This window comes from Candidatus Tokpelaia sp., assembly GCF_008636115.1.
GTDB lineage: Bacteria > Pseudomonadota > Alphaproteobacteria > Rhizobiales > Rhizobiaceae > QLZD01.
The window spans coordinates 56,766-113,861 of sequence record NZ_QLZD01000031.1 but is presented as its reverse complement, the minus strand read 5'-3'; the positions used below and the strand labels follow the sequence as shown (position 1 = coordinate 113,861).

Annotated in this window: 51 protein-coding genes, 2 tRNA genes and 1 pseudogene (2 of these 54 running past the window's edge); 26 read left to right on the top strand and 28 right to left on the bottom strand. The window is 52.0% G+C overall.

Annotation, left to right across the window (positions count from 1 at the left end; all coding sequences use genetic code 11):
• The 6 genes from DPQ22_RS05470 to tsaB form a co-directional block, all read right to left on the bottom strand.
• Positions 1-1,023, bottom strand: partial view of a hemolysin family protein gene (locus tag DPQ22_RS05470; RefSeq protein WP_150213925.1) — the 5' portion only. 87 nt of this gene lie to the left of the window's left edge; only the first 1,023 of its 1,110 coding nucleotides appear in the window; its start codon is at positions 1,021-1,023; its stop codon lies off the left edge, out of view.
• Positions 1,024-1,094: 71 nt separating this feature from the next.
• Complete coding sequence (gene ybeY, locus DPQ22_RS05465) at positions 1,095-1,577, bottom strand: rRNA maturation RNase YbeY (RefSeq protein ID WP_150213923.1); 483 nt, start codon at positions 1,575-1,577, stop codon at positions 1,095-1,097.
• A gap of 16 nt (positions 1,578-1,593) precedes the next feature.
• Complete coding sequence (locus DPQ22_RS05460; RefSeq protein WP_150213921.1) at positions 1,594-2,745, bottom strand: PhoH family protein; 1,152 nt, start codon at positions 2,743-2,745, stop codon at positions 1,594-1,596.
• Between the two features lie 184 nt (positions 2,746-2,929).
• Entirely contained in the window at positions 2,930-4,336 is a 1,407-nt protein-coding gene (gene miaB, locus DPQ22_RS05455) for a tRNA (N6-isopentenyl adenosine(37)-C2)-methylthiotransferase MiaB (RefSeq protein WP_150213919.1), read from the bottom strand.
• A 19-nt stretch (positions 4,337-4,355) separates the two neighbouring features.
• Positions 4,356-4,925 (bottom strand): GNAT family N-acetyltransferase, encoded by a 570-nt coding sequence (locus DPQ22_RS05450; RefSeq protein WP_150213917.1) that lies wholly within the window; start codon positions 4,923-4,925, stop codon positions 4,356-4,358.
• Positions 4,922-5,692 carry a tRNA (adenosine(37)-N6)-threonylcarbamoyltransferase complex dimerization subunit type 1 TsaB gene (gene tsaB, locus DPQ22_RS05445; RefSeq protein ID WP_150213915.1) on the bottom strand — a complete coding sequence of 257 codons (771 nt, stop codon included), beginning with the start codon at positions 5,690-5,692 and terminating at the stop codon, positions 4,922-4,924. Before tsaB ends, DPQ22_RS05450 begins: the two co-directional genes overlap by 4 nt.
• A gap of 270 nt (positions 5,693-5,962) precedes the next feature.
• Here tsaB and dps point away from each other — a divergent pair, with 270 nt between their 5' ends.
• A complete protein-coding gene (gene dps, locus DPQ22_RS05440) occupies positions 5,963-6,463 on the top strand; it encodes a DNA starvation/stationary phase protection protein Dps (RefSeq protein WP_150213913.1) in 501 nt (166 codons plus the stop codon).
• Positions 6,464-7,594: 1,131 nt separating this feature from the next.
• Here the strand turns inward: dps and DPQ22_RS05435 are convergent.
• The 3 genes from DPQ22_RS05435 to pgi all read right to left on the bottom strand — a co-directional run bounded on the left by DPQ22_RS05435 (position 7,595) and on the right by pgi (position 11,926).
• The gene (locus tag DPQ22_RS05435; RefSeq protein WP_150213911.1) at positions 7,595-8,050 is read right to left on the bottom strand and encodes a helix-turn-helix domain-containing protein; all 456 of its coding nucleotides are present in this window, start codon (positions 8,048-8,050) and stop codon (positions 7,595-7,597) included.
• Positions 8,051-8,863: 813 nt separating this feature from the next.
• Positions 8,864-9,277 (bottom strand): helix-turn-helix domain-containing protein, encoded by a 414-nt coding sequence (locus DPQ22_RS05430; RefSeq protein WP_150214102.1) that lies wholly within the window; start codon positions 9,275-9,277, stop codon positions 8,864-8,866.
• 990 nt (positions 9,278-10,267) lie between these two features.
• Complete coding sequence (pgi, locus tag DPQ22_RS05425) at positions 10,268-11,926, bottom strand: glucose-6-phosphate isomerase (protein WP_150213909.1); 1,659 nt, start codon at positions 11,924-11,926, stop codon at positions 10,268-10,270.
• 116 nt (positions 11,927-12,042) lie between these two features.
• On the opposite strand from pgi, the gene DPQ22_RS05420 reads away from it, so the two are divergent.
• Positions 12,043-12,582: a CoxG family protein gene (locus DPQ22_RS05420; protein WP_150213907.1), complete on the top strand. Its 540-nt coding sequence runs from the start codon at positions 12,043-12,045 to the stop codon at positions 12,580-12,582.
• A 677-nt stretch (positions 12,583-13,259) separates the two neighbouring features.
• Positions 13,260-13,397 carry a hypothetical protein gene (locus DPQ22_RS08900; protein WP_190323162.1) on the top strand — a complete coding sequence of 46 codons (138 nt, stop codon included), beginning with the start codon at positions 13,260-13,262 and terminating at the stop codon, positions 13,395-13,397.
• A gap of 290 nt (positions 13,398-13,687) precedes the next feature.
• On the opposite strand, the gene DPQ22_RS05415 is transcribed toward DPQ22_RS08900, so the two are convergent.
• Positions 13,688-13,764, bottom strand: a tRNA-Arg gene (locus tag DPQ22_RS05415).
• Between the two features lie 377 nt (positions 13,765-14,141).
• Positions 14,142-14,215: transfer RNA gene (locus DPQ22_RS05410), tRNA-Gln, on the bottom strand.
• 232 nt (positions 14,216-14,447) lie between these two features.
• On the opposite strand from DPQ22_RS05410, the gene DPQ22_RS05405 reads away from it, so the two are divergent.
• The 4 genes from DPQ22_RS05405 (at position 14,448) to DPQ22_RS05390 (ending at position 17,284) form a co-directional block, all read left to right on the top strand.
• Entirely contained in the window at positions 14,448-15,188 is a 741-nt protein-coding gene (locus DPQ22_RS05405) for an RlmE family RNA methyltransferase (protein WP_150213905.1), read from the top strand.
• A 157-nt stretch (positions 15,189-15,345) separates the two neighbouring features.
• On the top strand, positions 15,346-15,639 hold the full coding sequence (locus tag DPQ22_RS05400) for a hypothetical protein (protein WP_150213904.1): 294 nt from the start codon (positions 15,346-15,348) through the stop codon (positions 15,637-15,639).
• A 312-nt stretch (positions 15,640-15,951) separates the two neighbouring features.
• Positions 15,952-16,263 (top strand): hypothetical protein, encoded by a 312-nt coding sequence (locus DPQ22_RS05395; protein ID WP_150213902.1) that lies wholly within the window; start codon positions 15,952-15,954, stop codon positions 16,261-16,263.
• Between the two features lie 253 nt (positions 16,264-16,516).
• The gene (locus tag DPQ22_RS05390; protein WP_150213900.1) at positions 16,517-17,284 is read left to right on the top strand and encodes a pyrroline-5-carboxylate reductase; all 768 of its coding nucleotides are present in this window, start codon (positions 16,517-16,519) and stop codon (positions 17,282-17,284) included.
• A 639-nt stretch (positions 17,285-17,923) separates the two neighbouring features.
• Here the strand turns inward: DPQ22_RS05390 and DPQ22_RS05385 are convergent.
• On the bottom strand, positions 17,924-19,198 hold the full coding sequence (locus DPQ22_RS05385; RefSeq protein WP_150213898.1) for a lactonase family protein: 1,275 nt from the start codon (positions 19,196-19,198) through the stop codon (positions 17,924-17,926).
• Positions 19,199-19,443: 245 nt separating this feature from the next.
• On the opposite strand from DPQ22_RS05385, the gene DPQ22_RS05380 reads away from it, so the two are divergent.
• Positions 19,444-19,776, top strand: coding sequence for a hypothetical protein (locus DPQ22_RS05380; RefSeq protein WP_150213896.1), 333 nt, complete (start codon positions 19,444-19,446; stop codon positions 19,774-19,776).
• 540 nt (positions 19,777-20,316) lie between these two features.
• On the opposite strand, the gene DPQ22_RS05375 is transcribed toward DPQ22_RS05380, so the two are convergent.
• Positions 20,317-20,631: a hypothetical protein gene (locus DPQ22_RS05375; protein ID WP_150213894.1), complete on the bottom strand. Its 315-nt coding sequence runs from the start codon at positions 20,629-20,631 to the stop codon at positions 20,317-20,319.
• Between the two features lie 773 nt (positions 20,632-21,404).
• Here DPQ22_RS05375 and DPQ22_RS09190 point away from each other — a divergent pair.
• From DPQ22_RS09190 to DPQ22_RS05360, 3 genes are all read left to right on the top strand, one after another.
• Complete coding sequence (locus DPQ22_RS09190; RefSeq protein ID WP_320411422.1) at positions 21,405-21,572, top strand: type II toxin-antitoxin system RelE/ParE family toxin; 168 nt, start codon at positions 21,405-21,407, stop codon at positions 21,570-21,572.
• The gene (locus tag DPQ22_RS05365; RefSeq protein ID WP_150213892.1) at positions 21,569-21,844 is read left to right on the top strand and encodes a helix-turn-helix domain-containing protein; all 276 of its coding nucleotides are present in this window, start codon (positions 21,569-21,571) and stop codon (positions 21,842-21,844) included. Before DPQ22_RS09190 ends, DPQ22_RS05365 begins: the two co-directional genes overlap by 4 nt.
• Positions 21,845-22,027: 183 nt before the next feature.
• Positions 22,028-22,207, top strand: a complete 180-nt coding sequence (locus tag DPQ22_RS05360; protein WP_150213890.1) for a hypothetical protein — start codon at positions 22,028-22,030, stop codon at positions 22,205-22,207.
• A 362-nt stretch (positions 22,208-22,569) separates the two neighbouring features.
• Here DPQ22_RS05360 and DPQ22_RS05355 read toward each other — a convergent pair whose 3' ends face one another.
• The 4 genes from DPQ22_RS05355 to DPQ22_RS05340 all read right to left on the bottom strand — a co-directional run bounded on the left by DPQ22_RS05355 (position 22,570) and on the right by DPQ22_RS05340 (position 25,883).
• Entirely contained in the window at positions 22,570-23,037 is a 468-nt protein-coding gene (locus DPQ22_RS05355) for an NfeD family protein (RefSeq protein WP_150213888.1), read from the bottom strand.
• Positions 23,038-23,127: 90 nt separating this feature from the next.
• Positions 23,128-24,108 (bottom strand): SPFH domain-containing protein, encoded by a 981-nt coding sequence (locus DPQ22_RS05350; protein WP_150213886.1) that lies wholly within the window; start codon positions 24,106-24,108, stop codon positions 23,128-23,130.
• A gap of 293 nt (positions 24,109-24,401) precedes the next feature.
• Positions 24,402-25,436, bottom strand: a complete 1,035-nt coding sequence (gene hemH, locus DPQ22_RS05345; protein WP_150213884.1) for a ferrochelatase — start codon at positions 25,434-25,436, stop codon at positions 24,402-24,404.
• 30 nt (positions 25,437-25,466) lie between these two features.
• Positions 25,467-25,883, bottom strand: a complete 417-nt coding sequence (locus tag DPQ22_RS05340; RefSeq protein WP_150213882.1) for a hypothetical protein — start codon at positions 25,881-25,883, stop codon at positions 25,467-25,469.
• A 386-nt stretch (positions 25,884-26,269) separates the two neighbouring features.
• On the opposite strand from DPQ22_RS05340, the gene DPQ22_RS05335 reads away from it, so the two are divergent.
• The 8 genes and pseudogenes from DPQ22_RS05335 (at position 26,270) to DPQ22_RS05300 (ending at position 34,684) form a co-directional block, all read left to right on the top strand.
• Positions 26,270-27,700, top strand: coding sequence for a sigma-54-dependent transcriptional regulator (locus DPQ22_RS05335; protein ID WP_150213880.1), 1,431 nt, complete (start codon positions 26,270-26,272; stop codon positions 27,698-27,700).
• A 209-nt stretch (positions 27,701-27,909) separates the two neighbouring features.
• Positions 27,910-29,295 (top strand): DUF882 domain-containing protein, encoded by a 1,386-nt coding sequence (locus DPQ22_RS05330; RefSeq protein ID WP_150213878.1) that lies wholly within the window; start codon positions 27,910-27,912, stop codon positions 29,293-29,295.
• Positions 29,296-29,312: 17 nt separating this feature from the next.
• A complete protein-coding gene (locus DPQ22_RS05325) occupies positions 29,313-30,062 on the top strand; it encodes a nicotinate-nucleotide adenylyltransferase (RefSeq protein ID WP_150213876.1) in 750 nt (249 codons plus the stop codon).
• Between the two features lie 145 nt (positions 30,063-30,207).
• Positions 30,208-30,648 carry a ribosome silencing factor gene (gene rsfS / locus DPQ22_RS05320; RefSeq protein WP_150213874.1) on the top strand — a complete coding sequence of 147 codons (441 nt, stop codon included), beginning with the start codon at positions 30,208-30,210 and terminating at the stop codon, positions 30,646-30,648.
• A gap of 54 nt (positions 30,649-30,702) precedes the next feature.
• Complete coding sequence (rlmH, locus tag DPQ22_RS05315; RefSeq protein WP_150213872.1) at positions 30,703-31,185, top strand: 23S rRNA (pseudouridine(1915)-N(3))-methyltransferase RlmH; 483 nt, start codon at positions 30,703-30,705, stop codon at positions 31,183-31,185.
• Positions 31,186-31,300: 115 nt separating this feature from the next.
• Positions 31,301-32,536, top strand: coding sequence for a murein hydrolase activator EnvC family protein (locus DPQ22_RS05310; protein WP_150213870.1), 1,236 nt, complete (start codon positions 31,301-31,303; stop codon positions 32,534-32,536).
• A 62-nt stretch (positions 32,537-32,598) separates the two neighbouring features.
• Positions 32,599-33,927: pseudogene (locus DPQ22_RS05305) on the top strand (S41 family peptidase); the annotation flags it as partial.
• Between the two features lie 28 nt (positions 33,928-33,955).
• A complete protein-coding gene (locus DPQ22_RS05300) occupies positions 33,956-34,684 on the top strand; it encodes an RNA pyrophosphohydrolase (protein WP_320411419.1) in 729 nt (242 codons plus the stop codon).
• Positions 34,685-35,155: 471 nt separating this feature from the next.
• On the opposite strand, the gene DPQ22_RS05295 is transcribed toward DPQ22_RS05300, so the two are convergent.
• The 5 genes from DPQ22_RS05295 to typA form a co-directional block, all read right to left on the bottom strand.
• Positions 35,156-35,473 (bottom strand): DUF167 family protein, encoded by a 318-nt coding sequence (locus DPQ22_RS05295; RefSeq protein ID WP_150213866.1) that lies wholly within the window; start codon positions 35,471-35,473, stop codon positions 35,156-35,158.
• 45 nt (positions 35,474-35,518) lie between these two features.
• Positions 35,519-35,809, bottom strand: coding sequence for a YggT family protein (locus DPQ22_RS05290; RefSeq protein WP_150213865.1), 291 nt, complete (start codon positions 35,807-35,809; stop codon positions 35,519-35,521).
• 255 nt (positions 35,810-36,064) lie between these two features.
• Positions 36,065-37,123, bottom strand: a complete 1,059-nt coding sequence (locus DPQ22_RS05285; protein ID WP_150213863.1) for a type I restriction endonuclease — start codon at positions 37,121-37,123, stop codon at positions 36,065-36,067.
• A gap of 233 nt (positions 37,124-37,356) precedes the next feature.
• Entirely contained in the window at positions 37,357-37,884 is a 528-nt protein-coding gene (gene ppa / locus DPQ22_RS05280) for an inorganic diphosphatase (RefSeq protein ID WP_150213861.1), read from the bottom strand.
• An 82-nt stretch (positions 37,885-37,966) separates the two neighbouring features.
• Positions 37,967-39,814 (bottom strand): translational GTPase TypA, encoded by a 1,848-nt coding sequence (typA, locus tag DPQ22_RS05275; protein WP_150213859.1) that lies wholly within the window; start codon positions 39,812-39,814, stop codon positions 37,967-37,969.
• Positions 39,815-40,047: 233 nt separating this feature from the next.
• Between typA and DPQ22_RS05270 the strand changes: the two genes are divergently transcribed.
• Together DPQ22_RS05270 and DPQ22_RS05265 are read left to right on the top strand one after the other, a co-directional pair.
• Complete coding sequence (locus DPQ22_RS05270; RefSeq protein WP_150213857.1) at positions 40,048-41,112, top strand: thymidylate synthase; 1,065 nt, start codon at positions 40,048-40,050, stop codon at positions 41,110-41,112.
• A 13-nt stretch (positions 41,113-41,125) separates the two neighbouring features.
• Complete coding sequence (locus DPQ22_RS05265) at positions 41,126-42,052, top strand: hypothetical protein (protein ID WP_150213855.1); 927 nt, start codon at positions 41,126-41,128, stop codon at positions 42,050-42,052.
• A gap of 50 nt (positions 42,053-42,102) precedes the next feature.
• Here DPQ22_RS05265 and carB read toward each other — a convergent pair whose 3' ends face one another.
• Entirely contained in the window at positions 42,103-46,077 is a 3,975-nt protein-coding gene (carB, locus tag DPQ22_RS05260; RefSeq protein WP_246681501.1) for a carbamoyl-phosphate synthase large subunit, read from the bottom strand.
• Between the two features lie 305 nt (positions 46,078-46,382).
• On the opposite strand from carB, the gene ypfJ reads away from it, so the two are divergent.
• Positions 46,383-47,288, top strand: a complete 906-nt coding sequence (gene ypfJ, locus DPQ22_RS05255) for a KPN_02809 family neutral zinc metallopeptidase (protein ID WP_150213853.1) — start codon at positions 46,383-46,385, stop codon at positions 47,286-47,288.
• Between the two features lie 15 nt (positions 47,289-47,303).
• Here the strand turns inward: ypfJ and DPQ22_RS05250 are convergent, their stop codons facing one another.
• The 4 genes from DPQ22_RS05250 to carA form a co-directional block, all read right to left on the bottom strand.
• Positions 47,304-47,807, bottom strand: a complete 504-nt coding sequence (locus tag DPQ22_RS05250) for a hypothetical protein (protein WP_150213851.1) — start codon at positions 47,805-47,807, stop codon at positions 47,304-47,306.
• Positions 47,804-48,124, bottom strand: a complete 321-nt coding sequence (locus DPQ22_RS05245; RefSeq protein WP_150213849.1) for a hypothetical protein — start codon at positions 48,122-48,124, stop codon at positions 47,804-47,806. The genes DPQ22_RS05250 and DPQ22_RS05245 overlap by 4 nt, the downstream gene beginning before the upstream one ends.
• Positions 48,125-48,301: 177 nt before the next feature.
• Positions 48,302-48,703, bottom strand: a complete 402-nt coding sequence (locus DPQ22_RS05240; RefSeq protein ID WP_150213847.1) for a (R)-mandelonitrile lyase — start codon at positions 48,701-48,703, stop codon at positions 48,302-48,304.
• Positions 48,704-48,970: 267 nt separating this feature from the next.
• Positions 48,971-50,197, bottom strand: coding sequence for a glutamine-hydrolyzing carbamoyl-phosphate synthase small subunit (gene carA, locus DPQ22_RS05235; RefSeq protein WP_150213844.1), 1,227 nt, complete (start codon positions 50,195-50,197; stop codon positions 48,971-48,973).
• A 372-nt stretch (positions 50,198-50,569) separates the two neighbouring features.
• Here carA and DPQ22_RS05230 point away from each other — a divergent pair, with 372 nt between their 5' ends.
• A complete protein-coding gene (locus tag DPQ22_RS05230) occupies positions 50,570-51,004 on the top strand; it encodes a GatB/YqeY domain-containing protein (protein ID WP_150214097.1) in 435 nt (144 codons plus the stop codon).
• Positions 51,005-51,089: 85 nt separating this feature from the next.
• On the opposite strand, the gene DPQ22_RS05225 is transcribed toward DPQ22_RS05230, so the two are convergent.
• Entirely contained in the window at positions 51,090-51,614 is a 525-nt protein-coding gene (locus tag DPQ22_RS05225) for an SH3 domain-containing protein (RefSeq protein WP_150213842.1), read from the bottom strand.
• A 626-nt stretch (positions 51,615-52,240) separates the two neighbouring features.
• Between DPQ22_RS05225 and DPQ22_RS05220 the strand changes: the two genes are divergently transcribed.
• The 3 genes from DPQ22_RS05220 to DPQ22_RS05210 form a co-directional block, all read left to right on the top strand.
• Positions 52,241-54,970, top strand: a complete 2,730-nt coding sequence (locus DPQ22_RS05220; RefSeq protein ID WP_425305153.1) for an ATP-dependent RNA helicase — start codon at positions 52,241-52,243, stop codon at positions 54,968-54,970.
• 233 nt (positions 54,971-55,203) lie between these two features.
• Positions 55,204-56,478: an ActS/PrrB/RegB family redox-sensitive histidine kinase gene (locus DPQ22_RS05215; RefSeq protein ID WP_150214095.1), complete on the top strand. Its 1,275-nt coding sequence runs from the start codon at positions 55,204-55,206 to the stop codon at positions 56,476-56,478.
• Positions 56,479-56,715: 237 nt separating this feature from the next.
• Positions 56,716-57,096 carry the 5' portion of an ActR/PrrA/RegA family redox response regulator transcription factor gene (locus tag DPQ22_RS05210; protein WP_246681510.1) on the top strand. The gene runs 153 nt beyond the window's last position, so the window shows 381 of its 534 coding nt (coding positions 1-381); the start codon lies at positions 56,716-56,718; the stop codon falls past the right edge of the window.

Sequence of the window (57,096 nt, the reverse complement as noted above, 5' to 3'; positions counted from 1 at the left end):
CTGGAAAATATAATCGGGCATAATTTCCACTTTTTCACCGCGGGCGGGGATACGATCCAGCGCGGTGACAATCAGGCCGCCAAGTGTATCAACCTCTTGCGCCAGAGCATTATCGGCAAAATCCATGCCCAATTTATCCTGCAATTCTTCCAGCTCGGCCGCGGCATCAATAATCCAGCTATTTTGCCCCTCTTTGACAATATCGGCCTCTGCTTCATCATGCTCATCTTCAATATCGCCGACAATCAGCTCGACAATATCTTCCATTGATACCAGCCCGTCTGTGCCGCCATGCTCGTCAATAACCAGCGCCATTTGGGTGCGGCTGGCCTGCATGCGCGCCAAAAGCCGCCCGGCCGGTTGTGAGGCGGGGACAAATAAAACATCGCGAATAATATCCAGCCGGCTTATCGGCATGTTTAAATTGAGCGCGGCAAAATTTTTGTCGCTGTCCGCTTCCCCCTTATCGGCTTCTGCCCGGCCAAAGCCGACCCGGGTAATATAATTCAGCAAATCACGAATATGAATCATGCCGCGCGGATCATCAAGTGTTTCGGCATAAACCGGCAGACGGGAATGCCCTGATTGCTCAAAGAGCTGCAAAGCCTCGCCCAGGCTTTTATTCAGCTCCAGCGCCTCAATATCGGCACGGGGAATCATAATATCAGCCACGCGCGCGCCATGCAGCTCGGCAATATTGGCCAGCATGCGTTTTTCCTGCACTGTCCACCCTGCCGGCTCCGGCGCGGTAAATTCATCGCCTGTTTCCGCCTGTTCAAAATTATTATCCTGATGATTGCCTAAAAAGCCGAACAGGCCCTTTAACAGCGAGCGTCTTTCCGGCTGCGCCGCTATAGCGGGTTCTTCTCCCGGCGCTTGTCGGCTGTGAGAGGCAGGCTCCGGCGCGCGGCTTGCGGGCGCCGGCGGGGTTGAAGCCTTGGTGCTGCCTTTATCCCCTGTTGGGCCGGTTTCCCGGCTTTGTTTATGCTTTTTTCGCTCCCGCTCAGGCAGTATAGTATTCATGATAATTTTTAATCAAACTCCGCTTTAAGGCGCTGCGCCCAGTCTGCCGGCCGGCAGACTTCTCATTGATTTTATAAAACTTCGGCATAAGGATCGTCAATGGCAAGGTCTGCCAAAATCTTTCTTTCCAGATTTTCCATAATTGCAGCTTCTTCTGCTGTTTCATGATCATAGCCCAGAAGATGCAGGCAGCCATGCAGCAGCAAATGGCTGATATGATTATTAAGCGGCTTGTTTTCCAGCTCTGCTTCTGCTTTCACTGTTTCATAGGCCAAAATTACATCGCCCAGCATAATTTGCGGCTTTTCCCCTGCTTTTATGGGAAAAGCGGGGAAAGACAGCACATTTGTCGCTTTATCCTGCTGCCGCCATTGCGCATTAACCGCGCGTATATGAGCATTATCGGTAAAAACCAGGCTTAATTCGCCGGTGCTGCCGCGCAAATAAGGCAGGGCAAACAAAGCCGCAACCACTCGCTCGGCCAGGCGGCGCAAAGGCCGCGCTTCACCCCAATTACCGGCTTCAATGCTCATATCAATGGTGATTTTTGCCATAATATCGCGGCTTTGACTAAAGCGCCTGTTCTTTATTGCGTTTTTGCTGCCTGTCAGGCTCGGCTGCATGCCTGCGGCTCAATTCCGGCTCCGGCCTGATGGCTGTTTTTTGTGCATAAGCGCGAATAATGGCAGCTACCAGCGGGTGGCGCACCACATCATCATCGGCAAAGCGGATAAGCGCAATATTATCAATAGCGCCCAGCAAATTTGCCGCATCAAGCAGGCCTGATTGCTGGCCGGCGGGCAAATCTATCTGGCTGGGATCGCCGTTTATCACCATATGCGAGCCTTCTCCCAGCCTTGTCAGCAGCATTTTCATCTGCATTGGCGTGGTGTTTTGTGCTTCGTCCAGAATAATGGCGGCATGCGCCAAAGTACGCCCGCGCATAAAAGCGAGCGGGGCAATTTCAATATTATCCCGCACCAAAGCGCGCTCCACTTTTTCAGCCGGCATTATATCATAAAGCGCGTCATAAAGCGGGCGCAAATAGGGGTCTACCTTATCTTTCATATCACCGGGCAAAAACCCCAGCCTTTCTCCTGCTTCCACGGCCGGGCGCGATAAAATAATGCGCTCCACCAGGCCGTTTTCCAGCAATGAGGCGGCATAAGCAACTGCCAGATAAGTTTTGCCTGTGCCGGCGGGGCCAAGGCCGAAAACAAGCTGCGCTTTTTGCATGGCGGCAATGTAGGCATTTTGCCCCGGTGTGCGCGCATAAATAATTTTTTTGCGCGTGGCAATATGGGCAAAAGCCGCCGGCGCCCCGGCGCTCACCGGCGCAGCAGTAGCAACAGAGCGGATTTTTGCAGGCATGGGTGTGATAGCTCCTTTTTCCGGTTGAGGCGGCAGGGGCGGGCGCGGTAATGAAGCCGGGGCTTTCAGCGTTTTGATAATCGCCAGCGCCCCTGCTGTTTCTGCCCGGCCGGGCACAGTGCCGGCCTTTACCAGCCGATAAAGGCGGGTTAATACTTTTTGCGCCTGTTGCCGGCTTTCCCCCGCGCCGGCAAGCTGCAATTTATTGCCGCGCCGGTGAAATTTTACCTGTAGCTGCTGCTCAATAATTGCGAGATTTTCATCACATATGCCGCAAACCAGCCGCGCCGCATGATTATCGGCAAAAATAAAGGAATGTTGCAATAAATCTGCTGAGCTTTTTTCTTCCATATGCCGCTATAGCCAAATTATGCTGCAATGCGCCCGCTTTTCAAGCAACAGGCTTGAGAGATAAACAGGGCACGCCCCTATAATTTCTCTCCCCCCTGAAATATACGAAATCTGCCGGCAAAAACCATAGGCCGGCGATAATTTTATGACAAATGCCGGAGAAAGCAGCAAAACAGCAACAGATTCAAGCAAATTTTACCGCTTTTGCCGTTTTATCGGCTTCATCGGCAATCAGGCTGTTACGCTCGGCCGCGGCAATTTTCACCTTTATTACCGTGCCGATTTCAGCCCCGGTTTGCACTGCTACCGGCAGCAGCCATGGTGAGCGGCCGATCATTTGCCCCTGATGCCGCCCGCGCTTTTCCAGCAAAATATTGGTGACTGTGCCGATTTTGCTGTGCAAAAAGGCCGTTTGCTGGGTGCTTAGCAAATCTTGCAACTGCTGCAACCGCCTGGTTTTTGCGCTCTCAGTCACTTGCCCGTTTAAGATCGCGCCCGGTGTGCCGGCGCGCGGCGAATATTTGAAAGAATAGGCCGAGGCATAGCCAATATCGGCTGCCAGTCTCATTGTCTCAGCAAAATCCTGCTCTTCTTCCCCGGGAAAACCGACAATAAAATCACCGGAAAGAGCAATATCCGGCCGAACCCGGCGAACAGCTTCTATCAATCGGCGATAATCATCAGCCTTATGGCGGCGATTCATGGCTTTTAATATCCGGTCAGAGCCGGATTGCACCGGCAAATGCAAATAAGGCATAAGCACCGCCAAATCGCGATGTGCGGCAATCAGGCTGTCTGTCATATCGCGCGGGTGGCTGGTGGTGTAACGCAGGCGTTGCAGCCCCGGCAGCTCTTTTGCCATATGAAATAATAGCCGGCTGAAATCCCATTCCCTGCCATCTGCCCCCAGCCCGTGCCAGCCATTGACATTTTGCCCTAAAAGCGTGAGCTCTTTGACCCCGCCGGCAATAAGCTGCTCGGCTTCGCGCATGATTTGCGCCGCCGGGCGTGAAATTTCTGCCCCGCGCGTATAAGGCACGACACAAAAAGTGCAAAATTTGTCGCAGCCTTCCTGCACAGTCAAAAAAGCGCTGACACCGCGCGCCCGCACTGCTGCTGCGGACGGCAGCGGCAAATGATCAAATTTATCTTCTGTAGCATAATCCGTCTCGACAATTTTGGCGCCCGTTTCCACCTGGCTTAAAATTTGCGGCAGGCGGTGATAAGTCTGCGGGCCGATAACCAGATCTACAGCCGGCACACGGCGCAGAATTTCTTCTCCCTCGGCCTGCGCCACACAGCCGGCAACGCCGATTTTTATCGGCGCGGCGGCATTGTTTTTTGCCCGCTCTTCCTGCAACAGGCGCAGCCGGCCAAGGTCGGAATAAAGCTTTTCATCGGCTTTTTCGCGAATATGGCAGGTATTGAGCAGAATAAGGTCAGCCTCTTCTGCTTTTTCTGTCGGCACATAGCCGGCGCTGCTCAGATTATCGCTCATGCGCGTGCTGTCATAAACATTCATCTGACAGCCATAAGTCTTGATAAAAAATTTGCGCGCCGCCGGGGGTGTTGTAATATTTTTATCGGTCATAAAGTGCTTTTACCGTTTTTTACCGGTTTTGGGAAGAGCGGCTTGCCGGCTGTTTCAGCCTGTATTCAAACAAAATAGCGTCTGAACGCTTGATATTATCGCCGCCCGGCACTGTGCCGGCTGTTTTGCCTGTCTCTGCTGCCGCTGCGGACGCATTATTATAATAGGCCTTGCGCCGTCCGGTCTCCTGAAAACCCAGAGCGCGGTAAAGCGCCAGAGCGGGGGCATTTTGCTCATCTGCCTCCAGAAACAGCGCTCTCACCCGCTCCTGATATAAAAACCGCAATAAATGCTCCAGCAAAGCGCGGCCAAGCCCGAGGCGGCGATACTCTCTGGTGACAGCAAAGGTTAAAATTTCTGCTTCACCGCAAACAGATCTTGCCAGAATAAAACCGCTAAAGCGCCGTTTTTCACCGGCAATCCGGCTGCCGAACCCGATAATTCGCGAATCATTCAAAAAATTTTGAAAAGCCGCAGCACCCCAGCCGTGATAAAAAGCCTGTTCATGCAAATGGTGCAGCGCCGGCGCATCTTCAGGCAGTAGCGGCACAATCAGCGCCGGGCGGCGCAAAAAGGGTAAATATCTCACACCGGTCCGCCTTTTTTATTTTGGTATTGCGCCTGAGCCCGGCTTTTTTCCGCTGCCGGCAGCTCTGCCTTGCGCGGTTGAGCCGCCGGGGCGCGCATATAAAGCGGCACCGGCGCGGCGGCTTTTGCCGGCAGTTCTGCCGCTGCTGCTGCAAAAAAGGCAATATCGGCCGTTGGTGCCGAGCCGGCAATGCGCAGGCAGGTGGCCTGTTGCGGCGGCAGCAAAGCGGCCAGGCCGGCCGCGCCGCTGCCAATAAGCAGGCTTGCCTGCGCCCGGCCGGTTTGCTGCGCCTCATTTGCCGGTTGGTGCCGCATAAAGGCAGCTATATCTTCTGCCGTGCCGCTTTGCGGGGCAGAGCTGTCACCATTAGCAGCAAAATATTGCCAGTAAAGGCCGTTTTGCGGCGCTTGCAGCACCACATAAACGGCAGGCACAGTTTTATGCCCGCTCTCGGCCACAGCCTGCGCCCGCAATGCGGCAAAAGCGCTAACGCCAATAGCAGGTTTTGCCAGGGCCAGCGCCAAAGCGCGCGCGGCTGCCACGCCAATGCGTATGCCGGTGAAAGAACCCGGGCCGATATTAACGCCGATACGGTCTATCTGGGTAAAATTTTTCTCTGCTTTGCGCATAAGAGCGGCAATTTGCTGCAATAAATGCTCGGCATGGCCAGTGCCGATATTATCCTGGCGCGCGGCAATAATATGACCGTTTTCCGCCAAAGCGGCAGAACAGAAAACAGATGCGGTATCGAGAGCCAGAACCAGCATAAAACGCCTTTTGCCGGATTATCAATCGGGAACTTGCCTCACCTCCGGTTAATTTGCGCTTCTTTTATCATAAAGGGCGGCTTTGCTGCAAGCGCCGGCGCGGTTTTGGCCGGAAATTGTAAAGAATTTGGCTGCGACCCTTTGCAAAAGGCACAAAAAAGCCTTATATCAAAATCGCAGCGGGCAAGTGCCGGCCGGCGCGGGCGGCCGCTTTATTCAGGCTGCGGTGTCTGCCCGGCGCTCGGCGATTTCAGTCAAGAGGAGTTTTCTATGTCGCAATTATTCAAAACACAAAATAATATTCCTTCCAACAGTAAAAAAGCTGTTATTGATATGATGAATAAGGCTTTGGCCGCGACTATTGACCTTGCGCTTATTGTCAAGCAGGCGCATTGGAATGTTAAAGGTTCGCGCTTTATTGCCGTTCATGAAATGCTGGACGGTTTTCGCGATACGCTTGATGAGCATGCGGACGAAATTGCCGAGCGTGTGGCGCAACTGGGCGGCACGGCCTATGGCACAACGCAGACTGTGGCTGAGGCCACTGTGCTCAAGCCTTATCCTACCGATATTTACACAGTGGAAGATCATATTCATGCTTTGATCAATGCTTATGGCGAAGCAGCAAATCTGGTGCGTAAATATGTTGATGAAACAGCGGAAGCCGGTGATGCCGATGCCGCCGATATTTTGACCGCCGCCTCGCGCACCCTGGATAAAAATCTGTGGTTTCTGGAAGCGCATATTCAGAATGAAGAGCACCGGCATTAGGCCGCTCTTATGCGGTGCAGCGTCTCTTGCGCCGCGCTGCCTGAGCCGGTATTAACGCCGCTTTCAAGCTGCCCGTAAAAGGGCGGCTTTTATTTTTCCGCAATTTTTGCCGGCAGGTTAAGGGAGAAATTTTTGTCTTGGGCGGTTTGTGCACTATTCAGCCACCGTGCCGGCGGCGATTTGGGATATTCTACTGCAGCCGGGCTTGCCGGCACCAAAACCTTTATCTGTGATGATGGGGGGGGCGGCCGATGCGGGCGGACATATTCGGAGTCAATTTCTGCAAAATCTGCGATGCCGCCGGCATTACCAAAGCGGCGCACGGCTTACGCAAGCTTGCGGCCAAAAGAGCAGCAGAAGGCAGGGCAACAAATCAACAGTTCAAGCGGCACTCTGACTGGACGAATGACCGGCAGACAAGCAGGTATAGCTGGAAGGCAAACAAGAAGATTTTGGCACAAGAAATGGCTAAATATATGCGGCAGTCGGCTTCTTTTTAAGAGAATCCTGTCCCGCATCTGGTTTTTTGTTTCCCTAACCTTTTAAAAAATATAATAAAAACAATCAGTTGAAAAATATCAACTAGTCAAGCCGCAACTCGCTATTGACGCTATCGGCCTCGGCCTCGATTATAGCTCATCAGAAACCGAAGGGGCGCGCGTGAGCTGTGCAAACAGCGCCCGGGTTGGCGGGTGGCGGGCGCAGCAAAGAACAGGCGCGCGGAGCGTGCAAACAGCGCCCGGGTTGGACAGGCTAGCCTGTGGCGGCGGGCGCAACAAAGAACAGGCACGCGTGAGCTGTGCAAAATGCGGTCACGCCGCAACAAATAACCGGCGCAAATAATTGACGCTGTCAGTATAGCTATTCAGAAAAATGAGTCAGGCAACAACCGGCTTCCTACGGTCTGTAGCGAAAATTACAGTGTAGTTAAAAAGACAAACGCAGTCAGGCCGCAACGAAAATACCCAGCCGGGCGAAGGTCAGCGGAGTATAGCTAAAGAGACAAATGCGGTCAGGCTGTATTTTGCCGGGGTATTTGAGCGCCTGATTCGCTTGCCTGGGCTCACAGGCTGTTGCCTGTCTCGTTTCTCCATAGTCGGGTGAGGATAGGAGCAGAAATTGCAGGGTAATTTATTTAGTGGAAGAGAGGGTGATGAGCAGGTGGATAAGCCGGCGCAGGGATTCGGTTTTGCCGGTTTTGAGCACAGAGCGGGCAAGCTCTATCACTTCTGCTTTTTTATCGGGCGGCAGATAAAGGCCGCAGAGGCCGGTTTCAACTGCTGTGACAGCTTTTTGCAGGGCGGCTTTTCCCGCCTCATCTGCATTAAGGGGCAGGGAACTTGCCGCAGCAAGGAACATATCGCCTTCGCCAGTGGCAAGCCAATGCACATTGGCATTAAAATTTTTTGCATAAAGTAACAGGAATTGCAGGTCAGGTTCTCTGTCTCCTCTCTCATAATTGCCCAGAGTTACAACAGAAACGCCCAATATTTTAGAAAAATCAGGCCTTTGTTTGTAGCCAAGCTGTTTTCTAAACTTGCTAAGTCTTTGTCCTAAAATCGTTTTAAATTTTTCAGGTCGCGACATAAAAAAGTTTCATTTTGTTGTTTACAAAGCAAAAGATTGAAGCTATAAATTCCGTTATCGCCTGATTGTCAGGCTGTTGATTCGTTAATCTGTTGCACCAAAGCGGAGCGCTTACCCCTTAGCGTTCCGCCCAATGCGGGAGGGAATTGTGAAAATCCCCAAAAGTGAATCGCGTAATCCTGACTGCTTTTGCCGGCTCGGCTTTGCCGATATTTATCGACAGAGCTGAGCCGCCCGCATCTTTTTAATAGCGCCCGGTGCGGGCAAAAGAACCGCGACAGGGCAAGAGGCAAGAGCTGTCCCGTATCTAACGGGCAGGGGCAGCAGCAGCGCGGGATAGTTTTGAGAGTATCGCACCCGCGCTGCTGCTGCCATAATCGGGATAATATTGCCGCTGCCGGATTATCGGCGCAAGGCAATAACGCTATTGCTGCCGGTAAAGCCCGGCGCAACCCAAACGGATCTGCCCTTTGTTCTTATATCAGGCAGCAGGCGCTGCCGCAAACCGCCCCGCGCGGCCGGCACATTTTCTTCGCCAGTATAGCTAAAAGACAAAGACGGTCAAGCTGCAACGATCGCGCGTGTGATTTCGTTAGCGGCATTAGTATAGCCCATCAGTAACCGAAAGGGCGCGCATAAGCTGCGCAAACAGCGCCCGGGTTGGTGGGCTTTGGGCGCGACAAAGAACAGGCGCGCATAAGCCGTGCAAACCGGAGGGGCGCGCATATACGCGCAAAATGCGGTCAGGCTGCAAGGCATTATTGTGCTGCTCTATGATCCGGCGGGTTTTCCTTACTGCATATTGGTAAAAAATCAATCAGCGCGCAAAATATCAATAAGGCGGCCTATTGGTTCTGTCCCTTTTCCTGCTTTTAGCATGGCATAAACAAGTTTTATCAGTTTGGCTTTTTTCCCGGAGGCATGTTGGCTGTCTGCCAGAGCCTTTTCCACAATATGAACAGCTTTTTGCAAATGAGCAATATTAATATCCGGTTCGGCCAGAGGCGGGCTTTTGGGGCCGCTTTTGTCAAACATGCTGCCTTCTCCGGTCAGCAGCCAATCAAGCGAAATACCGCATATTGTTTTGTAAAGAGCGAGAAAAGAAGCCTGCGGCTCACTAAGGCCGATTTCATATTTGCCCAATGTGCCGGGGTAGACACCAAGATATAAGGCAAATTGTTTGCGTTGCCCAAAACCAAGGGCAAGCCTGGCCTCACGCAGACGCATAGCCAATTCTGTTTTGGGTTTTGCCGCTTTATGTATCAAAAAACACTCCTTTATGTATCAAAAAAACACTTCAAATTACATTTAGACTTTACACGTAAATCTAAATGTGGTTTATAAGATGAGCGCCGCCTGACAGGAGGCGGTGATTCACAGACAGGTTTCACCAAAGCGAGGCACTCCCCCTTGTGCTTCGCCTGATGCGGGAGGGGATATATGAAAACCTCCGAAAGTAGATCTCCTATTACTTTCGCCGGTTCGGCTTTCTTCCGACTTACCCCCACAGAGTCGAACCGCCCGCATCTTTTTTCCGCCACTGGCTGCGGGTCTTGTGCCTGGGCAAAGCGAAAGCCCCCCTTACTTAACGGGTAAGGGAGTCAGCAGTGCGGAACATAGCAAAAGCCCGTTCCGCACTGCTGACGGTAAAGGCGCAAAAAAATGTCGCATTTTTCCGGATAGTGCCGGCGGTACTGCCGACAAGGCAATTTTATTTGTGCGGCGGATTTTTGCCTGGCAAATTGCCGCCTTGTTGCCGGTCATAGCGTGCATTTCAGCGTTGCTCCTTTTGCCAAAAGCAGCAATAGGGCGCGAAAACATGGGACAGGCTGCAGATTGGCACAAAAGCGGGTGGCAGCAAAAACATGATCTTTAACGTGGTTGCGGTATTTTGCATGTGATCGGCCAAGGCCGGTGTTTTGCCGCCGCGGCCGGGCTTTTTATCAAACCGGATTACGCATATTATAGAGTGTAAATGTAAAGCTTGATATAATATCGGCGCCGGAAACAAGCCCCTATCCCCTTTAATTCAGGATTGGTTTGCCTTGAGTATCTGCAATTCTCTTAGCTTATTCTTATGGAAGAATCAATATTGCATAGCAAATCTGTATATTTCCTTTATAATTGTTCCTTCTTTTCAATTTTTGCCTAAATCATTTTTTCGCTTTGCCGGCGTTTATTGTAATTTTGCGAGAGCGCGCCCCTTGCTTCCGGCCTTTAATTTTTAAAGCGGTGAATATGGTTGACAAGGCCGAGCGTAGAAGAAAGATGGCTTTGCGCCCCGATTTCTGCCTTTTTTCGGTCTTCCACCAGCGGCAATAGCGCTGTAGCCAGCTCTTTCCCCAATTCCACTCCCCATTGGTCAAAAGAATTAATATTCATCAACGCGCCTTCAACAAAGACGCGATGCTCATAAAGAGCAAGCAGGCGCCCCAGAGCAAAGGGGGTTAGCAAATTTTGCATAATGGTAAGGCTGGGGCGATTGCCGACAAAGCTTTTATGCGGCGCCAGCTTTTGTGCCTGAATGGTGCTCATGCCGCTTGCTGCCAGGCTGCTTGCTGCTTCTTCTGTGCTGCGGCCGCTGACCAAGGCCTCGCTCTGCGCCAGGCAATTACTGAGCAAAATATCATGCTGGCGGCGCAAATGCGGCTCATGCCCGTTGACAAAAGCGATAAATTCTATCGGCACAATATCGGTGCCCTGATGCAAAAGCTGAAAAAAAGCATGTTGGCCGTTTGTTCCCGGCTCACCCCAGACAACGGGGCCTGTCGGCATTGTTACCTCTTCTCCCTCCAGGGTGATATGCTTGCCGTTGGATTCCATATCCAGTTGCTGCAAATAAGCGGGCAGCCGCGCCAGCCTTTGTTCATAAGGCAGCACGGCGCGGCTCGGCCAGCCGCAAATAATGCGGTGCCAGAAACCAAGCAGGCCCAGCAGCATAGGAATATTGTCTTTTATTTCTGTGTGGCGAAAATGTTCGTCCATTTTACAGGCGCCGGCCAAAAATTCGCGAAAGCGCTGCGGCCCGATAGCCAGCATGACGGACAGACCGATAGAAGACCAGACAGAATAGCGGCCGCCAACCCAGTTCCAGAAGCCGAAAACATAAGCGGGGTTAATGCCGAAATCCGCCACTTTATCTGTTGCTGTAGAAAGGGCGGCGAAATGTTTGGCCACAGCCTTTTCTCCCAGTTTGGCCGCCAGCCATTGGCGGGCAAACAAGGCATTGGTCATGGTTTCTTTGGTGGTGAAGGTTTTGGAGGCGATAATAAAAAAGCAGGTTTCGGGGTTAAGCCTGTCAAGCGTATCAGCAATATGGGCACCGTCAATATTAGAGACAAAATGCGTTTTCGGCCCGTTATGATAAGGGGCGAGAGCGGCTGTCGCCATAGCCGGGCCAAGATCGGAGCCGCCAATGCCGATATTGACAATATCGGTAAATTTTTGCCCTGTTTCACTGCTTAGCTGGCCGGAGCGCAGCGCATCGGCAAATTTGGCCATTTTGGCCAGAACGGCATAAATTTCCGGCATGATTTTGCGCCCGTTAATGGCAAAAGGCGCGGTTTCCGGCGCGCGCAAAGCCACATGCAGCACGGCGCGGTTTTCAGTGCTGTTGATAGGTTCGCCGGCAAACATGGCATCGCGCCGCTCTTCTACCCCGGCGGCTTGCGCCAGTTCTGTCAGCAGTTGCAAACTACGGGCATTGACCGCACATTTGGAAAAATCGAATAATAAATCATTAAAAGAACGGGAAAAAGTGGCGAAACGGCTTTTATCCAAAGCAAAGGCTGAACGAATATTTTGGGGCGCATCATTTTGCGCATGCGTTTTCAGCTCTGCCAGCTTTTGTTGAAAAACGGCCTCATTGCGCGCCATTGCCTTTCCTCCCGATTTTGGATTTTTACGCTATTAGCTGCTATTCTAGCGGCTAATTTGTGCTAAAAGCAACCAGTAAAAATACTATTACAATATCATTGAGGGTTTTAGCGCCTATGGAAATTAAAGGCAGCGAGCAAATCGCCGCACCGCGTGCTATTGTCTGGCGTGTTTTAAATGATACGACAAGTTTGCAGCCCTGCATTGACGGCTGTGAAAAGCTGGAGCGGGTTTCAGAAAACCGGATTGACGCTGTTTTGAGAGTGCGTTTGGGGCTGATAAATTTGCGCTTTCACGGCAGCTTATTATTATCGGATATAGATCCGCCGGTTTCTTACATTATTGCCGGTGAAGGGCGGGGCGCACTTTCCGGCCTGGCTACAGGCAAAACACAAGTGCGGCTGGAAGAAATAGGCTGGAGCGAGTTGCCGGCAGCAAAACGCCGGGAAATAGAGAAAAAAGGCGGTCAAGTGGCCGGGCGGCAGAAAAGCGCGCGCTTTGCCACCAGACTGGTTTATCATATGCACGGCACGGCTGGCGGTAAATTGGCGCAATTTGGCAGCAAAATGCTTGGCGCTGTTGCCGGCAAAATTGTCGCCCGCTTTTTTGCCAGGCTGGCTGCGGCGTGCGAGGCCGAAGCAGAGCGGGGCGGTTGAGGGCCGGCGCTGCTGCTGCCGCCCCGGTCGACAGTGGAAAGTCTGCCTGGAGGTAAGGCGGCATAGTTGATTTATTCAGCAAAGCGGCTAAAATGAGGAAAGGGAGCCTGATTAAAGCAAAGCAAAGACCTTGTCCGGTTTATTGATTTCTGTAATTTATGTAGTGCGCTGAATCTTTTGTCAAAAAAATAGACGACTTTTGACAAAAGATTCAGCGCACTACTGTAAGGGGCTGGTTCATTTGTCAAAAAGTGAGGGAATATTTGTCAAATAATATGGTATTGATATTTAATGATAAAAAAGAGATTTTACGAAAAAGATTGCCAAAAACGGCATAATCATTTGCCTGTGCAAAACTGCTTAAGGCTGTGCGGACTGCGCTCAATAGCTGTTCAAAACGCGCTCAATCTGCAATCAGACCTGTTCATTATGGTTTCCCCATGGTTTGTGCGGCCAGGCGCATAGGGGCGGTGAATGGCTGGCCAGAGATTTTGCCAAAAGTTTTAGCGCATTTTGCCAAATGAATTTGCAAATGAACCTTTGAGGTTGGAACTTTAGCACAAAAATCACAGAGTAGGTTCCAACCTTAAAAATATTCAGTATAAACAGGGTGATAGAATTTAGGCGCTGGCCGGCGATGAAAACATAGAGGCGAACAAGGCTGGACGCTTAATATTGTGGTTGACACAATATATAGTGTGACTCACCACCAACCCTTTTTCTCTTCCTGCTGGGTTATGGTGATGGAAGTTGCCCGAATGCCGGCTGTGTCCATAGCCATGGGTCAGCCTGATATGGATACCACGCATTTATAGGCTTTGGCGCATTTAAGGGCGGCGGCAATCTCTACTCCCGGCACTAGAGCCGTTGGTGCCGGTTATCTCTGACGCCTGACATACACTATCTAGTAGTGCATGAATTTGGGGCTTGGTGCGCTTTTGCCAAAACTCGTCTATTTTTTTGACAAAAATTTCAGCGCGCTACAGACAGAGGATTTTATAATTCAGATTTTGATTAAATATTATAGACGAGTCGCGAAGAGAAACAGGGTAGCCTTGCCTGCATAGGCACAATATTACCTTACAACTAAAACCCCGAGGAAAAATGGCGCACCCGAAGAGATTCGAACTCCTGACCCCCAGATTCGTAGTCTGGTGCTCTATCCAGCTGAGCTACGGGTGCGCAATACTGGCAGAATTTATCTGCCCCTGCTTCCTAAGCTGTTCTGACAAAAATTGCAAGCCTGTGCGATAAAAAAATGCAAAAATCTGTTTGCGAAAAAAAGGGCTGTATTTGCTCCGGCGCTGCGGCACAGAGCTATTATCAAGCAGAGGGCAGGGGCGAGGCAGCTCCATGCAACTGCCAAATCACAAGACAAGCCGCAGTCCGGCGGCAAAAGCAAGCGGTAGCATTTGGTAATATAGTTCATCAGAAACCGAAGGGGCGCGCGGAGCGTGCAAACAGCGCCCGGGTTGGGGGGCGGCGGGCGCAACAAAGAACAAGCGCGCGTAAGCCGTGCAAAACGCGGTTAAGAGCGAGAAAAGCTGCGGCAGGGCAAATGGCTGGGGAACCTGGATTCGAACCAAGACTAGCGGAGTCAGAGTCCGCTGTTCTACCCTTAAACTATTCCCCAAACAACTGCCGGCATGAGCTGCGTGCCGGCGCCTGATTGTCGGCATTGATGCCTCCCTTTTATCATATTTGTTTGCCGGTGCAAGGGAAAAAGCAATAAATTTGCCGCCGCCTTTGCCGGCAGAGTGCAGTGTTTTTGCCCTGCGCCTGCGGCATTTTTATTTGGGTTTTTGCCTGGAGGCTGTTAACATAGCCGGCTTGGGCCGCAATAATCGGGGGAAGGAGGTAGTATTATGGGCAAAACAGGCAATGGCGCCGGCAAAAAAAGCAAGGCAGCCTTTGGCGGGCGCGGCATTGCTGCGCCCAACAGCCTGCATGTGCGGGTGAAGAAAAAGGCCGGCACTATAAAAGCCTCTTCCCGCCGCTGGCTGGAGCGGCATTTGAACGACCCTTATGTGCACCGCGCCCGGGCTGAGGGCTATCGCTCGCGCGCGGCGTATAAATTGCTGGAAATCAATGAGAAATATCATTTGCTGCAAGCCGGGCAAAAGCTGATTGATTTAGGGGCGGCGCCTGGCGGCTGGTGCCAGGTAGCGGCGCAAATTATCGGCGTGTCGACAGAGCGGCCCGCTATTATCGGCATAGATTATTTGCCGGTAGAGCCGCTGCCCGGAGTGACCATGCTGGAAATGGACTTTCTAGATAAAGAAGCGCCGCAAAAATTATTGGACGCTTTGGGTGACAGGCCGGATATTGTCCTTTCCGACATGGCAGCGGTCACCACCGGCCATCGGCGCACCGATCATTTGCGCACGGCGTATTTATGTGAAACAGCGGCCGATTTTGCCGTTGCCGTATTAAAGCCGGGCGGCCATTTTCTGGCCAAGACTTTTCAAGGCGGCACAGAAAACACGGTTTTGACCCTGCTAAAGCAAAATTTCAAATCTGTGCATCATGTCAAACCGGCGGCCTCGCGCGCTGAATCGGTAGAGCTTTATTTGCTGGCGCGCAGTTTTAAAGGTGGAAAGCCGTGAAAATCTGTCAAAAAAGCAGGTTTGCCAAGCCGTCCGGCATAAAGCGGCGCACCCGGCATCTGTAAGGGGCTGGATCATTTGTCAAAAAATGAGGGAATATTTGTCAAAAAGTATAATACAGTCAGGCTAAAGGCTTGATTGAGCGCTTTAACCGGCATTGGACGAAGCTTGCCGGAACGATGCCGACTTATTCAGGTGGCGATATGGACAGAGAGTTGAAGAAATTTGGAAACAAAATGGAAAAAATCCTCAAAAAATTGCAGCCAAGCTGATCTTGCCAAATGAATTTGCAAATGCGCCTTTAAGGTTGCCCGTTTGGCACAAAATAGCCATCGTGGCGCGCAACCTTAAAAATATCCAGCATAAACAGGGTGATAGAATTCAGGCGCCGGTCGGCGATGAAAACAGAGAAGCGAACATCACTTCATCAAGCTTATGGCTGCTGTTTTGAACGTCAGATTGGCTGTTAGCGCCGGTTATCTCTGACGCCTGACATACACTATCTGGTAGGGCATGAATTTAGAGCGTGGCGCGCTTTTGCCAAATATTGTCTGTTTTTTTGACAAAAAATTCAGCGCGCTACAGCATCTTAATAGGCCCGGCCGTTTATTATGGCCCAAGCAAAGCAGATTGTGACATGAATTTGCCGTTAATTTGTTTTTTATGTCGGTTTCCTGTTGCGGAGATTTTGGCGCCGGAGGATTTTCAGGTTTAAAATTTCCAATACGCTGCTTTGGTTCTGAAATTCTGAGAGGAATATAATATGAAAAAAATTCTCATTGCCTGCACCGCTTTGGCTTTATTGGCTCCGGCTACAGCTTTTGCTCAGGGAGCGCCGGCTCCTGCTCAGGCTGGAAAAAATACGTCTGCGCATAAAGGACACAAGCGGGGGGGAGATTGCCAATGCCGGGATAAAGAACGCTGCGAATGCAATGAGCACGGCAAAAAGCATAAAACCGCGGCTGAGCGTGAAGCCTGGAAAAAGGAACATAAGGGGGAAGGGAAAATGAGACATCACGCTATGGAACATGGCAAAGCAGGGAAAGAAATGCCGGCAGCGGCTCCTGCCAATTAAGTAAAGCCCACCGGGTCGGCGCTGCCGGCCCGGTCTCTTGCTCCTGTTATTTGCCGGACGCAGGGTGGGGTCTGTATCGGTCTTTACCTCTAATCTTGCTTGCGATTGGAAATGCTTGTAAATATAGAGCGCGGTGATTCTGCTGCTGTCTCAGGGGGCAGGGTGCTGTGTTTAGCCGCTCGCGCAGTGCCGGTATTTTGCCGGCGGCATAGTGTTGCGGCTGTCTTAAAGCCATAAGCCAGGGAGTGAGGGAATGAAATTAGGTTTTCTGGGTTCGGGGACGATTGCTCTTGCCGTTATAACCGGTATTGAAAAATCTGCCTTGCGGGTTGAGCGCCTTGTTGCTTCAACCGCGGATATGGCGCAATCACGGCAAATGGCGGCCGATTTGCCTCGGCTGGAGCTGACGGAAGACAGTCAATATGTTGTGGATAATGCCGATATTATTTTTGTCGCTCTGCCCGGGCAGGTTTGCGAAAAAGTATTAAAGGGGCTGGTTTTCAGGCCGGGGCAAAAGCTGGTATCTTTTGTGCCGACAGAAAGCTGCGCGCGCCTGGCAGAAATGACCGGGCATAAATTGCCGGTATTTCGCGCTGTACCCCTGCCTTTTGCTGCCGAGCATAAAACAGTTACGCCGATTTTCCCGGCAGATAAAGATGTGCATAATATTTTTGCCCATATAGGCGGGGCGCTGGATCTGGATTCGGAAGAAGATTTCCGCTTATTTATGATGGCGGCCTCCTTTATGGGGGTTTATTATGCTTTTCTGAATTGTTTTAATGAATGGCTGGGCAGCAAAACTTCCAAAAAAGCTGAGGCGGCGCTTTATCTGGCAAAAATTTTCAATGCGCTTTCTGCCGAAGCGGTCAAACAGGATAAAGTGGATTTCCCCCGGCTGGAGAGAGAATATTCTACCAAAGGCGGGACAAATGAAATGATTTCTCGCCTGATGCAGGAAAAAGGCGGGCTGGAAGCCTTGAAAAAATCTTTAGATGAAGTCTTGCGTCATATTTCCAGATAAAATTTTCGGCACAATAATTAAGGCCGCTCAGGCTGGGCTGGCGCAAATATAGCCGGTCGGAGAATATGGCCAAGCCGCAACTGCACTCAGTCTCCCATTATTAGCTGCCATATTATAGCTAATCAGAAAATGCGGTCAAGCCGCAACAAGTTTATTATAGTAACGCAGGCAGGGGGCATTATAGCTAAAAAGACAAATACGGCCAAGCTGCAACAAAAGCCCTGCTGAATGCTGTTCGCCCAATATGTTCAACCACCTCAAACCGACCGAGGCGGGAAACATCGCCAATAACGCAGCCGCCAAACATAATTACCTGCTTTTCCATCTTTCCTGATAATTTCCTGCCGGCTCTCTGGCTGATGGCCTTTCAGACCATTTTTATAGACTCTTTGAGATTATTGAAAAGATTGTCTGATTATGGCACAAAATAGCTCTTTATAGCCAAAACAGACTCTAAAACCTCGTGTCGAATATTCTAAAATCTTTTGTCCGGTTACACTGAAAATTTAACCCGGCGGCGCTGTTTTCCTGATTACTGGAAAATAGCGCCGCAGCGGGATATAGCATTTGGTGCGTATATTACCGAATTGACGCTCACCGGAAAGAATAAAAAACTTCCCCCCCTGTTTCCTTAAATCATCAGTCTTCAGCCACCATAAAAGCAAATGTGGTGGGGCTGCCTACCGGCACAAACCGGCCGGTAAAACTCAGGCCGCCGGTCTCGCGATTAACGCGGAAGGAGGTTACAGCGTCAGAGCGCTGACCGGCCCAAAACAAAAACTCGCCGCCTGGGTCAAACATTATGGCGCGGCCATAATCCGCATGCGCCCAAACCTCTTCCTGCCAGGTCAGAGTGCCATCTGCCGCCACAGCAAACACTGTTACCGTATCAGCCAGCCGGTTTGAGGCATAAACATAGCGGCCATCACTCGATACAAGAATTTCTGCCGCCAGATTTGAACCGCGGAAATCCGGCGATAAAGTGCTGATTTCCTGTATTTTGGCCATTTCACCTGTGGTCGGATTAAAGTTTGAGACAATAATTCTGGAATTTTGCTCACATAAATTATAGAGGATTTGCCCATTGGCGCTAAAGGCAAAATGACGCGGCGCACTGCCCGGTTCCATTTCATAATAAGGTATTTTTGCCGGCATCAACCTGCCTTTGGCTAAATCCAGAGACCAGACATAAACGCGATCCAGCCCCGCATCATTGACCAGCACAAAGCGCCCGTCCGGGCTGGCGGCAACCATATGCGGGTGCGAACCGGAATGGTCGGAAACGGCAAAATTTCCCTCAGGATTATCCGCGGCGCGCGCCGGCTGGCGGGGGCCGCCATTATGCACTATATTTGTCGCTTCAGCCAATGAGCCATCGGCTTTAATCGGGAAAACCGCCACACTGCCGCCGGTATAATTGGCTGTCAGTACATATTGGCCGGAGGGGTGCACGCTTAAATGCGCCGGCACACTGCCGCCGGAGCTGACAGTATTAAGCTTTGTCAGGCTCCCTGTGCGCTTGTCAACGGCAAAGGCAGTTACACAGCCGTCACCTTCATTATTATAATCATCAAGCTCACTCACTGCATAAAGAAAACGGCAATCTTTCGACAGAGTAATGAAAGACGGGCTGGCAATATCAACAAATACTGTCAGCAAATTCAGTTGCCCGGTATCGCGATTCATTTCAAAGACGGAAATTCCCTGCCCGTTACCGGCGCCGCCGGGAGGCCCATGCCTTGTATAGCCGCCGATAAAACAAAAGACACGGGCTTGCGCCGCACCGATAGAGCGGCCGGCAGCAAAGGCAGGGCGAGAAAAAGCCAAAGACCCCAAGGCTGTAGACCCCAGAGCCGCAACCCCCAGGGCCGCAGCGCCCAGAGCAAAGGAACGTCGAGAAAAACGCTGCGACATAATATACCCGCCTTATAGTGTAAAAGCCAATATGGTTAATATATATTGCCCGCCGCTTTGTCAATATCAACAAGGGGCAGGCGATTATACATAAATATACATAAAGGCCCGGCTTTTTTCAACAAAACAACCGCTCTCCCGCCCTGGGCCGCCCCGGCAATAAGAGCAGCCGCAACCCGCCTTTGCCGGTGCAGGTGCTTTGAAAGCAGCCGGCAATGACTGGTTCGGAAAATTTACCGGTTTTTTTGGCGCCAAAAAGCGCAGCGGAAGAGTTCCGAACCGGTAAAGGCACCCAACAGAGCAATCTCAAGCCTGGCGATATTCAGCTAGCCGCAGAATTGCAGCGTGATGCGGCAAATAAGGTATTTTCAGAGCTGGAGGGAAGGGTAGATAGCCGCAAAGATCCGCTATTTATTTATTATTCCGACCCCAAATATGACAAAAGCGGCGCAAAATCATTAAAAGAAGGGTATACGCGTATACTTGAGAAGAAATATAAGTCTGAAGATTTTGAACCGGGCTTAAGCGTTTGGCCCTTGGACTACAGAGGACTATTAGACAAAAATATTATGATGTAAAAGAATTGGACGGTAAGAATCAAAGGCTTTTAGATGATATAACGCGCTGTAGCGATTACGCGGTGACGCCTGAACACCGCGCAAACCTCATGACCGGCCGCATTGGTAAATATGGCGATTAAGACCTCGCCCCTTTGGGAAACGGTGAAAAAGCGCGGGCAAATTGACTTAAACCATGTTGCAGGCATGATGAGGTATGAAGGCGCAACAGGGAAGCAGCATGATTTGCGTAATATGGCAAAGATGTTGGCAGATCAACGGGAAAGCGGGCATAGCGCAAGACCCAGTCCAGGCATTCAGGGGCAGTGAGGCTATCCGCAGTGTATATAAAGGAGTAAAACAGCATATGTCGCCGCATATGCGGCAGGCGATTGAGGCAAGCCTTAATCACGGCGAATTTCCGCTGCAAATGAACAGCGCGGAATATGAACGCGCTTAAACCGGCAAAAGCAGGAGACGCTGCCGACTATATGAAGCGGCAGCGTATAGCTAAAGCAATGCGTAAGGAGCTGGAAAGGTTAAAAGCAAGAGGGAAATAACTTAATCCCTATCAAGCCATTCCATGCGCAAGGGCGGCGGAATCTTTCTGCGAGGAATAACAAAACATAGCGGCTCTTTTTTACGATTTGCCGAGTCGTTCGGTAAAATCCTGTATTGGCATACAAGGTATAAAGACAGTTTCCCTTTCAGATCATTATATCCCGAAGGGAATTCCGCAGAATTATATAATGTATGTGTCTTATTTTTATCTCTAACTATTGGAATAAAGAAAACATCTCCTGCCTGAAGATACTTCATACCATCTTGCATATACGCGCAGTCTTCATTATCCAGCTTGTATGTTTCAAACTTCATAGCACACGCCTCTTTTTTCTAAAAAATAACATACACCAAACACAGTTAGAGTACAGCAAGCGCGCGAGTGGGCTGCGCTTGGGCGCTATGCCGGAGGGCGGGCGCAGGAAGCAATACGCCAAACGCGCGAGAATGGCGGCGTCTGGCCGTTTCCGCCTGGCTTTTATAGTAGATGAAAGCTGCTCTTGCGCGGCAAGCAGCTACCGGTAATTGGCAATTAAGACCCTGCCCCTTGTGGGCGGGGCATTTTTTTAACTAGCAAAATAGCCGCCCTTCGTTAGTTGGGCAGATTTTGCTGTCATTTTTGATAGCCTGTTTTATCAACCAAAGCTTGTCTACCACCAAATATACACAAATCCCTTTGTATATATAAAATCCCCATTTTTTGATATACAAAGCGGATAGCGTATCAGATTTGAGGTGCTAATACGCGTATTCAGGCTCACGCCCATGCCGATAAACAGGTTTTATTTTAAGCCCCATTTTAGCTGCCTGGCCGACCTTTCCCCATGATTCCTGAACATATTCCTTATCATTTGCAGGCTTAAACCGCGCTTTTAATCAGGTGTGTATTTTTTTATTTTTGCTCTTACAGATTATGCCCATTATATTGCCTGGCATGAGCTGGACAGTTGAAACTTTGAATGAAAATGTGGACGCGGAGATAGATGCTCTGCCGCGTCATCTGTGAGGCCAGCTGCTTCAGATAATGGAGCGGGTTGAATTGGCGGGCCTGGAGAATATGCGTGAGCCTCATGTTAAGCCTTTAGAGGATAAGGGAAATACGGGCAAAGGCTAAAGAGGGTATCGCGCGCGGCATCTACATCAGAGCCAAAGGGCGGCGGCTGATTGTGCTTCATGTGTTTGTTAAAAAATCGCAGAAAACGCCCAAGGCAGCGCTGGAAACAGCCCGGCAGAAAATGAAAGAAATAAAGCCATGACTACATTAACTGAATTGAAGAAAAAACATTTGCAAGATGCGGAAGTGCGGCGCGGATACGATGAAGCCGCCGCCGAGTTCGCCCTGGCTGACGAGCTTTTGAAGGCGCGCGCCAAAGCAAAATTGTCGCAAGAAGAACTTGCGCGCCGCATGGGAACATCACAAGCCTCCATTGCGCGGATAGAAAGTGGCAGGCTGCTTCCGAATCTCTCAACAGTTTACCGCTATGCCGCCGCTGTCGGAGCTAAAATTAAGATAAAAGTTCAGTTCTAAAAATTAGGAGGGTATTATGCTTCATGCAGTGCCTATAACTTTCGGGGTGCTGCTCGCTATTGTGATGTTCCCGCTGCTCCTGTGGTGCGGCGTGTGGTTGCTTGGGGTGGCTCTTAGGGCAGTTGGCGTGGTTGCGAGATTTGCTGTAAGTTTTTTAGGGAAACTCGCGGAATCTGGATTACGATGTTAGTGGTATTGATTACTGCTTCTGCTAATTTAGGAAATGTTTTTGATAAAATTGCAAATTGCTCTCCCTCCCTTGGCATAATTGCAACTCTTTTGGTCATGGCGATTATTACCGCAGGAATAGTTGCCTATAGTGCCTGGAAGGACGGGGATTTGTTGAAAGACCAAAACAAATAATGAACTAATTACAGCCTATAGTAGAAAAATGCCGCCATATTTTTTTATGAATTAGCAGAATAATTGCGGCTTGACCGCATTTTCTGATTAGCTATAGTGACGGGTGCCGAAGCAGATGAAATGGTGGCGTTGCGGCTTGGCCGCATTTCTGATTGGCTGTAATATAAGCACAGGCGCAGGGCACTCGCTATTCGTTGCGGCTTGTGCCTTTTGCCCCCGGGGAATGACTGCCAACCGCTGAAACTGGCTAATAAACAAGATAGCAGTCGACGATCTATCTGCCTTTGGCCGATCGTTACCGTCTTCCACTATATTTTACACGTGCTGCTGCTCCTGCCGGTGCATTGCGCGCCTTGCCGTTTCTACTGTTTCTCCCCCGGCGGTGAGGCGGCTTTCACTTCCAGTGCTCCGGCTCTATAGCCGGTAATGCGCACGCGGCTGCCTTTGGGCATATCCTCACCGCGGATCTGCCATAGGCTGTCATCAATATGCAGGCTGCCTTTATTACCGCTAATGGCGGTTTCCAAAATGAAGCTTTGGCCGATAAGCTCTGCTATTCGATTATTAAGAAAGAGTGCATCGCTGCCGCGTTTTTTGCTAAAATAGCGGCGGCTGAGCAAAACGGCAGCGCTCGAGCATAGCAGAAAAATGATAATTTGCCATTGCCAGGCGAGGAAGGGAAGAAAAACAGCGACTATAAGCGCGGTCGCCAAAGCGCCGGCGCCAAACCACACCAGAAAAATGCCCGGCAGTGCCAGTTCGGCACATAAGAGCGCCAGACCAAAAATAAACCAGAGCGATAAATTTGTCTCTCTCAGCCATTCCACCATCAGCTTTATGTCCTTTTAACGGCAGGAATCCTGGCCTTAAGCACTATTTTGCCGCTTTTCTCCACCGGTGCCTGCCGCAGCGCCTGTTATTTAAAGCTGCTCTCTGCCGCCTTGCCGCGCTGCCCGGCCGACAGCGGCATTAGCTTTATCTTTGGCATTATCGGCAAAAATATCTTTGGCAATAGCGCCAATACCGCCCAGCGAACCAATAAGAGAAGAGGCCTCCAGCGGCATAAGCACAAGTTTTTGATTATTGGCCGTGCCGATAGCCGCCAGAGCCTCAGTATATTTCTGGGCGATAAAATAGTTAATGGCCTGCATATTGCCTTCAGCAATAGCTTTTGACATGACATGCGTTGCCCTGGCCTCTGCCTCGGCCAGCCGCTCACGCGCCTCAGCCTCACGATAAGCGGCCTCACGCTTGCCTTCCGCCTCTAAAATCTGCCCCTGTTTTAACCCCTCGGCGCGCAAAATACTGGCATTGCGGCTTCCTTCCGCCTCCAGCACCTGAGCGCGTTTGTCACGCTCCGCCTTCATTTGCCGCGCCATGGCATCAACCAGATCGCGCGGCGGTTGAATATCTTTTATTTCAACCCGCGTCATTTTCATACCCCACGGGCCGGCAGCGGCATCGACCACATGGAGCAGTTTGTCGTTAATAATAGTGCGGTTGGAAAGCAGCTCGTCCAAATCCATCGAGCCGACAACTGTGCGAATATTGGTCATGGTCAAATTGAGCAGCGCATATTCAAGATTGGCAACTTGATAAGCGGCGCGCGCGGCGTTTAATACCTGATAAAAAGCCACAGCATCAACAGTAACAGTGGCATTATCCTTGGTGATAACTTCCTGCCGCGGCACGGCCAGAACCTGCTCCATAATAGAAAAGCGGGCGCCTATGCGGTCAATAAACGGCATAATAAGATTAAGCCCGGGCGATAATGTCCTGGTATAGCGGCCAAAACGCTCTACTGTCCACTGAAAGCCCTGCGGCACAATTTTAATACTGCCCCCCAAGGTGGCCACCACCAAAACGACCAGAAAAATGAGAACTGCACCAAAAGCCGACATAAGGCCTCCCAAAATCCGCGCCGTCTGATAAATTCCGGGCACTTGCGGCCCGAATACACATTGCCCCATTTTATCGCAAACAGCGCGCCTGTAAAGAATGAAAATAGCAGCAGCGGCTATTTTGCCTGTTATTTTGCCGGGCACAAGCGGTCATTGTCACGCTGAATGCTGCGCCGGCAATACAGGCGCAAACAGGCACGAACCCGGCTAAGGCACATACCGACTCCGCCCGCAGAGGCGGCCGGCACAGCTTCAATAAATAACTGGCGGCAGGGGCTGCCGGCGCTCCGGCTTTAAAGCCAGCCTTGTAATTCCTGCCGCACAATATGTTCAATCACGCGCATGCCTTCATCACTGTCATTCAGGCAGGGAATATGGGTGAAATCTGTGCCGCCGTTTTTATGAAAAATTTCCGCTGCTTCATTGCCGATTTCATCAAGTGTTTCCAGACAATCAGCAACAAAGCCGGGGTTAAAGACCGCGAGCGATGTGACACCTTCTTTCGCCAGTTTTTCTATCGTTTTATCCGTATAAGGCTGTAGCCACTCTTCCGGCCCGAAACGCGATTGAAAACACATGAGCAAAGCCTCATTATCAAGCCCCAGTCTCTGGCGCAAAGCCGCTGTTGTGCGCTTGCATTCTTCATAATAGGGGTCGCCGCGCCGGACATAGCTTTGCGGGATACCGTGATAAGAGGCAATCAGTTTTTCCGGCCGGTAAGAAAGCCCGGCCAAATGCGCGGTAATAGAATTGGCCAAAGCATCAATATAAACGGCATTATCGGCATAAGCCGGCGCAGTGCGCACGGCCGGCTGGCAGCGCATGGCTTTTAAACTGTCAAAAAATACATCATTGACAGTGGCGGTGGTGCTGGCCGCATATTGCGGATAAAGCGGCACAAGGAGAATATGGCCGCAACCGCGCGCAACCATGGCCTTGGCGACCGCGCCAATAGCCGGCTTGCCGTAACGCATGGCCCAATCTATATCCAGCTCCGCATTGGCGGTTTGTGCCTTTGCTGCAGCCTTGCTCTCGTGCAGGAGAGCGGCCAGTTTTTCTGCCTGGCTGCGCGTATAACTGCGCAAGGGAGATTCATTCTTTTCTCTATTCCAGATACGCGCATAGGCCGCGCCGGATTTTTTTGGCCTGGTGCTCAGGACAATAAGCCGTAAAATCGGCTGCCAGATAATACTCGGCCATTCAATAACGCGCTTGTCGGATAAAAATTCTGCCAGATAGCGGCGCATATTCCAATAATCAGTGCCGTCAGGCGTCCCCAGATTGGCCAGAATAACGCCGATGCGCCTGCTTTTATTATTATTTGTCATAATAGTGCCGCTGCTTTTCTCTTTAAACCCTCACCCCCTGGTCAAAACGAATTTGGTATTATTTTCAGTCGTGCAATAGAGTTTGGCTTTTGTCAAAGAGCAATTAACATGAGAAACCGTGCCGCGCACCAGAGAGCGCACTTCAATAGCGACAATATTGCCGCCGTTAAATGTATAATTGCCCTCGGATAATTTTTCATTAGTGTCGGGGGAGCGGGTCTCGAATACACCCTTGCGGAAAGTGGAAGAAATCCCGTTTGCATCTATCCAGCGGCCTTCCAGCGCCGTTTGACCGGCCTTGTTCGGCCCTTTGGCCCCAAAAGGGCTGGAATTATTGCCGAGCATATCGGAACAGGCGGCAAGCGCCAAAGCCGGCACAATAAAGCAGGATAAAACGAGCAATCGATGGACATATTGTGCCAATTTCAACTCCACAACCCAAATCACACGGAACCTGCCTGGCCTCAGGCAGGTTTAAAACGACATTCACCCGCCCCATAATTACGACTTTTTACAAGATTTTGCTAGGGCTGAATCGATTTTTTAACAAAAATAGGGTGATTTTGTCAAAAAAACGGTTTTCTGCTTTGGCGGCTTTATCGCTAAACCCGCGGCAAATTTTTTGCAATTATTTTTCTTGCCCCCGGTGGACAAAAGACAGAGATGCTGTTGTTTTCATAGAGTGCAGCGCCTTTCCATAAAAGCCTTCTGCCATAAATATGCTTTTAGCAGGTCAGATGTTGTAGCGGGTGGTTTCCGGTTATCGATGCGGGTATTCAAGGCCCGGCACGATTGCAGGATTATCCTTTTCAAGGCAAAAAGGCGTAATTTTTATGACAATTTCAGTGCTGATCGCGGGAGAAGATGCAGTCAAACGGGCAAAGCTTGCTTCGCCGCTTATTTCTGCCGGTTATTATATTATTGAGGCGGAAAGCGGGGCGCGCGCTGCCGATTTGTTAAAGCGGCGGCAGAATATTGCTCTGGCGCTGATTGATGTGGAAATGGCCGATATAAGCAATGTGGATTTTATTGCCAATATTCGTGCCGCCGGGGTAAAAATGCCGATTATTGCCCTGGCCGGCAATGAAGAAGATGAGCGCCTGCGCCGCGCTGTAACCGCCGGGGCTGATGATTTTCTCATTTATCCCATATCTCCGGCGCGGCTTGCTGTCTCGAGCGGCAATTTGCTGCAAAAACATTTGCTGCGCCGGGAGTTCCAAAGCTTCCTGCCTGGAGGGCAGGAAAAACCGCTTGCTGTTTCCAAATGGGTGTCGGGCAGCGCGGCTCAGCGCGATATGCTGGAAAAAGCAAAATCTGCCGCGCAGACAGGCGGTATTTTGCTGATTTGCGGCGAGGAAGCCAGCGGCAGGCAGGCTCTGGCCCGCGCCATTCACGAAGAAAGCCGGCAAAACAGAGCGCCGGGGACAAGCGGCGATAAAGGTGACAAGGTTCTGCCGCCGGCGCCGTTTATATTTATTTCCTGCGCAGCGAAGGGGGGGGGAGGCTCCGGCCTGCCGGATAATGCCGCGCTGGAGCAAAAAAGCACTGCGGCGAGCGGCGGCACATTATGTTTTGGCGATATTGACAGGCTGGATAAAGCGGAGCAGGCGCAGTTTTTGCGTTTTATTGAGCGGCAGGTGGAGCAGGGGCATTTGGCCTCACGGCGGGGCGGGAGCGGGGCGGGCAGCCGAAAAACCTTTCAGCTCATGGCGACTGCGGCAGAGGATTTGGAAGAATTAGTGGCCGAGGGTTCTTTTTCTATTGGCCTTTATAAGCGGCTTGGCACACGCATATTGCATGTGCCGCCTTTGCGCCGCCGGCGCGAGGATATAGCTGAAATTGCCCGGCATATTCTGGCGCGCATTGTCGGTGAAACAAAGCATGCCGCTTTAAGCGGCATTTCCGGGGCGGCAGCAGCGCTGCTGACGCAATATGACTGGCCGGGCAATTTTGCCGAGCTGGAAAATATGATGTTTCGCGCCGTATTATTGAGCGAGGGGCGCCTGCTGGTTTCACGCGATTTTCCACAATTACTGCGTGAAGATGAAGGACAGGAGCAGCCGGCTGACAGCGTAGCTTCCTCCCGTTTGTTTTATGATGCGGCCGGTCATATAAAACCTTTGGCCGAGGTGGAGAAAAGCGTCATTTTAGAGGCTATGCAGCGTTATCGCGGCAAAATAAGCGAGGTGGCCCGGCGGTTGCAAATCGGCCGCTCCACGCTTTACCGTAAATTGGAAGATTACGGCATTTATCCTGATAAATAGCTGTTGTCAGACAAAGCAGCGCTCCGCCTTTGCCCCGCCAATGATTTTCACTTTATTGATTCTGTGCGCAATGTTGACGGGGTGTTAAGATTTTTCCGGCATAATCGGCTGTCACCGATAGAGGCGCAGAATATTGATAAAACTGTGCCTCTATTGGGGTGTGTGGGTAAGGCGGCAGCTCCGGCTGCCGGTCAAGGGTTCAGGCGTATATGGCGGGTTGTTTTTTTAGCGATAAGCGGCGCTGCGGCAGCATGGTGCCGGCCGCTGTTTTTTGGCTGCTGGCGGGATTTGTCTGCCTTTTTCTCTCTCACAGGGCTTTGGCGCGGCCATATGGGGGCGGGGAGATACGATCGCTGAAAATTTATTTTGTGCACACGCAGGAAAGAGATAATGTCGTTTTTAAAAAAAACGGCCGCTATGTGCGCAGCGGGTTGAAACGGCTTGATTATTTGCTGCGCGACTGGCGGCGCAATGAGGCGGTCAATATGGATCCCCGCCTGTTTGACCTTATCTGGCAAATTTATCAGCTAAGCGGCTCAAAAGACTATATTCATGCGGTTTCGGGCTATCGTTCGCCGCAGACTAATGCCATGCTGCGTCTGGCTTCTCCCGCCGGCACTGTTGCCCGGCATAGCCGCCATATGGAAGGCCAGGCAATGGATTTTTATCTGCCTGATGTCAACCCCGCCTATTTGCGCGCCGTGGCGCTAAAATTGCAGGGCGGCGGCATTGGCTATTACCCTGCCTCTGCTTCTCCCTTTGTGCATGTTGATGTCGGTCAGGTGCGCCATTGGCCGCGTATGAGCCGGCAGGCGCTGGCTGCTTTGTTTCCTGACGGCAAAAGCCTGCATGTGCCCAATGACGGCAGACCTCTTGCTCATTATCAGGAGGCCGCAGCCGATTATAGACAGCGCGGCGCCGCGGCAGTGCCGGTTTTGTCGAGCCGGGTTTTGTTTGGCGGGCTGTCGCCGCAGCAGGTCACCCTGGTAGCGGCAGACGGCCGCCTGCCCCCTGGCCGCAGCGGCATGGCAGCCTTACCGCCGGCCGCAGTGGAAATGGCAGCAGCGCCGGCACCGGTTTTGGCCGGCTTTGCCTCCGGCCGGGTGCCGATACCGGTTGCAGCAAAGCCTTTTGGGCCGGAAACGGAAGATGTGTTTGACGAAGCCGATATGAAAACGGCCTTTATCCCTGTGCCGCAATTCAAGGCGGCGGCCGATATGGAGGAGAGCGGCAATGCTTTATTGGCTTATGCCCCGCTTGACAGGGCGGGGGCGGTTTTGGGTAACCGGGCCTTGCAGGCTTTAAGCGATATTGTGCCAATCCCCGCGGCCAGGCCGCTGCCGCTCGAAAATGGTGAGGCCGGCCGCAGCGACAGGAATGATAGCAGCAATAAGGCCAAACCCCGGATAATAGCGGTCATTGTGCCGCTGCCGCAGGCGCGGCCGACCGGGCAGGATAAAACCGGGGCGCTGGCGGCAGTGCGGGGGGAGACTGCACCCCTGCCTTATATCCCCCTGCCGCGAGCCAAAAACAAAAGCGGGCACAAGGCTAAAGGAACGGCGCCAATGATTTTCGCCGCTGATCGCCCGGGATAGGAAAAAGGAACAGCATAATGGCGCCTGTTGCAGCAAATGTGGCGGCACACTATCTGGCCGTGCCTTTAAAGGATAAGGGGCTGCCGCCTGAGCGTGATTCACACTCTGCCGGACAGGGAGCCGGCGCAAAAGGCATAATAGGGGGCACAAAAGGCAAGGCTGTCGGTCTTTATGGCGGTTCCTTTAATCCGCCGCATGAAGGGCATTTGCTGGTGGCGGAAACAGCCTTGCAATATTTGCGGCTGGACACTTTATGGTGGCTTGTTTCTCCCGGCAATCCGCTGAAAGATACAGCCGGGCTGGCGCCGCTGCCGCAGCGTATTGCCGCAAGCCGGGCCTTGATAACCGATCCGCGCATTCAAGTAACAGCGTTTGAAGCGGCGCTGGCAGCAAAGAATTCAGCCGCTATGCTGCGCTTTATTGTGCAGGCTAATCCGCACACGCATTTTGTCTGGATAATGGGGGCGGATAATTTGGCTGATTTCCATTTATGGCAGGATTGGCGGCAGATTATGCAGACATTGCCGCTGGCGGTGATTGACCGCCCCAATTTCAGCGCCGCAGATAAAGCGCCGGCAGCGCGGGAATTTGCCGCCGCCCGGGTGAGTGAGAAAGCCGCAGCAACACTGGCCGAGCAAAAGGCGCCGGCCTGGCTGTTTATTCACGGGCGGCGCTCGCCTTTATCTTCCACTATGCTGCGGCAAAGCCGCAAGACGCAAGATTGTAAAGCACGGGCAAAACCAAAAAACGGCCTTAAAAATATATAAAAGCGATAGCGCCGGCGGCCGGCCGGGTTCAGGGCAAACTTGCAGCCGGTGCCGGGCGCACCTATATAGACAGGGTTGCCTGTGCAAGGCCGCGGCGCAGGCAATAGAGAGATGAGGAAATGCAACAGCAAAACCAGGGACAAATATGAAAACAGGCGCAGCACAGGCAAAAACCGCCGGGACAGGCCGGGAAAGGCGGCCTGAAATCAGGCAGCAGGGGGAAGAGAGGGGCGAAGTGCAGGTTTTGCTGGCAGCGATTTGCGCCTTGCTGGCAGAAGGCAAAGGCGAAGATATTGTCGTGCTGGATATTGCCGCCCGTTCGGCGCTGGCTGATTATATGGTGATTGCCGCCGGCACATCGTCACGGCATTTGGCGGCGCTGGCCGACCGGCTGGCAGCAATGCTGAAAAACCGGGTCAAAGGCCCTGTCAGGGCTGAGGGTCTGGGCAGCGGTGACTGGGTTTTGATTGATGCCGGCGATATTATTGTGCATCTCTTCCGCCCGGAAATTCGCGCTTTTTACCGGCTGGAGACAATGTGGGAGCCTGATAATGGGCTGGTCAATGTGGCAGAAGATCTGGCGTAATAGATAATTATGCTGCTCAAGCCGGAAAATAGTTGAAGTGAAAGCCGTATTCCGATGCATATTGCGATTTTTGCCGTTGGGCGCCTGAAAAAAGGGGCAGAGGCCGATTTGGCAGATCTTTATACTGAGCGTTTTGCCAAAGCGGGGGCGCTTGTGGGTTTGCAGTTTGACGGTGTGCATAATATTGGCGAAAGTCGCGCTCCCACGCCGGAGCAGCGAAAGGAAGAAGAAGCCGCCGCCTTGCAGGCAGGCCGGAAGCGGGGCTGCCTGCTGGTGCTGTTGGACGAGCGCGGCAAAAACCTGTCTTCCCGCGCTTTTGCCCGGAATTTGCAGCAATGGCGGGATAAAGGGCAGCAAAATCTGCTGCTGGCGCTGGGCGGGCCGGACGGTTTTGCTGAAGCCATGCGGGGAGAGGCCGATATAATGCTGGCTTTCGGCGCCATGACCTGGCCGCACCGGCTGGCGCGTATCATGCTGGCAGAGCAGCTTTACCGCGCGGCGCTGATTTTGGCGGGCCACCCCTATCATCGCGATTAAGGTGGCCGGTATTGTATTAAAGGCTGTTTATGTGACCGGGCAAAAAGAGCGACAGGCTGCTTTGTATAAAGCGTGTAAGCGCCGCGCCGCCTGCGGCCTTTCCAGGGCGGCGGGTTTGTCGGCAGCAGTGATTGCAGCGGCGGCTTTTTTATTTGTCGCGCCGGCTGTCTCTGCCGGCGACAAACCGGCAGAGAGCAATCAGAAGCAGGCTGAGAAACAATCAATTTTGACTGAGGCGCGCCGTAATTTACAGCTTTCAACCGAACGCAGCGCTGCATACAAGGCTGAAGTGCAGGCGCTGAGCCAGGATCAAAAGCGTTTGAGCCGTGCTTTGGCCGCTGCCGCCGGCAAAGAGCAGTCTTATAGCGATGAAATTGCCGCCGGGCTGGAGCATTTACATGTTTTGGCGCAGCAACAGCAGCAACAGCAAAAGGTTTTGACTGCAAGACAGGCGGAAACGGCAGAAATTCTGGCCGGGCTGGAAAAACTGGGTCTTAGCCCGCCGCCGGTAATTTTTGTCCGCACTGAGGACAGGCGGCAATCGCTGCAGGCCGCAGTGCTGCTGGGCGCGCTTTTGCCGCAAATGCGGGCTAAAGCAGAGGCCGTGCAGGCGGATTTGGCGGCGCTTGAACAATTAGAGCTTGCGGCTAACGAGGCGCAGGAGCATTTGCGTCAGGCGCGTGAAAAACAGGCCGATGAGCATAGGCGCCTTGCTTTATTGCTGGAAGAAAAAAAGCGCGCACAGAGGCAAAAGCAGCAAAATTTGCAGGAAGAAGAGAAAAGTCGCAAAAAACTGGCGGAAAAAGTGCAGAATTTGCAGGATTTACTGGGTGAAATCAGCAAACAGACAGCCTCCCCCGGCACGGGTGCCGCGCCGGGGCAAATGCAAATAGAAGTGCCGTTTTCAACCTTGCGCGGGCTGCTGCCGCGGCCGGTTGCCGGGCGGCGGCTGGCCGGTTTCGGCCAAACAGTGGGGGGCAAATTGTCACAGGGTGAAATTATTGAAACAGCGCCGGCCGCCATGGTGCTGGCGCCGGCAGAAGGCGTGGTGCGTTATGCCGGGCGGTTTCGCTCTTACGGCCAGCTTGTCATTATTGATGCCGGCGAAAATTATTATATTATTTTGGCCGGCATGGCGCAAATTCATGTTGCACCGGAGCAATTCCTGTTGCAAGGTGAACCGGTGGGGAGTATGGAAAAGCTGCTGCTTGCCGATAAAGGCGGTTTTATGGTAAATAAGGCGGCGCCGCAGCTTTATATGGAAATAAGGAAAGACGGCAAACCGGTTAACCCCGCTTTGTGGTGGGCGGCAACGCGGCAAAAAATGCGTCAGGCCGGGCAGCCGCAATAAAGTGCCGCACCGCAGGTGAGCCGCAGCAGAAAAGTGACAAACAAAGGGAAGAAAGAAGGCCGATGTTTCGTAAAATGAAATTTGTTCTGGCTGGTGCTCTATTGGGCGCGGCTTCCATGATTATGGTGCATTCTTTTGCTGCTCCCAAAACTGTCACTATAGACGATAATGCCGGGACTTATCGCAGTCTTGCCCTTTTTGGCGATGTATTTGAGCGCGTGCGTATGCAATATGTCACCAAACCCGACGACAGAAAAATGGTCGAAAATGCCATTAACGGCATGTTAACTTCGCTTGATCCGCATTCCTCTTATATGAATAGTGAAGCCTCAAAAGATTTGAACGAAACAACAAAAGGTGAATTTGGCGGTTTGGGGCTGGAAGTGACAACCGATAAAGATAGTATCAAGGTTATCGCGCCGATTGATGATACGCCTGCGGCCAAAGCCGGCATTCAGGCCGGCGATTTGATTGTCAAGGTTGACGGCAAACCTGTCCGCGGCATGAATTTGACCGATGCGGTTGATAAAATGCGCGGCAAAGCCGGGACAGAAGTCAAGCTGACTCTGGTGCGCAAAGGCGTTAACAAGCCGATAAATATTAGCCTGAAACGCGCTATTATCAAGGTGAAAGCGGTGAAATACCGTATTGAAGGCGGTGATGTCGGCTATTTGCGCATTAGCCAGTTTACCGGCCGCACTTATGAAGACTTGACCAAAGCTATTGCCGATATTCAGGCTAAAGTGCCGGCAAGCCGGCTGAAAGGTTATATTGTTGATTTGCGCCTTAACCCCGGCGGTCTGCTTAATCAGGCAGTGGCGGTCTCTGATGTTTTTCTGAATAAAGGCGAGGTGGTTTCTATTCGCGGGCGCAATCCCGGTGATATTATCCGCTATGATGCCCGCGCCGGTGATTTAACCCATGGCAAGCCGGTTATTGTGTTGATAAATGGCGGGTCGGCCAGTGCTTCGGAAATTGTCGCCGGCGCTTTGCAGGATCATCGCCGCGCCACTATTCTGGGCACGCAGTCTTTTGGCAAAGGCAGTGTGCAGACTATTATCCCATTGGGGGGGGATAATGGCGCCCTGCGTTTGACAACGGCGCTTTATTACACTCCTTCCGGACGCTCTATTCAGGGCAAGGGCATAACCCCGGATATTAAAATAGAGCAGCCTTTGCCCAAGGATTTACAGGGTTATGACGTTAATTTTGGTGAATCGGAATTGCAGGGGCATATTAAAGGCAATGAAGAGACAGATAAAGGCTCCGGATCGGCCGCTTATGTGCCGCTCTCGGCCAAGGACGATATACAGTTGCAAAACGCGGTGAAATTATTGCAGGGAGTAGAGAAAAACCCTGCTTTTCCGCCTGATCCCAATAAAGATGTCTTGAAACAGGCTATGCTGGGCAAGCCGGATAATGTCGGTGGTAAAGCCGGTGCCGGTGAAACGGAGCATAAAACCGAATAATGGTTTTATCAAAGCGTTTTGTCCATGCCGCACCGGCGTGGTTTTTCAGCGATTGGGGTCGGCGGCTATGATTGCGGCGCCGGCGCCGGGGCCGGGCAAACAGGGTAAGGCGGTTATGAACACAATAAAATCCGGGCAAAAAGCGCCGCTGCCATTGCGGCCTTGTGTCGGCATTGCCCTGTTTAACCGGCAAGGCCGTGTATGGGTGGGGCGCCGCCGTCATGCCGGCAGCCTGCTGCCAAATGCGGCAAAAGGCTTATGGCAATTACCGCAAGGCGGGATTGAAGCAGGGGAGGTTCCGCTGGCGGCGGCAAAACGGGAATTATGGGAAGAAACGGGGGTAAAATCTGCCGAATTTCTGGCCGAGGCAAAAAATTGGCTGTCTTATGAATTGCCGGCGGAATTATTGGCCGGCAAGCGGGGGAAAAAGCCGCTGGGCGGCCGTTATCGCGGCCAGACACAAAAATGGTTTGCTTTTTTATTTACCGGTGAGACAAGTGAAATCGCCGTGAATCCGCCCCCGGCGGGCAATGAGACGGAATTCGATATTTGGGAATGGCGCGATTTGGCGGCCATAATTGAGGATATTGTTGCTTTCAAGCATGATATTTATCGGCAGGTGGCGGCCGAATTTGCGCCGATAGCGGCAGAGCTGCATCGCTCGGCTGGGGGGCAATAATGCTGTTATCCTGCTTTTTCCAGGCCGAAAACTATCTGAGCTGAGAATACAATAATGCCAAGGGGGAGGCGGTTTGTCTTCCACTGTAGCAGTGGTATGGATAAGGGCGCAACAGGCCGGGCAGCGCGGGGTATAGACTGAGCTATAAAAACCGGCTTATGCTTGTCATTGTTTTTCTTGAAGCGGGTTTTATAGCTCAGTCTATACCCCGCGCTGCCCGGCCTGTTGCGGCCGCGGGCAAAAATCGTTGCAAAAGCTTTATCCAGACCATCGGCTAATAGCCCGGCATCATGCTGGTTATCAATAGGGCCGCGCTTGGCGGCCATAGCGCTTGCGCAGCAGTTTTATGCTCTGTTTGCTCATCATTGAGAGAGGCTTGCCAAAGAATTCTATGATTTTTAAAACTAATAGAACAGCTTGCGCAAGAGAACCGGCAAGATAATATTATTTGCCGCCGGCGCGGGCAAAATATCAGCTTGCCAAAGCGGCGAGTTTTGCTGCCAGAGCCTGTTTGTCACCCCGCAAGGCCAGGTGTTTAAAGCGCGCCGTGTGGCCGCGAATAAGCGCAATATCACGCGCCGCTATGTTCAGGCTCCTGCTTAAAAATTGAATCAGCGCTTTATTCGCTTCGCCGTTTGAGGGCACAGCGCGCAACTGGATATTAAGGCAGCATTTGCCGTTTTCCTGGGTAAACAGGCCGGCCGCGGCGTCTTGCCTTGCCTTTGGCGTCAGCCGGACAAAAAGCGCCAGCCCGTCTTTTTCTTCCCGGTAAAATGTGCCTGCTTCCATATAACCGCCTTTACCTGCCCCGACAGCCTTATTCCTGCCCGGCAATCAGACGAAAAGCGGATAAATTGTGCTCCACATAAAATTCTGGATAAAAAAGATAATAAGAAAAACCACTAAAGGTGAAATATCAACCGAACCGAAATTAGGCAAAACGCGGCGTATCGGCTTTAAGACAGGCTCGGTCATGGAATAGAAAAAGCGGCCGATAATGCGCACCACATTATTATGCGGGTTGACAATATGAAAAGCATAAAGCCATGAAAAAACAGCAGCGCCAATCAAGACAAAGAGATAAAAATTCAACACAAGATCAATAGTTTTAAATAAGGCATACATTTAAGAGGCTCCTGATTCTCTCTTTTATATAGCGCACGGCACCGCCGGCGCCCCCTTTTGTAAAGCGCTTTAAGCAAATAGTGCACCCCCGATATTAGCCTGATCCGGTTAAAAAAGTCACAAAGATATGGAGCAGTAAATAATAGAACCAGACGCAAACGAAACCGGCTGGCGGCTTTTATGGCCTTAAAGCGCGAAATATATATAACCGGCTATAAGCTGGCCGCAATTTCAGAGCCCGCAGGTTAATTTCCCCTATTGCAGATATTTTTGCGCTGCGTTTTTGATAGAATCCGCATATTTATAAATATCATCAATGGTTTCAATTTCAATTTTTTCTTCATTCTCTTTATCAAACAGACCGATACGCTTTATTTTGGCATTAAAATAAAGTCTGATAAGCGGCTTTCTATTATTATTGTCCAGCAAAATGGCGCAATAGGATTTGGCATCGCGCATAACAACCCGCTCTACGGAAATAATTTCTCTGGCAATATTTTTGGCAATCATATGCGCTTCTATTTCTTCTTCCGTTGTTATGATTTCCAAATCATTGGCGCTATCGGCAGCTTTGTCCAGTTTTTCATCGGTCGCAGAAGTGTCGTTTAAAGCCGAAGATAAGCGGCTTTGGACAAGTTCCGTGATAATTTCCCTGAAAGCGTTTTTTGTCAGCGGTGAGAGCATTTCCAGCACATTGGCGGTCAGCCTCCCTCCATATATATCGGCGCAAACCAGGCGGACGAAATTCTCCGGCGGATTTTCCATAATTTTTAGAATATTCTGCTTTATGCCCGATGTATATTTCAGACGCTCTGCCGTAGCTAAAATCGTGTCAATATCAAAGGCTCTTTTTTCAAATTTCTTCAGCTCATTGACGGTATTGGCATTATATTCCGTAATGTCAAAGGTAAAAAACGGCCTTGCGTCAAGTTTGTTTTTTTCGTCCAGATCCGTGTAAAACTGAAAATAGCGGCCATTGGTCAAAATAGCGAATTTGGCATTTGTTACGCTGAAATAGCGATATAATTGGCTTAAATGCTTTGTCTCAAGCGGGCTGGAAAGGGCTTTGCACTCGATCAATATACGCACTTCGTTTTCAGAAAATATGGCGTAATCAACTTTCTCCCCCTTTTTGCCAACAGCATCGGCCGTAAATTCGGGGATAACTTCCAGCGGGTTGAAAACATCATAACCCAAAGCCCGCAAAAAAGGCAGGATAATGGAGGTTTTGACCGCTTCTTCCGTCTGTATTGTCTCGGCGTGATTCTTTATCCTCGCTGCCAGTGTCTTTAATATATCTTCTATCTGCTCCATTGAAGTTCTCCCGCCGCTGCTTAAGTGTTTAAACCCGATTTCAAAATAGCCGAGCCTGTCTGGGAGATGTAGAAGATAGAGACTGCAAGAGAAAGGCCCAATTCCGCGCCTGTTCGGCTTATTAACAGTTTCTTATTAAAAATTGCATTTTTATTTAGAAAATCTTGCCCGCCTATGCGGAAAATATAAAAGAGAGGCCGCAGCCTCTCTCTGCTGCAATCCGCCGGCACGCTTTAAGCCTTTTTAGCGCGCTCTATGGCTTCCTGTATCAGCTTTTGTGCGTGGGCTTTATCTTTCCAGCCATGGATTTTAGCCCATTTGCCCGGCTCCAGATCTTTATAATGGGCAAAGAAATGCTCAATCTGCTTCAGCAAAATTTCCGGCAAATCGCTATAAGATTCTGTTTTATCGTAAATCTGTGTCAGCTTGGGCGTGGGCACGGCAATAATTTTTTCGTCCTTGCCGCCATCATCTTCCATTAACAGCGCGCCAATCGGCCGGACATTGATCACCGAGCAGGGTAGAAGCGGGCGCGAGCCGACAACCAGCACATCAGTCGGGTCGCCATCTTCCGACAGGCTATGGGGAATAAAGCCGTAATTGCCGGGATAAACCATGGGCGTAAACAGAAAGCGATCGACAAACAAGGCGCCGGATTTTTTATCCAGCTCATATTTGACCTGGCTATTGAGCGGCACTTCAATCACCACATTGACATCATTCGGCACATTTTTGCCAATAGCTATCGCCTCAAGATTCATTTGCTTCCCTTTCTTTTACCCCCATTCCTGCTTATCCTTTGCCCCGCCGGCACCACTGCACAAAACCGCCGCGCCGCCATATTCATTCTGCGGCCGCATTATTGCGGCTTTTTTCAAAACGCTTGCGCTCATTCGGGTCGAGATAGAGCTTGCGCAGGCGAATGCTTTTTGGTGTCACTTCCACCAGCTCATCTGCCTCTATCCACGACAAAGCACGCTCCAGCGTCATTTTTACCGGCGGGGTCAGCTTGACCGCTTCATCTTTGCCGGCGGCGCGGATATTGGTCAGCTTTTTGCCTTTCAGCACATTAACTTCCAGATCATTATCGCGCGAATGAATGCCGATAATCATGCCCTGATAGACTTTCACCCCGGCATCAATCACCATTGGCCCGCGATCTTCCAGATTAAACAGGGCATAGGCTACCGATTCGCCATTATCATTGGAAATCATCACGCCATTGCTGCGCCCGGGCATCTCCCCTTTAAATGGTTGATAAGCATGGAACAGCCGGTTCATCACCGCTGTGCCGCGCGTATCCGTCAACAGCTCTGACTGATAGCCGATAAGGCCGCGGGTCGGCGCGTAAAACACCATGCGCACCCGATCGCCGCCGGAAGGCTTCAACTCGACCATTTCGGCCTTGCGCTCCGACATTTTCTGCACCACTGTGCCGGAATAATCTTCGTCAACATCAATAACAACTTCTTCCACCGGTTCCAGCATTTCCCCAGCTTCGTTTTGCTGCATCACCACCCGCGGGCGGGAAACGCCAAGCTCAAAGCCTTCGCGCCGCATATTTTCAATCAGCACGGCAAGCTGCAGTTCGCCGCGGCCGGAAACATAGAAGGAATCCTTATCATGCGATTCTTCAATTTTCAGCGCAACATTGCCTTCCGCCTCTTTCAGCAGCCGCTCGCGGATAGTGCGGCTGGTCACTTTATCGCCCTCTGTGCCGGCCAGCGGGCTGTCATTGACAAGGAAGCTCATAGTCACAGTCGGCGGGTCAATCGGCTGCGCCTGCAATGGCTCATTTACCGCCGGATCGCAGAAAGTATCGGCCACTGTGCCTTTTTGCAGCCCGGCAATGGCGACAATATCGCCGGCCGCGCCTTCTTCAATCGCCTGCCGCTCCAGCCCGCGAAAGGCCAGAATTTTGGAAATACGGCCATTTTCTAGTAACTCACCGGTTGGCGACAAGACTTTAACGCTCTGATTCGGCTTAATTGTGCCGGAGTGAATGCGGCCGGTAATAATGCGGCCGAGAAAGGGATCGGCCTCTAAAATAGTGCCAATCATGGAAAACGGCCCGGGATAAACACGCGGCGCCGGCACATGGCGGATAACCAGATTGAATAAAGGCGCCAGGCCTTCATTTTTTGGCCCGTCCAGCTCTTCCGCCATATAGCCGCCGCGGCCGGAGCCGTAAAGAATGGGGAAATCCAACTGCTCGTCTGTGGCGCCGAGCGCGGCGAAGAGGTCAAAGACTTCGTTAATCACTTCATCAGGGCGGGCATCGGGGCGGTCAATTTTATTAACGGCGACAATGGGCTTGAGGCCGACTTTGAGCGCCTTGCTGACGACAAATTTGGTCTGCGGCATCGGCCCTTCGGCGGCGTCGACCAGCACAATGGCGCCGTCCACCATATTGAGGATACGCTCTACCTCACCGCCAAAATCGGCGTGGCCGGGCGTGTCGACAATGTTAATGCGGGTATCCTGACCGCTATGTGGGTCATGCCAGACGACTGAGGTGGCTTTGGCGAGAATGGTAATGCCGCGCTCCCGCTCAATATCGTTAGAATCCATCATGCGCTCAGAAGTGCGCTGATTATCGCGGAACATGCCGGATTGCTTTAAAAGTTCGTCCACAAGCGTGGTTTTGCCATGGTCAACATGGGCGATAATGGCAATATTGCGCAACTGCATAAGGGTAATTCTTCTTTTCAAAACAGGCGATAAATAACATTAAGGCCGGCGGGAAACCGCGGCACCGAAGCTTGCAGCGGCTTATAACCCATTTCCCGGCAAAAATATAGCCCTTAAAACAGAGTGCTTTATTAAGCGGCCAAATTGTTTCAAAAGAGGACAATTATTAAAATTTTATTGTTTGCTATGATTAAAAAAGATAAAATAACGGGATATTTTATTATGAGGCGCTCATGTCAAAACATTATACGGAAAACAGTTTAGATGCGTTACTCAATAAAATCTACCCTTATATACTAAAACACGGCGCAGATATAAAAGCCAGCAAAGGCTCATGCCGCGAATGCAGGAATATCGTTCTGAATTTAAAAAATCCTTTAGCCAGATTTAGCGGAAACAAAGATAGAGGGGGAGTGTTTTTTAGTTGTTTAGGGGAGACATTATGGTATTTCTCCGGCAGTGATGAGCTGAAATTTATAGAATATTATATCCGTGACTACAGAAAATTTATAAAGGCCGGGAAAGAAATATCGACCGCCGGCGGAGCTTATGGCCCGCGCTTGTTTGGCGGTGGAATCTTATCGGAAAGCCAGGCTGATTTATTTGTGTCTAAATGCCAGGTTCAAGCTGTCATTGATATGCTGAGAGCCAAGGCCACAACACGACAAGCGGTAATACAGCTTTTTGATAAATCCGACATTGAGAAAAATAAAGACGATGTGCCGTGCACTTGCATAATGCAATTTTTCTCGCGTAATAATGTGCTTGATATGATTGTTTATATGCGCTCAAATGATGCTTATATAGGGCTGCCACATGATGTATTTGCTTTTACTTTTTTGCAGGAATATATTGCCCGCAGCGTGGATAATAAGGTCGGCATATATTCTCACCATGTAGGGAGCCTGCATATTTATAAGAAAAATGAAGAATGTGTTCGAAAATTTTGTAAAGAGCCATGCCGGGATATATTGTCGATGCCACCTATGCCGCAAGGCAATCCTTATGACGGAATGCAATGGTTGCTGGAAAAAGAGCGTTTTTTGCGCCTGAAGAAAAAGATTCCGAGGCTAAACGACATAAATATCGCTTCCTATTGGCAGGATATTACAAGAATTTTAGAATTAAAATTTTTATTGAGTCAGCAAAAAACAGAAGAAAGCACCAGCTTAAAAAAGAAAATTGTTAAATTAAGAAATGGAATGTCTTCTAAAGTATATGAAAATTTTATTAGCAACCAAATAAAGAAGGTTAGTAATAGCAAAGATACGGATAAGCAATTATCGTTAAATTTGTGAAAGTTGGGGAGTTATGAGTGCAAAAAGACAGGAAAGAATAACCTATTTTGCTAACCTTCTTACAAGATTAAGAGATGAGGGAAAACCACAGATTTTGAGAGGGCTGGATACGCCGTTGCGCATAAATACATTGGCTGCGCAGATAGTGGATAGCCTCAGGCGAATTGAATATTGCTATATTCTCCGTGATAAATCTTACAACCGAAATATTATTTATCCGGCACAGCCTTATTTTGATCCGCTAAAAGCGGCTGTCATGCAAAACCGCCTGGGCAATATTGATGAAGCCTGCTGGCTGGTTTTTCTGGCAACGCATTTTGGCAAACATGCAAAAAATGGTTGGTCTCTGGCAAAGAAGGTTTATAGCGGCGGGAATGCAGGGCATTTATGGGACTGGCAGACTATTAGCGCGAATCCTGAGGTATTCCACGACTGGCTTTTAAACAATCAGGCTTATTTAAGCGGAGAGAAGTTTAGTAATCACAGGAAATATGAGAGTTTAAATCCAAACTCCAATAGAGGAACAGCAGAAGTTTTCAGAACTTATGTCGATTGGGTTCAGAGCTTGGGCGGCTGGCAGGCTTTTTTGGCAAGAAATCATAATAAAAATCCAAGGGAACTATTCCGCTATTTATATCAGGATATGCGCAAGGTAATGGGGTTTGGCCGGCTCGGGCGGTTTGACTACCTCACTATGCTGGGGAAATTAGGGATTATCCCTATTGAGCCGGATTCTGCTTATTTACAAGGTGCCACCGGTCCGCTGAAAGGAGCGCGCTTATTGTTTGATAATAATAGGGACTCTAGCCGCAGTGCCAAGGATTTGGATAGTGACCTTTTAGAGCTGGATAAATATCTTAATGTCGGTATGCAAGTGTCAGAAGATTCCTTGTGTAACTGGCAGAAAAATTCCGACTATTACCAGCGCTTCAGTGGGTGAAACAGCATAAACGATTTCAGTTTAGCCATTTTGAGGAAGAAGGCTTTCTTTCACCCAATATATTCCTGTAGGGGGCGGGGAGTGAGGGGGGCGGCGAGGATAGCTGCTATGGCTTCCGCCGTTGCTTCCGCCGCAGCGATGGTGGTGCAATAGGGGATTTTCTGGTGCAAGGCCGCCAGGCGGATAGATTTGGAATCCGAGAGATTGCCGGCTGTGTCGGTCGTGTTAATCAGCAGCTGGATTTGCCGGTTATACAGCGCGTCTTCGACATGCGGGTGACCTTCCAGCACCTTGTTTATCCGCTCTGCTTTAACACCGTGCTCGGCTAAAAAGGCCTGCGTGCCTTGGGTGGCCAGCAGCTTAAAGCCCAGTTTTGCCAGTTTTTGTGCGACAGCCAGCGCCCGCTTTTTGTCGGCCCCGCGCACCGAAATGAACACTGTGCCGCTTTGCGGCAGGTCTACCCCGGCGCCCAGTTGCGCTTTGGCATAAGCGCGGGCAAAGTCATAATCCAGCCCCATAACCTCGCCGGTAGAGCGCATTTCCGGCCCCAGCATAGTATCAACCCCGGGGAAGCGGGCAAAGGGAAAAACCGCTTCCTTCACCGCGAAATGCCGCCGCTTTGCTGCGGGGTGCGCTAAAACGGTCGGCGGAACTGCTTTCCCTGCTGTCGCTTTATTTGCCACCGCTGCCCAAACCGGGGCGGCAGCTCCGCTGGCTGCTGTCTTGTTACCCGCTGCCTGCTGCGCCGCTATAGCATCTCCGTTTAGGGGAGAATCCTGATTTGCCTTGCTGCCGGCTGCCGGCGCTGCTTTAGCGGTTGCTGCTGTCACAGTGCTTCCGGTTACCGCTGCTGCTTTGCTCTTTTTGGGGCCGCTCTCGCTTGCTGCTGCCGCTGCAGCGTTTCCGTTTATGGCGGTGCCTCTAGCTGCGGCTTGAGCCGCAGCGGCGGGCTGCGCTGAGGAGGCGGCGGCTCTGTTTATGGCGGCACCTTTAGCTGCTGCCGCACCTGTTGCCACTGCCGCGGCGTTTCCGGTTGGTGCCTCTTGCCGCGCTGCTGTAGCGCCACTGTTTGCCGTGCCACCCTCAACCGCGCTGCCGGCTGTTGTTGCCAAGGCCGCCAAGCCCGGGGCGTAAGCAGCCATGGCTTGCGCCAGGCTTTCGCCCGCCATAATGCGGGCGGCGATTTTGGCTGCCGGCCGGCCGGTAGCTTTGGCGACAAAAGGCACAGTGCGCGAGGCGCGCGGGTTAACTTCCAGCACATAAATCACCCCGTCTTGCACGGCAAATTGCACATTCATCAGCCCGCCGACACCCAGCGCTTTGGCTAGCCGCTCTGTCTGCGCCGCTATTTCCGCCGCCACTTCTGCGCTTAAGCCATAAGCGGGCAGCGAGCAGGCGGAATCGCCGGAATGAATGCCCGCTTCTTCAATATGCTCCATCAAGCCGGCTATAAATACAGTATCACCGTCACACAGGCAATCAACATCAATTTCCACTGCCTGCGTTAAATAAGTATCAAACAGCAGCGGGTTACGCTTCAGCAAATGATCTATCTGCGCCTGCTGCTCCTGCGGATAAGCGGCTTTCAGCGCTTCCGGCAGCAGTTCCGGCACAATATTGAGCAAATAATTGTGCAGTGCCGCTTCATTGCGGATAATCTGCATAGCGCGGCCGCCCAAAACATAAGAAGGCCGCACCACCAGCGGAAAACCAAGCTTGCGGGCGACAGCGCGCGCCTGCGCCAGCGAGTGGGCAATGCCGTTTTTCGGCTGGGTCAGGCCAAGCTGCACCAGCATCTTTTGAAAACGATCGCGATCTTCTGCCAGATCAATCGCGTCCGGCGCAGTGCCAAGCACTGGAATGCCGGCTTCGACCAGCGCCTGCGCCAGTTTGAGCGGCGTTTGCCCGCCAAATTGCACAATCACGCCGACAAGCTCACCCTTTTGCCGCTCCGCTTCCAGCACCGCCAGCACATCTTCCGCCGTCAGCGGCTCAAAATACAGCCGGTCGGAACTGTCATAATCGGTCGACACAGTCTCCGGGTTGCAGTTAATCATAATCGCTTCAAAGCCGGCATCACGCAGGGCAAAAGCGGCATGGCAGCAGCAATAGTCAAATTCTATCCCCTGGCCGATACGATTGGGGCCGCCGCCTAAAATCACCACTTTGCGCCGGCTGGAAACGGCCGCTTCATCATGCGCCACACCGGCCAGCGGCTCTTCATAAGTGGAATACATATAAGCGGTAGGCGAGGCAAATTCTGCCGCGCAAGTGTCAATGCGCTTGAAAACAGGCACTACCCCCAGCCTTTGCCGCAAGGCCGCTACGTCTGCCGCGCTTGCTCCGGCCAGGGTTGCCAGCCGGCTGTCGGCAAAGCCCATGGCCTTGAGCCGCCGCATGTTTTGCGCATCTTGCGGCAGGCCAAAAGCGCGCACCTGCTCTTCCATGGCGATAATGCCGGCAATCTGCTCGAGAAACCATGGGTCAATATGGCTGGCGCGGTGAATTTCCGCCACAGTAAAACCCAGACGCATAGCCTGCGCCACATAGCGCAGGCGGTCGGGTGTCGGCGTGCTCAGCGCCGCGCTAACGGCATTGGCGGCATCGGCCTCTTCATATTCGGGGATAGCGATTTCATCAAAGCCGCTCAAGCCTGTTTCCAGCCCGCGCAAGGCTTTTTGCAGCGATTCCTGAAAAGTTCGGCCAATCGCCATCACTTCCCCCACCGATTTCATCGCTGTGGTTAAAACCGAGCTGCTGCCGGGGAATTTTTCAAAAGCAAAGCGGGGGATTTTGGTGACGACATAGTCAATGCTCGGCTCAAAAGCAGCGGGCGTGGCACCGCCGGTAATGCTGTTTTCCAGCTCGTCCAGCGTATAGCCGACAGCCAGCTTGGCGGCAATGCGGGCAATGGGGAAACCGGTGGCCTTGGAAGCCAGCGCGGAAGAGCGCGACACGCGCGGATTCATTTCAATGACAATCAGCCGGCCGTCTTGCGGATTAACGGCAAATTGCACATTGGAGCCGCCGGTCTCTACCCCGATTTCGCGCAGCACGGCAATAGCGGCATTGCGCATGATCTGATATTCTTTATCGGTCAGGGTCATAGCCGGGGCAACGGTGATGGAATCGCCGGTATGCACGCCCATCGGGTCAAGATTTTCAATCGAGCAGACAATAATACAATTATCCGCTTTATCGCGGATAACTTCCATTTCATATTCTTTCCACCCCAATACGCTTTGCTCAATCAAAACTTCCGTAGTGGGAGAGGCTTCAAGCCCGCTTTCAACAATTTCATAAAACTGGGCACGGTTATAGGCAATGCCGCCGCCGGTGCCGCCCAGCGTGAAGGACGGGCGGATAATCGCCGGCAGGCCGACATGCTCCAAAGCCTTGCCGGCAAGGCCGAGAGCGTGATCCAGATAACGCTGCTTGCGCCGGGCGGAATCGCGCTGCCAGGCCGTTTCCAGCTCTTCCAGCTTTTGCGCAAGCGGTTGGTCTTTATACTCCGCCTGTAGGGCCTGGCGCTGTTCTTCATGCCTCTGGCGCTCTTCGGCTTTGATTTCAGCGGCATTGGCCAGCATAGAGCGCGGCGTTTCCAGCCCGATTCTGGCCATAGCCTCGCGAAACAGCGCCCGATCTTCTGCTTTGTCAATGGCTTGCGCTGTGGCGCCGATCATCTCTACCTGATAGCGCTCCAAAACCCCCATTTTTTGCAGCGATAAAGCGGTGTTGAGGGCGGTCTGCCCGCCCATGGTCGGCAATAAAGCGTCCGGCCGCTCTTTGGCAATAATTTTGGCAATAATTTCCGGCGTAATCGGCTCTATATAGGTTGCGTCCGCCAGATCCGGGTCGGTCATAATGGTGGCGGGGTTGGAATTGACCAGAATAACGCGGTAGCCTTCTTCCTTCAAAGCGCGGCAGGCCTGGGTGCCGGAATAGTCAAATTCACAGGCCTGGCCGATAATAATCGGGCCGGCGCCGATAATCAGGACAGATTTTATATCGAGGCGTTTTGGCATAATATCTCCGCGCGCCGCCTGTTTTGGCGGCTGCTATTCAGGCTTTGCCTGGGTGACATAAGTATAATTATCAGCCAAGGCCGCTTTATAAACAGGAAAGCTCATAAAAGTAAGTCCTTATTACCGCCTTTTTACAATTTTCTGCGGCTTTTGCCGGGCGGGGCGCAATTTAAACCGCCTGTTTGATAGAGGCGGCTTTCGCTGCCCGCCTGTGTCTGCCCTTTGCCTTCACCGCTGCGCGCCCTATTTCTGCAAGAGCAAACTTGCCGGCGCTTTATAGCGAGCAGACAGATAAGGAGGCGGCAATGCGCTGGGAAGCTGAGCGCCAGAGCAATAATGTAAAAGACCAGCGCGATCAAATGCTCTCTAATGCCGAAATCGGCGCGCGTGTCGGTCTGGGTGCGGCAGCAGCCGGGATATTTGCCCGCGGCGGCGGCAAATGGATGTTGATTGCCGGAGTGACGCTGCTTATTATCGCCTTTCTGGGTTTTGGCCTGTTTCCCGAGGTTAAGAACCGCTTTCTGCAGGGAGCCGGGCAGCAAACGGCGCAAACCGCACAAAAGCGGGCTGAGGAAAAACGCCGTCTGCAATTTGTTTCGGTTGTGCTGGCTGAGACAGAAGATGTCTGGACGCAGGTTCTGGGCCTGGAAGGCCATGCTTATGATGAGCCGAAGCTGATTTTATACCGCACTGCGGTGCGCTCTGCCTGCGGCACGACGACAAATGCTATTGGCCCCTTTTATTGCCCCAATGACAGCACAATTTATCTTGATGAAAGTTTTTTTGATCAGCTGGCGAAAGAATTTTCTGCCCCGGGCGATTTCGCTGCTGCTTATGTTATTGCCCATGAAGTGGGGCACCATATTCAAAGCCTGGACGGCACTTTGGACGAAATAGACAGTGAGCGTAATAATGCCGATGAGAAAACCGCCAATATATTGACAGTGCGGCTGGAATTGCAGGCCGATTGCTATGCCGGAATCTGGGCAAATTATATGAAAAAACAGGGTGTTACCGAAAAAAATGATATTCGGTCGGCACTAAATGCCGCGCATAAAATCGGCGATGACAATCTGCAGAAAGTGTCACAAGGCTATACTGTCCCCGATAGTTTTACCCACGGCACCTCAACCCAGCGCGCTTACTGGTTTAACCGCGGGCTTCAATCCGGCAGCCGCCAAAGCTGCGACACTATAACCGGCAAGATTTGAGAGGGGCAGGGCGGTTTATCGGCGCGGCGGTTTGAGCAAGACAAAGGCTGAAAAAGCTCTGAGATCGCTTGAAGAGAGAGCTTTCATTTCTTGAATAGCCTGTTTTGCCTGCTCGATCATAGATATAATTTCCTCTTTGGTAAAATCTTTCCTGGTTGTATTGGCATGGGGATCATAATCGGCATCATGCCGTTTTTGCTGATATTCGACAAATAAGGCTGCATAATTTCTAATTTCCTCCGGAAAAGTTTTTCCCTGACATTGCTCACAGGCCTTTCTGGCCGGGCCATGCTCCAGACTGCGATAAACCTGCCGCCAGGCTTGATTACTGCGGTTTTTTGCCCCTTGCGTGCCGATAAAACTGTCGGCGCATAATTGCGCTAAAAAATGGAACAAAGCATAATAAACTGAACTGACAGCCCGGCGCAAATGCGCCTCTTGCGGGCGCCGCTTGTTCATTTGCAGCAAATCATCAGCGACTTTCAACAAACTCTGATGCAACCCCTTGCCCGTTTTCACGCCACACGCCCTCTTTTCCGGACATTTTTTTGCGGTATGAGGGTCATAACCGGAAAGCTGAAATCATCTTTTCCCTGCAAAATATCTCTAATGCTGTTAATGGCTGCCGCCCGCGTGCCGCCTTTATCCGGTATTTCCCCTTTGTAACTTATATAAACGCGTAAAATCGGATCACCGTCAAAACCTTCATCGGGGTGCAAATCAATATCGGTTATATCCATTCCGACATAAATCTTCTGTAATTGCTGTAAAATGTCAGGTTTCAGGGCTTTTGCTTGCGTTTCTGTCAGCATAGCGGCGCTATGTCCCTTATCCATAATACCCTCCAGCCGGGATTATTGTCTGATAATAATATGGTTACAGCTCACCCCAAAATAGGTTGTATCTATGAAGAGAAAGTAAAGAGCGCAATTCAGGCCATAATATGCCTGCAAGCGAAAGCCCGCCGGCGAGAGAGCCGGGCAGGCCTGTAAAGAAGTAGAGAAAACGGGCTGTTATTCGCCATTATATTGCGCGTCAGAGACCGGCTCCAGCCATTTTACCGGGCTGCCATTCTCTTCCTGCTGGATACAGTAATGGCTCATGGCGCAATCGGGCGCGGCGCCATGCCAGTGTTTTTCCCCGGCGGGAAACCAGACAATATCGCCTTGACGGATTTCTTCAATTTTACCGCCTTCGCGTGCTACCCGGCCGCAGCCGAAAGTCACAATCAAGGCCTGGCCTTTCGGGTGGGTATGCCAATGCGTGCGCGCCTTCGGCTCAAAGGTTACATGACCAAAGCCCAGATCACTGCCTTCCGGCACGGCCAGCATCGGGTCATAGCGCACTGTGCCGGTAAACCATTCTGCCGGCATAGGGGAAATTGAGGCCTGCGTGCCGCTGCGAATAATTTTCATTTTCTCTCTCCTTGAAATAGCGCATCATTCCGGCCAAAGTGCCTCTATAGGCCGGCGCCAAAAACGCCAGGCCAGTCTTGGCTGCCAAAAAGGCATAAATATGTCCATAGAGAAAGGGGCGCCCGCCCTGCGGCAGGAGAGAGCCGTTGTGGCTGGCAAAAATAGGCGCGCCCAGCCGGCGCAAAGCCGTAAAGACCTTTTCCGGAGCGCCGTCTCTTCCGGCCGCCCGCGCTGCTTTTTCCCGCCGGTTTATGGTTTCGCCGCCGGCTATTGAGCCGCTATTGGGGCGCTTTTGCCCGATTGCGTTTTATGCGCCTTTATCAGATCGAGAAAACGACGAAAGAGATAATGGCTGTCCTGCGGGCCGGGCGAGGCTTCCGGGTGGTGCTGCACCGAAAAGACCGGCCGGCCTTTGAGGCGAATGCCGCAATTAGAGCCGTCAAACAGCGAAATATGGGTTTCTTCAAATTCTGCCGGCAGACTGGCGGCATCAACCGCAAAACCGTGATTCATGGAGACAATTTCCACCTTGCCGGTGTTTTTATCCTTGACCGGGTGATTGGCGCCGTGGTGCCCCTGGCGCATTTTCAGCGTTTGCCCGCCGCCGGCCAGCGCCAGCAACTGGTGGCCGAGGCAAATACCGAAAAGTGGGATACCGCTTTGCAGCAGCGCCTGAATCATCGGCACGGCATAAGCGCGCATGGCTGCCGGATCACCCGGGCCGTTGGAAAGAAAAATGCCGTCCGGCTTTAGCGCCAGAATATCGGCCGCCGTGCCGGTGCCGGGCATGAGCGTTACTTTGGCGCCAAGCCCGGCTAAAAGGCGCAAAATATTGCGCTTAATGCCGTAATCCACGGCGACAATATGATAGCGCCCCTGCCTTTCTTCACCATAGCCGTGATTCCACTGCCACGGCGTTTCCCGCCAGGCGGCGCTTTGGCCGCAGCCGGCCTCCCACGCCAGATCCAGCCCGACAAGCCCCGGCCATTGCCGTGCCTTTCGGCGCAAATCCTCTATATCAAATGTGCCGGCGGCATTATGGGCAATAACGGCATTGGGCGCGCCCTTTTCGCGGATAAAGCCGGTCAAAGCACGGGTATCAACCCCGCTCAGGCCGATAATACCGCGCTTTTCAAGCCATTGATCAAGGCCTTCAGTAGCGCGGTAACTGGAGGGGGGAGACAAATCCGCCTTAAAAACCGCGCCGACAGCGCCATGGCGCTGCGCCGGGTTTAAAATTTCCGTATCTTCGCCGTTCGCGCCGGTATTGCCAATATGCGGGAAAGTGAAAACCACAATCTGCCCGCTATAAGAGGGATCTGTCAAAATTTCCTGATAGCCGGTCAAGGCAGTATTAAAGCATAATTCCGCCACAGCGCTGCCTTGTGCGCCGGCACCTTTGCCTTCAATCACCGTGCCATCGGCCAAAACCAGCAATGCAGTTGGTTTTGTCTGCACCCAGCCGGTGCTTTTTTTATGGGCTGGCTGTGTCATTAAACGCTTTCTTATATAAAGGGAGTCAGGGTATAATTTATCCGGCTGAGGCCGGCATTATAGTGCTTTATCAAAAAAGATAAAGCCTGTTCCCGCTATGCGACCGGTTGAGCTGATAAGAATATGGGTATAATAAACAGATAAAGCCTGTTTATGCCGAAAATTTGCCGCCCGGCCGGGGTGGCAAAGGGCGGTATTTTGCCCCGGCTGTTAAGAAAGAACAGGGGCAAACCCGGCTTTGAGGGGAACAAAGCCGCTAATAATAAGTTTTGCTTTAAGCCGGCAAAACCTGTATAGGCTGGCGCCCGGGCTGAGCTTAAAGAGAATCAAGGCAGAAAGGTAGCGGTTGCAGTGTCTTTACGCGATCAAATTATGGAAAATTTAAAAACGGCGATGAAAGAGCAGAACAGGCTCAGGCTTTCTACCCTGCGGCTTGTTAATGCGGCGATAAAAGATCGTGATATTGCCAATCGCGGTATTGGCAGGCCGGTTGCCGATGATGCTGAAATACAGGGATTGCTGGCGCGCATGATAAAACAGCGTGAGGAATCTGCCAGGATTTATGAAGAGGCTGCCCGCCCCGAGCCGGCAGCGGAAGAACGCCAGGAAATAGCTGTTATAGCTGCTTTTTTGCCGCGCCAGCTAAGCGATGAAGAAATGCAGAAAGCGGTGAACAAGGCTTTGAGCGATAATGAGGCTTTGTCTCTGCGCGATATGGGGCGGGTAATGGCGCAACTGAAAGAGCTTTATCCCGGCCAGATGGATTTTGCCAAAGCCGGGGCGCTTGTCCGCAAGGCTTTGCAATAACAGGCCGCTTTTTAAACGGCAACAGGCAAAAAGCGCATGAACCGGCGGGTTAATGCGCTTTTATATTTTACCGTTCCCGGCCCGGCTATTTTTTTTGCCACCAGCGCGGCTGCCAGGCGCGGTGATATGTGGGGCGCTGATAATTGGTCCACCAGCCGCTCATGGCGCTGCGCTCGCCGCTATATTGCCCGGCCTGCATGCCGTTGACTGAATAAGCAATGCGGTGCTGATAGCCGCGGCGAAAACGCGATCTATGCAGGCCGCCCATTCGGCGCGGGCCGCTCATAGCCATGGTCTCGCCGCCAAAAGGCCCCAGATTGGGGTCTTTATAATGTTTGCCGCCTTTTTTGAAGGCCAGATAAGGCAAGGACGACCAGCCGGAGCGGGCATTATTATAGTAAACCTGACACCAGCCGCGGGTGCATGAGCCGACAACCAGCGGAAAATCCGGCGGCAGAATATCGCGGGATTTATAATGCCGGCCCGGGCCGTTGCGCACATGGAGCGGGGCCGTGGTAATGGCATCAACATTGGTGATGACAGTATTTCTGACAGGGGCAAGGGCAAGGCTATTGCAGTTGCAGTTATAATTTTGTTTTGCTTCTGCCACACCGATACCGGCGCCAAACAGGCAAGATGCAAAAAGAAGGGGACTCAGCCATTTTTTCATAACAGACCTCAAGTGAGAATTGTTGCTTTTGCTTTGATTACAGACATATCCGGATAGCCGGTTTATACTTTCGTTATCCTTAATGTAATATGGATTTATTGATAAAAAGTTATAATAATTTAATATTAAACTTGAGATATACTTTATTGTTATTGTATAGAGACTGTTTTAGCATTATAGAGCCGGATTTATAGTATATCCGGGGCGGGTCAAAGCGGAAATTTGCTGCCGGCTTGTTATTACCGGGCAAAAAATATTATAACTTACGCCATAATAAACTGGCGGCGGAGCATAGCCCGCTTTTAAGAGATTGCAGCCCGGATAATTTCAGCCGGCGTGGAAAGTTGTAAAAAGTGTCAGAGACAGATTTGCCGAAGCGTCAGACGAAGGCAACAGAAAACTTGCCGAAGCGTCAGACGGAGGCAATAGAAGACTTGCCGATAAAGCAGGTTTTGGCCGGGATTGATGCCGCCCTGAGCGGCAGCGATAATGCGGCCTTGAGCGGCAGCGATAATGGGACATTGAGCGATAGCAGTAGTGAAGTATTGCGCCGCCGTGACAGCAGGATTCGGCGCCACGGTGACGGTAATGAGGCAAAGCCCGGCCCTGTTGCGCTGCCGCGGGCCGTATTAGTGGCACCGCCGGGTGCCGGCAAATCCAGTTTTGTGCCGCTGCATTTGCTACAGGCGCCCTGGGCGCAACAAGGGCGAATTATTCTGCTGGAGCCGCGCCGTCTGGCGACGCGCGCCCTTGCCCGCCGTATGGCGCAGCTTTTGGGCGAACAAGTGGGGCAGACAGTCGGCTATACTATGCGGCTGGAGAAAAATTATTCTGCTGCCACGCGCATTCTGGTAATGACTGAAGGCAGCTTTACCCGTCTTATACTGGATAATCCTGAATTGCCGGGTATTTGTGCCGTTTTGTTTGACGAATTTCATGAACGCAGCCTGGAGGCTGATTTTGGCCTGGCTCTGGCGCTTGATGTGGCGGATTCTCTCCGCCCGGATTTGCGGATTCTGGTGATGTCGGCAACATTGGACAGCGCATCTATAGCTGCTCTTTTGCTGCCGGGCGGCGGCGCAGCCCCTGTTATTGAGGCGCGCGGCCGCAATTTTCCGGTAGAGATTATATATCACCCGCGCGGGCAGGGCGCAAGAGGCGCAAATAGCCGGGCTGAACGGGTGGAAGAGGCTGTCGCCTGCGCCTGCTGCACCTGGCTTGCCGGCGCAGAGGGCAGTATTTTGGCCTTTTTGCCTGGCCAGGCGGAGATTAAACGCACACAGGCTTTGCTGGAAGATTGGCTTCCCGGCATACAGCCGGGCCGGCAGCGCGTGCCGGCAGAAGGGCCGGCGCACAGTGAGACTGCTGCCGGCGAGGCTGTTATTATTGCGCCGCTCTATGGCGGCCTGTCGGCAGAAGAGCAGGAAAGAGCCATCAAACCGGTTACCCGGCCGGCCGGCCGGCAAAAGCGCGGGCGCGCAACAGATTGGGGTGACAATATTGCGCCGGCGGCAATCATTGCGGCGGCGCCTGAGACAAGAATTACGCGTAAAATTGTGCTGGCCACTGCCATTGCCGAAAGCGCTCTGACGATTGAAGATGTGCGCATTGTGATTGACAGCGGCCTGGCGCGCCTGCCTGTCTTTGATCCCGTCAGCGGCATGACACGGTTGCAGACACAGCGCGTATCCCTTGCCTCAGCCGCTCAGCGCGCCGGCCGCGCCGGGCGGGTGCAGGCCGGCCTTGCTGTTCGGCTGTGGCATGAAGAGCAGAATAAGGCTTTGCCCGCCTTCACCCCGCCGGAAATTCTGGCGGCCGATTTGCGTAATCTGCTGCTGGATTGCGCCGATTTCGGCATAATAAATCTGCGGGATTTGCGCTTTGCTTCCCCGCCGCCTGCTGCCGCCTGCCGGCAGGCGCGGCAAAATCTGCAGGATTTGGGGGCGCTGGATAAAACCGGGCAGATAACCCCGCTGGGGCGCGCTTTGCGGCAGCTAAACCTGCCGGTCAATCATGCGCATATGCTGTTAAGCGCGGCTCAGCTCGGCCGCCGGCAGGCAGAGAGGGCCGCCGCGCTTGCCCTTGTGCTGACTGAGGCCGGTCTGGGCGGCGCCGGCAGTGATTTGGATAACAGGCTGGAAAATTTTGCCCGCGATAAGAGCGCCCGTGCAACCAAAGCGCGCAATCTGGCCAAAAATCTGGCTGAAAAAGCATGCCGGCTGGCGGCTTTATTGCCGCTGCCGCCTATGAGCGTAATAAAGCGCGGCGACAGCAAAAATCTTATGAGCGCGGGAGAGATTTTGGCCGCCACATGGTGGGAGAGAGTGGCGCGGCGGCAAAAAGATGAGAATCCGCGTAAAATCGGGGAAAGGCACAGGGCAAAACCGGCAGAGTATTTAATGGCAAACGGGCGCGGCGCTTTTATAGACGAAACCTCGCCTTTATTTGGCCAGCCATGGCTTGTTTGCCTTGAGCTTTCCGGCTCATTAGCCAAAGCGCGGATAAGAGCCGCGGCAGCAGTGTCGGAGCTTTGGCTGCGGCAGCATCTGGCGGATAAAATCAGCGATGAAACCTATACGGTTTTTGATGAAGAGAGCCGGGCTTTGCGCCGTTTCCGGCAGTGCAAATTAGGGGCAATAATGCTGGAATCAGTGCCTTTGCCGCCGCCGCAAGGCGCTTTGGCTGATGCCGGCTGGCTACAGGCGGTGCGGCAATTCGGCCTGGCGATTTTGCCTTGGGATAAAACCGCAGAAAATCTGCGCGCCCGGCTGGCTTTTTTGCACGGCCATTTTGGTGCGCCCTGGCCCGATGTCGGCGATCAAGCTTTATTGGGCAGGCTGGAAGATTGGCTGCTGCCGCATTTGCGCGGGCAGGCGCAGTTTGCCGCCGGTGACAGCTCTGTGTTGAGCCGGGCTTTATCCGGCCTGTTGACTTATGATTTGCGCAAACAGGCAGAAAAGCTGGCTCCGTCACATTTCACTGTGCCGACCGGCTCTAATATTGCGCTTTGCTATCGGCAAGGCGCTGCCGTGCTGTCTGTGCGGGTGCAGGAATTATTTGGCCTGCGGCAGCACCCGGCTGTGGCCGGCGGCAAAGTGCCCCTGACGCTGGAATTATTATCGCCGGCCGGGCGGGTTTTGCAAATTACTGCCGATATTGCCGGCTTCTGGGCCGGATCATGGCAAGATGTGGCGGCCAGCCAGCGCGGGCGTTATCCCAAACATTTCTGGCCGCAAAACCCGGAAACAGCCGCCCCCACCGGAAAAGCAAAAAGCAGCAAGCCGAAAAGCAGTTGAAATCAGGCAAAAACCTGCCGGCGGGCGGGCAAACGGCGACTGATGAAAATCTGTGAAAAAAGCCAGATTGCGGCTATTATTTTTTGTTTTTCTGTTTGATAACGGGGCAGATTGCGCGGCGGTTGAGGCCGCGCAGCGCGCTGGCGGGCAATAAAGCGGGCCTGATAAAGGCGGGAGAGGGAGCTGTGGTCAAGGATTGGGTAGAAGACGGCAAGCCGCATTTTTCCCGCCTTATGCGGCTGGAAACGCTTATCCATATTCGCTGGATTGCGGTTTTCTTCCAGACTGTCAGTATTTGCTTTGTTGCTTTTGGTTTGAGTTTTTCTCTGCCATTGCGCTTTTGTTTTGCTTTGGTGGCTTTATCGTCCGCTTTTAATCTATGCCTGCATTTTTATTATCCGCGGCATCACCGTGTCAGCCCTAATGGCGCCATGCTGATTTTTGCCGCCGATATTCTGCTGCTTTCCGGCCTGTTATATTTTACCGGCGGGCTGGAAAATCCGTTTGCGCTGCTGTTGATTGCCCCTGTCGGCATGGGCGCGACTTCGCTGTTTTTCCGCTCTGTGCTCCTGCTCAATATTCTGGCGATATTATGTGCCTGTATTCTGGCACTGTTTCATTACCCTTTGCCCTGGTATCCGCATGAGACTTTGAGCCTGCCGCCGCTGTTTATCGGCGGTTTGCTGACGGCGATTATCATTGCCCTTGTTTTTATTTCATTTGATTCTTACCGGCTGGCAGAGGAAGCGCGTCAGTTCAGCAATGCTTTGGGGGTCACCGAGCTGATTTTGCAAAAAGAGCGTTATATTTCTGCCATGGACGGTCTGGCGATAGCGGCAGTGCATGAGCTGGGCACGCCGCTGGCCACTATTCAACTGGTGGCGAGCGATTTTCGCCGGGAATTGGGCAAAAACGAGCGCTATGCCGAAGATGTCGGCCTGCTTTTGAGCCAGACTGAGCGCTGCCGCGATATTCTGGCCGGGCTGGGCACTATGGCCGGTGAAGATAGAAGCCGGGATAAAGTGCCGTTTACCCTGCTGCTGGAGGAAGTGGCGGCGCCGATGCGTAATTTCGGCATTGCCATAGAATTGCGCCAGGGGGCTTGCGAGGGAGCAGAGCCGCAAGTGCGGTGCAATCCGGCTATCACTTACGGCATGGGTAATCTGGTCGAAAATGCGGTAGATTTTGCCCGTTCCAGTGTTTTCCTGCGTTATGCCTGGGATAAAGAGGCGATTAGCCTGTCCATTATTGATGATGGTGAAGGTTTTTCACCCGATATAGTGGATAAAATCGGCGAGCCTTATATTTCCAACCGCAAAAAGGGCAAGAAAAAAGGCGAAATCGCCGGCGGCGGGCTGGGATTGGGGCTGTTTATTGCCAAAACCCTGCTGGAGCGTATGAATTTCAAGCTGATTTTCCGCAATTCTGCCGATTGTAATCTGGGAGCGGAGGTGCGCCTCGTCTGGCCGGCGCCGTTTGACGCAGAGCCGAAAAAATTTGTTTTTTAAACTGTCCGGCCCTTGCCCCTTGCCCGGCCGGCAGGAGGAAGCGGTTTTGCTCTATCAATGCCTATAGGGCAAAAATGGCGCAATGCGGAAAGCTGTGGGGGTCGGCAACAGTGCGAAGGCAGCCGGCCGGTTTGGAAGTGATATGTTACAGTCAGGGTATAAGGATTATAATAAATGACGGCAAAAACTTCTTCGTCTGATGCGGCGGCACCTGAATCCGAGGCGGTTGCGCCTAAAATGGTGGGTAAAGGCCTGTCGCTGCTTTTGGTTGACGATAATAAAATATTTTTAAACAGGCTGGCGCGCTCTTTCCGCCAGCAGGGTTTTACCGTGCTGACATGCGCAGCAGTGAAAGAGGCTATTGCTTTGCTGCAAACTGCTTCGCCGCATTATGCGGTGGTAGATTTAAAATTGCAGGACGGCAATGGTATGGAAATTATCAAGGAACTGCGCCTTGTCAGCCCGCAAACGCGCGCCCTTGTTTTAACCGGTTACGGCAATATTGCCTCGGCAGTCAATGCGGTGAAAATGGGAGTGGTGGATTATCTGGCCAAGCCGACTGATGTGGATTCTATCTATGCTGCCCTGACCAGCCAGCCCGGCGATAGGGAAGAACCG

Excerpts from the sequence above, each read along its gene's own strand:
- ybeY (WP_150213923.1), bottom strand. The coding sequence starts at position 1,577 with ATGGCAAAAATCACCATTGATATGAGCATTGAAGCCGGTAATTGGGGT.
- DPQ22_RS05460 (WP_150213921.1), bottom strand. The coding sequence starts at position 2,745 with ATGGAAGAAAAAAGCTCAGCAGATTTATTGCAACATTCCTTTATTTTT.
- miaB (WP_150213919.1), bottom strand. The coding sequence starts at position 4,336 with ATGACCGATAAAAATATTACAACACCCCCGGCGGCGCGCAAATTTTTT.
- tsaB (WP_150213915.1), bottom strand. The coding sequence starts at position 5,692 with ATGCTGGTTCTGGCTCTCGATACCGCATCTGTTTTCTGTTCTGCCGCT.
- dps (WP_150213913.1), top strand. The coding sequence starts at position 5,963 with ATGTCGCAATTATTCAAAACACAAAATAATATTCCTTCCAACAGTAAA.
- DPQ22_RS05435 (WP_150213911.1), bottom strand. The coding sequence starts at position 8,050 with ATGTCGCGACCTGAAAAATTTAAAACGATTTTAGGACAAAGACTTAGC.
- DPQ22_RS05430 (WP_150214102.1), bottom strand. The coding sequence starts at position 9,277 with ATGCGTCTGCGTGAGGCCAGGCTTGCCCTTGGTTTTGGGCAACGCAAA.
- pgi (WP_150213909.1), bottom strand. The coding sequence starts at position 11,926 with ATGGCGCGCAATGAGGCCGTTTTTCAACAAAAGCTGGCAGAGCTGAAA.
- DPQ22_RS05420 (WP_150213907.1), top strand. The coding sequence starts at position 12,043 with ATGGAAATTAAAGGCAGCGAGCAAATCGCCGCACCGCGTGCTATTGTC.
- DPQ22_RS05405 (WP_150213905.1), top strand. The coding sequence starts at position 14,448 with ATGGGCAAAACAGGCAATGGCGCCGGCAAAAAAAGCAAGGCAGCCTTT.
- DPQ22_RS05395 (WP_150213902.1), top strand. The coding sequence starts at position 15,952 with ATGAAAAAAATTCTCATTGCCTGCACCGCTTTGGCTTTATTGGCTCCG.
- DPQ22_RS05390 (WP_150213900.1), top strand. The coding sequence starts at position 16,517 with ATGAAATTAGGTTTTCTGGGTTCGGGGACGATTGCTCTTGCCGTTATA.
- DPQ22_RS05385 (WP_150213898.1), bottom strand. The coding sequence starts at position 19,198 with ATGTCGCAGCGTTTTTCTCGACGTTCCTTTGCTCTGGGCGCTGCGGCC.
- DPQ22_RS05375 (WP_150213894.1), bottom strand. The coding sequence starts at position 20,631 with ATGAAGTTTGAAACATACAAGCTGGATAATGAAGACTGCGCGTATATG.
- DPQ22_RS05365 (WP_150213892.1), top strand. The coding sequence starts at position 21,569 with ATGACTACATTAACTGAATTGAAGAAAAAACATTTGCAAGATGCGGAA.
- DPQ22_RS05360 (WP_150213890.1), top strand. The coding sequence starts at position 22,028 with ATGTTAGTGGTATTGATTACTGCTTCTGCTAATTTAGGAAATGTTTTT.
- DPQ22_RS05355 (WP_150213888.1), bottom strand. The coding sequence starts at position 23,037 with ATGGTGGAATGGCTGAGAGAGACAAATTTATCGCTCTGGTTTATTTTT.
- DPQ22_RS05350 (WP_150213886.1), bottom strand. The coding sequence starts at position 24,108 with ATGTCGGCTTTTGGTGCAGTTCTCATTTTTCTGGTCGTTTTGGTGGTG.
- hemH (WP_150213884.1), bottom strand. The coding sequence starts at position 25,436 with ATGACAAATAATAATAAAAGCAGGCGCATCGGCGTTATTCTGGCCAAT.
- DPQ22_RS05335 (WP_150213880.1), top strand. The coding sequence starts at position 26,270 with ATGACAATTTCAGTGCTGATCGCGGGAGAAGATGCAGTCAAACGGGCA.
- DPQ22_RS05330 (WP_150213878.1), top strand. The coding sequence starts at position 27,910 with ATGGCGGGTTGTTTTTTTAGCGATAAGCGGCGCTGCGGCAGCATGGTG.
- DPQ22_RS05325 (WP_150213876.1), top strand. The coding sequence starts at position 29,313 with ATGGCGCCTGTTGCAGCAAATGTGGCGGCACACTATCTGGCCGTGCCT.
- rsfS (WP_150213874.1), top strand. The coding sequence starts at position 30,208 with ATGAAAACAGGCGCAGCACAGGCAAAAACCGCCGGGACAGGCCGGGAA.
- rlmH (WP_150213872.1), top strand. The coding sequence starts at position 30,703 with ATGCATATTGCGATTTTTGCCGTTGGGCGCCTGAAAAAAGGGGCAGAG.
- DPQ22_RS05300 (WP_320411419.1), top strand. The coding sequence starts at position 33,956 with ATGTCGGTGGTAAAGCCGGTGCCGGTGAAACGGAGCATAAAACCGAAT.
- DPQ22_RS05295 (WP_150213866.1), bottom strand. The coding sequence starts at position 35,473 with ATGGAAGCAGGCACATTTTACCGGGAAGAAAAAGACGGGCTGGCGCTT.
- DPQ22_RS05290 (WP_150213865.1), bottom strand. The coding sequence starts at position 35,809 with ATGTATGCCTTATTTAAAACTATTGATCTTGTGTTGAATTTTTATCTC.
- DPQ22_RS05285 (WP_150213863.1), bottom strand. The coding sequence starts at position 37,123 with ATGGAGCAGATAGAAGATATATTAAAGACACTGGCAGCGAGGATAAAG.
- ppa (WP_150213861.1), bottom strand. The coding sequence starts at position 37,884 with ATGAATCTTGAGGCGATAGCTATTGGCAAAAATGTGCCGAATGATGTC.
- typA (WP_150213859.1), bottom strand. The coding sequence starts at position 39,814 with ATGCAGTTGCGCAATATTGCCATTATCGCCCATGTTGACCATGGCAAA.
- DPQ22_RS05270 (WP_150213857.1), top strand. The coding sequence starts at position 40,048 with ATGTCAAAACATTATACGGAAAACAGTTTAGATGCGTTACTCAATAAA.
- DPQ22_RS05265 (WP_150213855.1), top strand. The coding sequence starts at position 41,126 with ATGAGTGCAAAAAGACAGGAAAGAATAACCTATTTTGCTAACCTTCTT.
- carB (WP_246681501.1), bottom strand. The coding sequence starts at position 46,077 with ATGCCAAAACGCCTCGATATAAAATCTGTCCTGATTATCGGCGCCGGC.
- ypfJ (WP_150213853.1), top strand. The coding sequence starts at position 46,383 with ATGCGCTGGGAAGCTGAGCGCCAGAGCAATAATGTAAAAGACCAGCGC.
- DPQ22_RS05245 (WP_150213849.1), bottom strand. The coding sequence starts at position 48,124 with ATGGATAAGGGACATAGCGCCGCTATGCTGACAGAAACGCAAGCAAAA.
- DPQ22_RS05240 (WP_150213847.1), bottom strand. The coding sequence starts at position 48,703 with ATGAAAATTATTCGCAGCGGCACGCAGGCCTCAATTTCCCCTATGCCG.
- carA (WP_150213844.1), bottom strand. The coding sequence starts at position 50,197 with ATGACACAGCCAGCCCATAAAAAAAGCACCGGCTGGGTGCAGACAAAA.
- DPQ22_RS05230 (WP_150214097.1), top strand. The coding sequence starts at position 50,570 with ATGGAAAATTTAAAAACGGCGATGAAAGAGCAGAACAGGCTCAGGCTT.
- DPQ22_RS05215 (WP_150214095.1), top strand. The coding sequence starts at position 55,204 with ATGCGGCTGGAAACGCTTATCCATATTCGCTGGATTGCGGTTTTCTTC.